Consider the following 42,951-nt stretch of genomic DNA (forward strand, 5'->3'; position numbering starts at 1 on the left):
CCAGTTCCCCAAGGCGTTCTCCGGCATGCGGGTGCAGCGCCTGTCGGCGAGCTACCGCGCGCTCATGGACGGCATCAAGCGCATGGCGCCCGAGGGCGAGAACGCGCGCATTGCGCTGCTCACGCCAGGCCCGTACAACGAAACCTATTTCGAGCACGCCTACCTGGCGCGTTACCTCGGCCTCACGCTGGTGGAGGGCAACGACCTCACCGTGCGCGACCAGCGCCTGTTCCTCAAGACGCTGCATGGCCTGGAGCCCGTGCATGCACTGATCAAGCGGCTCGACGACGAATGGCTGGACCCGCTGGAACTGCGCTCGGACTCGCGCCTGGGCGTGCCCGGCCTGTTGCAGGTGCTGCGCGCGGGCAACCTGCTGCTGCTCAACACGCCGGGTTCGGCCCCGCTGGAATCGAACGCCCTGTTGGGCTTCCTGCCCGCCATCAGCCGCCACCTGCTGGGCGAGGAACTGAGCCTGCCGTCGCTGGCCACCTGGTGGTGCGGCGAAGACGCGGCGCTGCGCGAGGTGCTGCCGTTGCTCAAGGAAAGCGTCATCAAGTCCACCTACCCGAGTTCGGAGATGGACGCGGTGATGGGGCTGTCCTTGAGCCCGCGCGAACTCGACGAATGGGCCGGGCGCATGGCGCGCCACCCGGACGAGCACACCGTGCAGTCGTGGCTGCCGCTGTCGCAAACGCCGACCTGGTCGGACGAGCGGCTCGTTCCGCGCTCGGCCATGCTGCGCGTGTTCGCGATGGCCGATGGCCCCGGGTCCTGGCGCGTGGTGCCCGGCGGGCTGGTGCGCCTGGCGCCGCGCGGACAGCTCGTGGCCGCCATGCAGCGCGGTGGCAGCAGCGCCGATTGCTGGGTCATGACCGATGGCCCGGTGGACCACAGCAACCTGCTGATTTCCGCAGGCGGCATCCCCACCGCCGCGCCGCAGAAGCGCACGGTGACCAGCCGCGCCGCCGAGAACCTGTTCTGGCTCGGCCGCTATACCGAACGCGCCGAGAACAGCGTGCGCCTGGCGCAGATCGCGCTCAACCACCTCGATGGTGAAGAGCCCGCGTCCCCCGCCTTGCTGGAATGGCTCTCGCAGACCGCGCGCGAGAACTCGCTCGTGCTGCCGAGCGTGCCCGGCGCCCTGCAATCGCCGCGCGTGTTCGCCCGCAGCCTCATGGCCGCGCTGTCGCCCGAGCCCGACGACCCGATGGCCGCGCAATCCTTCAGCGTGGGCTTCAACCTGCGCGCCCTCAAATCCGCCGCCGCACAGGTGCGCGCGCGCCTGTCGCAGGAACACTGGAACCTCATCGAGCGCACCGAGGCGCGCTTCGCGCGCGACTGCGCCACGCTGTCGACCGACGCCGAGTACGCCACCGCCGAAGCCATCGTGGCGCTGCAGCGCGCGAACGAACAGCTCGCGGCCATCACCGGTTCGCAAACCGATCGCATGGTGCACGACGACGGTTGGCGCCTGCTCTCGATGGGCCGCCACATCGAGCGTCTGACCACGCTGTCGCGCGCGCTCGCGCTGGCGCTCGAACACGGCTGCGTGCACGACGCGGCCGGCTTCGAGGCGGTGGTTGCGCTGTTCGACAGCACCATCACCTTCCACGCGCAATACCAGCAGCGCCGCGACATGGTCGCGCTGATCGAACTGCTGGTGCAGGACGGCGACAACCCCCGTTCGCTGACCTGGGTGGTGGACACGCTGCGCGCGCGCCTGGGCCGGCTCGCGCAAAGCGCCGCGCCGCAGGACGCGCTGCTCGTGCGCCACTTGCCCGACCCCGCCACCTGGTTGCTCCCGGACCTGAGCAACTGGCAGCGCGGCCCCGATGGGCACCGCCACTGGACCGATCTGGCCAACCTGCTCGACGACTGCGAAGCCGCCGCCAGGACCGTGTCCGACGAAATCTCACGTCTGCATTTCAGCCACGCGGACCAGAGCAACCAGAGCCTGGGAGCCTGACCGTGCGCCTGCGCATCCTGCACCGCACCCGCTACCGCTACCACGGCAGCATCGACATGGCGCAGCACATGGCGCACCTGCAACCCGTGAGCACCGCATCGCAACGCATGCTCACACACGAGTTGCGCATCGACCCCGAACCCGCCGCACGCAGCGAGACCACCGACGTGTTCGGCAACCAGCGCACCTTCTTCTCGCTGCAGTCCAACCACAACATGCTGACCGTGGAAGCCGACAGCCTGGTCGACACGCAGGCGCCCAGGCCCCTGCCTGAAAACCCGCCCTGGCGCGGCCAGACCTGGGAGCGCGTGCGCGAGCATTTCCGCTACCGTGCCCACGCGCCGTTCGATGCGGCCAGCGAATTCCTCTTCGCCTCGCCCTACGTGCCACGCGACGACGCCTTCTCCACCTTCGCCCGCCCCGCGTTCAAGCCCGGCCGACCGGTGCTGGAGGCCACGCGCGCGTTGATGGAGCGCATCCACACCGAACTCACCTACGAGAGCGACAGCACCGAGGTCAACACGCCCGCACTCGAAGCGCTCGCACAGGGCAAGGGCGTGTGCCAGGACTTCGCCCACATCATGCTGGGCTGCCTGCGCTCGCTGGGCCTGCCGGCGCGCTACGTCAGCGGTTACCTGCTCACGCGCCCGCCACCGGGCAAGCCGCGCCTGATCGGCGCCGACGCCTCGCACGCCTGGGTGTCGATGTACGTGCCCCTGCCCGGTGGCACCGCGAAGAACGCACCCACCGGCGCGTGGTTCGACTTCGATCCGACCAACAACCGCTGCGGCTGGGGCAGCCCGGGCGAGGACTACGTGACGCTGGCCACCGGCCGCGACTTCGCGGACGTCTCGCCCATGCGCGGCGTGATCCAGAGCGGCGCGCGGCACACCTTGGCGGTGGCGGTGACGGTGGCGCCGCCGGAGGAGTTCCATCAGATCGGCGGGACCGAAGGAACCCCATCGATAGAATGAACCGGTCATTTTTCAGGAGCCCTCCATGAGCGTTTACACCAAGCTGGCCGAACTCGGCATCACCCTTCCGCCCGTCGCGGTGCCCGCGGCGGCCTACGTGCCCTTCGTGCAAACCGGCAACCTGATTTTTCTGAGCGGCCACATCGCGCGCAAGGACGGCAAGCCCTGGGTCGGCCAGCTCGGGTTGACCATGACCACCGACGAGGCCAGGCCCGCCGCCCGCGCTGTCGCCATCGACCTGCTCGGCACCCTGGCCGCCGCCTGCCTGGCCGCGGGCAAGGACCTCAACGACGTCAAGCGCATCGTGAAGGTGCTCAGCCTGGTCAACTCCGCGCCCACCTACACCGAGCAGCACCTGGTCACCAACGGCTGCAGCGAACTCATCGGCGAAGTCTTCGGCACGGTCGGCGCGCACGCGCGCAGCGCCTTCGGTGTGGCGCAGCTGCCGCTGGGTGCTTGCGTCGAAATCGAGCTCATCGCAGAGCTCGCGTAACCCACGCCTGGGACACGCACCTGCAGCAGTCCAACCGCTTCAGCGTGCTGGACCGCGACAACATGAGCGAAACGCGGCAGGAAGCCGGCCTGAGCGGACAGGCGCAGAAACTCAAGGGCGCCGACTACGTCATCACCGGCGACGTCACCGAGTTCGGCCGCAAGGAAGTGGGCGACCACCAGCTCTTCGGCATCCTGGGCAAAGGCAAGTAGCAATCCGCCTACGCCAAGGTCAGCCTGAACATCGTTCGGGCGCCTTGCGCTCGGCCCCGTGATCGGCACGGAGGCCCATCCCATGCGACACCCCACCGCACGTGCCTTGGCACTGCTGGGCGCCACGCTGCTGCTCGCCGGCTGCGTGACCGCACCCAAGCCGCTGTACCACTGGGACAGCTACCCGGCACAGATCCACAAACACTTCAAGGGCGAGTCCCCCCAGGCCCAGATCGATGCGCTGGAACGGCAACTGAAAAACACGCAGGGCGATGGCGCGGCCACGCCACCCGGTCTGCACGCCCATCTGGGCATGCTGTATTCGAAGATCGGCAGAGACGATCAGATGGTCGAGCAGTTCGAACTCGAGAAAGCCAGGTTTCCCGAGTCCGCGCCGTTCATGAACCGGCTGCTGGCCCAACTCAAGAAATGAGAACCGCCATGTCGCTCACATCCACGCGCTTTTTCTCCACCGCCGTGTTGACGGCAGCCGCCTTGCTCACGGGTTGTGCCGCACCCAAGGCCTACAACTACACCGCGTTCAAACAGGCCAAGCCCCGCTCCATCCTGGTGCTGCCGCCGGTCAACGAATCGGTCGACATCAAGGCCACCTACAGCCTGTTGTCGCACAGCAGCAAGCCGCTGGCGGAGGCGGGCTACTACGTGCTCGGCAGCGCCACGGTGGTGGAAGCGCAGGCGCGTCTGGTGGATGCCCAAACCGGCACCTTGCTGTGGGACGGCAAGGCCACGGCCTCCAGCGAAGAAGGCAGGAGCAACAACAACGGGCTGGTCGGCATGTTGATCACGGCGGTGGTGCAACAGGTCATCAGTTCGGCCACCGACCAAGGCCACGAGATCGCGGGCATTGCCCGCCAGCGCCTGCTGTCCGTGCGCGCAGGCAACGGCATCCTGCCGGGGCCTCGGCATCTTGCGTACGGACAACCGTAGGCCTGGCGCAACCCTCCGCGCGCCGGAGGCGTTGTTGTGGCGCTTTACTTCTTCTTGCGTTCGTTCGCGCGCCGCACCTGGCGGCTTTGATGGGCCTGCGCTTCAACGGCCTGCTTTTCCGTGCGCCGCCTGGTGATGCGCCGCACGACGAAGCGGGCGACACCGAACGACAGGATCGCCACCAGGCCCGCGACCACCACACCCGTCAACTCCATGTTGTCCATGTCCGTCCAAATCCTCTAAAAAAAATCACACATCCAACGCCCGGATCGGCTCACCGCACTCGCCGTGTCTGTCAGGCGTCGGCCCGTTGGGCCAGGAAGACTTCGAACCGCGCCAGTTCCTCGTCGAGCGCACGCCGAAAGCGCGCATCCCGCGGGCGTGCCGCGGCGAACCCGAGTTCGTGGCGAAGCTGCCCGCGCTCCAGCCGCAGGTTGGCCCAACCCACCATCTCTTCACCCCACAGCACGGGCAAGGCGTAGTGGCCCATGGTGCGCTGGGGCGCCGGCACATAGGCCTCGAAGCGGTACGCCCAGCGCCACAGCATCTCGAAGCGCCGCCGGTCCCACACCACCGGATCGAAGGGCGCGAGCAAGCGCACACCGTCGCCGGTCTGGTGGCGGCGCGAAGCGGGGTTTTCGTCCGCGGGCCAGAACCAGGCGGTGCCATCGATGTCGGCATGGCCGTAGCGTTCGCGTGCTGCCTTCACGACAGCGCGCGTTTCGACCGACAGTTGGGCCGCCCCATACCGCAGCAAGGTGACCAGGTAGCCCAGGCTGGGCGCGGGGATTGGCGCGTACAGCGCCACGATGGCATCGACCAGGGCCTCGGCGCGTGCCCGCCGGGCGGCAGGACTCTCGTCCTGCTCGATGTGCTGCATCGCTTCGTACACGCGGGTGCCCGCTTCGCGGCGGCGCACGCGCAGCCAGCCATACTGGTGCATGCGCTCCAGCAAGCGGGTGCTGGCATTGAGTTCGCCGCCCCAATACCCCGCGATGCGGCCGTGGTGAACAAAGGCCTCGCCCACTTCACGGGGATGCACCGCGCCCCTCTCCCGCACAAAGGCCAACACCTCGCGTGCCTGTTGCTCCGTGGCAGCGTCCCAAGGGCGGCGTGGCGTGCGTGGGTGCAGCAAGGCCAGCATCTCGCGCGGCAAGAAGCCGTAGTTGACGAAGATGTCCTCCTCGATGCCCAGCCGCTCGTAGCGGCGCTCCAGGTCGCCCGCGCGGTAGTCGCGCACGCGCTGGTAGAGGATGAGGTCCTGCGCGCGGGCCGGCGCCCGCATCGGATCGGCCTGCACAAACCCGAGCCGGCGGATCGCGGCCGGCAGCGTCACCGGCTTGAACAGGCTGCGCGCGATCGCGTAGCGGCGCAGCTCGTCCAGCGTGGGCGACCGCGCCATGGGCATCGGCTTACTCCACCCGCGTGATGCGGTTGGGCTTGAAGCCGAGGTCCGCCGCCTTGCCCTTGCGGCCACGCGCCGCGCGTGCGTTGTTCAGGCTGCGGATCTCCAGCGTTTCATCGCGCTCCTTGCCGCCGCGCCCGATGCCGTCGATCTTCACGCTGCGCGTGTAGGCGGCCGCGCCGGCCAGGGTGTCCTTCGCTTCCAGGTCGATCAGCATCAGGCCGCGACCGCCCTTCTCCATCAGCTTGAGTTCGCCGATCTCGAAGGTGAGGATGCGCCCACCCGCAGAAGCGCAGCACACGTGCGTGGCCGGCACCAGCGGCGTGCCGCCGGAGGTGAAGGCTGCGTGCGACGGCGCGCAGGGCGTCTCGCCCTCGCCCAGGCTGATGAAGGTCTTGCCGCCGCGCTGGCGCGTGGTCATGTTCTCCACCGTCGCCAGGAAACCGTAGCCTCCGCTGTTGCTCAGCAGCACGGCCGCGTTGGCCGGGCCGGCGAAATAGTGCAGCGGCTGCGTGCCGCTCTCCAGCTCGATCAGTGTGGTGATGGGCTGGCCATCACCGCGCGCGCCGGGCAGGCTGGCCACCGGCACCGAGTACACGCGCCCGTTGCTGCCGAAGGTGATGAGCGTGTCGACCGTGCGGCATTCGAAGGTGCCGTACAGGCCGTCGCCGGCCTTGAACGCGAAGCTGCCGGCTTCGTGCCCGTGGCCGGTGCGCGCGCGCACCCAGCCTTTGCTGGAGATCACCACGGTCACCGGTTCGTCCACCACCTTGATCTCGGCCACGGCCTTCTTCTCGGCCTGGATCAGCGTGCGGCGCTCGTCGGCGAAGGTCTTGGCGTCGGCCTCGATCTCTTTCACCATCAGGCGCTTCAAGCTGCCCGGGTTGCCCAGAATGTCTTCCAGCTTGCTTTGCTCTTCGCGCAGTTCCTTCAACTCCTGCTCGATCTTGATCGCCTCGAGCCGCGCCAACTGGCGCAAGCGGATTTCAAGAATGTCTTCCGCCTGCCGGTCGGTGAGCTTGAAGCGTTCGATCAGCGCGGCCTTGGGCTCGTCGCTGTTGCGGATGATGCGGATCACCTCGTCGATGTTCAGCAGCACCAGCTGCCGGCCTTCGAGGATGTGGATGCGGTCCAGCACCTTGTTCAGGCGGTGCTGCGAACGGCGGGTGATGGTGCCCTGGCGGAATTCGATCCACTCGGTGAGCATCTGCCGCAGCGACTTCTGCGTCGGCCGCCCGTCGAGCCCGATCATGGTGAGGTTGATCGGCGCCGAGGTTTCCAGACTGGTGTGCGCCAGCAACGCGGTGATGAGTTCCTGCTGCTCGATGCGGCTGCTCTTGGGCTCGAACAGCAGGCGCACCGGGGCGTCCTTGCTCGACTCGTCGCGCACACCGTCGAGCACCATCAGGATGCTGGCCTTGAGTTGCGTCTGTTCCTGCGTGAGCGCCTTCTTGCCGGCCTTCACCTTGGGGTTGGTGAGTTCCTCGATTTCTTCGAGCACGCGCTGCGTGCTCACGCCCGGCGGCAGTTCGTTCACCACGAGTTGCCACTGGCCGCGCGCGAGGTCTTCGATCTTCCAGCGCGCGCGCACCTTGAGGCTGCCGCGACCGGTGCGGTAGGCGTCGGCGATGTCGCCCGCCGGGCTGATGATCTGGCCACCGCCCGGGTAGTCGGGCCCGGGCAGGATGGCGAGCAATTCGTCGTCGGCCAGCTTGGGGTTCTTCACCAGCGCCACGCAGGCATCGGCCACTTCGCGCAGGTTGTGGCTGGGGATTTCGGTGGCCAGGCCCACGGCAATGCCCGATGCGCCGTTGAGCAGGTTGAACGGCAGGCGCGCGGGCAACTGCTTGGGTTCGACGGTGGAGCCGTCGTAGTTGGGCACGAAGTCCACCGTGCCTTCGTCGATCTCGTCGAGCAGCAAGGTGGTGATCTTGGCCAGCCGCGCTTCGGTGTAACGCATCGCCGCCGCACCGTCGCCGTCGCGCGAACCGAAGTTGCCCTGGCCGTCGATGAGGGGGTAGCGCTGCGCGAAGTCCTGCGCCATGCGCACCAGCGCGTCGTACGCGGCCTGGTCACCATGTGGGTGGAAACGGCCGAGAACATCACCCACGACGCGCGCGCTCTTCACAGGGCGTGCCGCGGTGTTGCGGTTGGGCCCGCTGAAGCTCAGACCCATGCGGTCCATGCTGTAGAGAATGCGGCGCTGCACCGGCTTCTGGCCGTCGCACACGTCGGGCAGCGCGCGGCCCTTCACGACCGAGAGTGCGTATTCGAGGTAGGCGCGCTGCGCGTAGTTCGCGAGGTTCATGCCGTCGTCGTCCGGGGCGGACAGCGGCAGTTCAGGGGTGTTCAGATCGGACATGGATGTTCAGATTCAGATATCGATTTCCACCGAGTCGCCATGCAACTCCATCAACTCGCGGCGCGAGGCGGCCTCGCCTTTGCCCATGAGCTTGGTGATGAGCGCTTCGGTGCCGGCGAAGTCGACCGCGCCCAGCACCACCGGCATGAGGCGGCGCGTGTCGGGGTTGAGGGTGGTGTCCCACAGCTGTTCGGCGCTCATTTCGCCCAGGCCTTTGAAGCGGCTGATCTGGCATTTTTCAGGCGCCACGCCGTCCTTGGCGCTCTTGTCCAGGATGGCGTGCAACTCGCCTTCGTCGAGCGCGTACTGCTTGGCCGCGGGCTTCTTGCCGCGCGCGGGGATGTCCACGCGGAACAGCGGCGGGCGCGCCACGAACACGTGGCCGGCTTCGATGAGCTTGGGAAAGTGGCGGAAGAACAGCGTGAGCAACAGCACCTGGATGTGCGAGCCGTCGACGTCGGCGTCGGACAGGATGCAGACCTTGCCGTAGCGCAAACCGCTCAGGTCGGGCGTGTCGTTCGGGCCGTGCGGGTCCACGCCGATGGCGACCGAGATGTCGTGGATTTCGGTGTTGGCGAACAGGCGGTCGCGCTCGACTTCCCAGGTGTTGAGCACCTTGCCGCGCAGGGGCAACACGGCCTGGCTCTCCTTGTCGCGGCCCATCTTGGCGCTGCCGCCGGCGGAATCGCCCTCGACCAGGAACACCTCGTTGTGCGCCAGGTCCTTGCTCTCGCAATCGGTCAGCTTGCCAGGCAGCACGGCCACGCCCGAGCCCTTGCGCTTCTCGACTTTCTGGCCGGCCTTCTGCCGCGACTGCGCGGCCTTGATGGCGAGTTCGGCCAGCTTCTTGCCGTAGTCCACGTGCTGGTTGAGCCACAGCTCCAGCGTGGGCCGCACGAAGCTGCCGACCAGGCGCACGGCGTCGCGCGAGTTCAGGCGTTCCTTGATCTGGCCCTGGAACTGCGGGTCGAGCACCTTGGCGCTCAGCACATAGCTGGCGCGTGCGAACACGTCTTCGGGCAGCAGCTTCACGCCCTTGGGCAGCAGCGCGTGCAGTTCGATGAAGCCTTTGACGGCCTGGAACAGGCCATCGCGCAGGCCGCTTTCGTGCGTGCCGCCGGCACTCGTGGGAATCAGGTTGACGTAGCTCTCGCGCACCGGCTGGCCGTCTTCGGTGAAGGCGACGCACCAGGCCGCGCCCTCGCCTTCGGCGAAGCTGTCGTGCCCGCTGTCGGCAAAACCTTCGCCTTCGAACAGCGGAATCACCGGCTCGCCGTTGAGCGTCTGCTGCAGGTAGTCGCGCAGGCCGCCTTTGTAGAGCCAGGTCTGGACGTCCTTGGTCTTCTCGTTGACCAGGGTGACCGTCACGCCCGGCATCAGCACCGCCTTGCTGCGCAGCAGGTGGGTGAGCTCGGCCATGGGCAGCGCGGCGGTTTCGAAGTACTTCGCGTCGGGCCAGGCCCGCACCGTCGTGCCTTGCTTGCGGTCATCCGCGCCCTTGGGGGTGATCACCAGCTTCTCGACCACGTCGCCGGCCGAGAACGCCAGCTTGGCCACCTGGCCTTCGCGGAAGCTGGTCACCTCCAGGCGGGTGGACAGCGCGTTGGTCACGCTCACGCCCACGCCGTGCAGGCCGCCCGAGAAGCTGTACGCGCCGCCCTTGCCTTTGTCGAACTTGCCACCGGCGTGCAGGCGGGTGAACACGAGTTCAACCACAGGCGCCTTTTCTTCCGGGTGCAGGCCGAACGGGATGCCACGCCCGTCGTCTTCCACGCTCACCGAATGGTCGGTGTGCAGCGTGACCTTGATCTTCTTGCCGTATCCGGCCAGGGCCTCGTCGGCCGCGTTGTCCAGCACTTCCTGGATGATGTGCAGCGGGTTGTCGGTGCGGGTGTACATGCCCGGCCGTTGCTTGACCGGCTCGAGCCCCTTGAGGACGCGGATCGAGCCTTCGGAGTATTCGTTGGGTGTTTGGGTCGCCATGGGGGCGGATTGTATGTCCCGAAGACTGTATGCAAATACAGACTTCTCATCGACCGGTCGGCGAACCATGCGCGGGCTTCATCAGTGGTGGCCAAAAAAATCAAGCCCGGGCGGCATGTCCTTGAGCGGCAAGGCCCATGCTTCTTCGCTACAGTTCCCGCATGCCTTCGACCCCCACCCTTCCCATGCCGCCGCGCCTTTCCGCCCTGCAGGTGCTGGCCTGCGGCGCCATGATCGTCACGCTGTCCATGGGCATTCGCCACGGCTTCGGCCTCTGGCTGCAGCCGATCACCCAGGCCCAGGGCTGGACACGTGAAACCTTTTCGTTTGCGCTGGCGATCCAGAACCTGTCCTGGGGCATCTTCGGGATCTTCGCCGGCATGGCGGCCGACCGGTTCGGCGCCTTCCGCGTGCTGGTGGCTGGCGCGGTGGCCTATGCCCTGGGCCTGACCGGCATGGCCCTGAGCACGACATCGCTGGGCTTTGCCCTCACCACCGGCGTGTTGATCGGTGCGGCCCAGGCCGGCACCACTTACGCGGTGGTCTATGGCGTGATCGGCCGGCAGATTCCCGCCGAAAAGCGCTCCTGGGCCATGGGCGTGGCGGCGGCAGCGGGGTCCTTCGGCCAGTTCCTCATGGTGCCGGTGGAAGGCTGGCTGATCAGCCACGTCGGCTGGCAACAGGCATTGCTGTTCCTTGCGGTCGGGGTGCTGCTGATCACCCCCCTGGCGCTGGGCCTGCGCGAGCCGGGCTTCGCTGGTGGGCAGGCACCCGCGCGCGAACAGACGATTGCACAGGCGCTGCGCGAGGCCTTCCGTTACCGCAGCTTTCAACTGCTCATGGCCGGTTACTTCGTCTGCGGTTTCCAGGTGGTGTTCATCGGCGTGCACATGCCGAGTTACCTCAAGGACAACGGCCTTTCGCCCCAGGTCGCCAGCTACGCGCTGGCCCTGATCGGGCTGTTCAACGTGATCGGCACCTACGCCGCCGGCGCGCTCGGCCAGCGCCTGGCCAAGCGCCACATCCTGGCGTTCATCTATTTCGCGCGCGCCGCCGTGATCGCGGTGTTCCTGATCGTGCCGCTGTCACCCATGAGCGTGTACGTGTTCTCCGCCGTCATGGGCATGCTGTGGCTGTCGACCGTGCCCCCCACCAACGCGGTGGTGGCGCAGATCTTCGGCGTGGCCCACATGTCCATGCTGGGTGGCTTCATCTTCTTCAGCCACCAGATCGGCAGCTTCATGGGCGTGTGGCTGGGCGGCGTGCTGTACGACCAGACCGGCAGCTACGACATCGTCTGGTACCTCGCGATCGCGCTGGGTGTGTTCGCCGGGCTGATCAACCTGCCGGTGCGTGAAACACCGATCGCGCGCGCACCGCAACGCGTGGAGGCGGCGGCGTGAGCAAGCCCCTGGCCGTGCGCGCGCTGGCCTGGACCGCGGCGGTCGCGGCCCTGCTGGCCACGTTCGCGCTCTACCACCGGCCCGAATTCCTGGTGAACCTGGCGGACCAGCTCTGGAGCTGCTTCTGATGAAGATGGCGCTCCAGCCACCGCAGCCCCTGACCCCGCCCTCTCCCTGGATTCAGCGCTGGCACCACCTGGCCGCTCCCGGCGGTCAGGTGCTCGACGTGGCCTGCGGCCCCGGCCGGCATCTGTACTGGCTGCACGCGCAGGGCCACCACGTCACGGGCGTCGACCGCTCGCCCGAAGCGATCGTGAGCACCGCACCACTGGCGCAGGCCGGGGCGCGCATCGTCCAGGCCGACATCGAAAACGGTCCTTGGCCCTTCCCCGGCGAACGCTTCGACCTCGTGGTGGTCACCAACTACCTCTGGCGCCCGCTGTTGCCCGCCGTCGTGGACAGCGTGGCCGAGGGCGGCGTGCTGCTCTACGAAACATTTGCTGACGGAAATCAGAGCGTGGGCAAGCCCTCGCGGCCGGACTTTCTGCTCCAGCCCGGTGAACTTCTGCAGGCGGCCCAGGGTCTGCACGTGGTGGCCTACGAAGACGGTTTCTGCGACCGTCCCGAACGCTTCGTCCAGCGCATGGCGGCGGTGCGAAAACGGCCTGGAACGCCCGTCTCGCCCCCACGGTATCGCCTCGACACCGCTGGGTAGAATGCAAGGTTCGCGCGCCGCCCACCCTCGGGATGGGAAATCGGTGGACGCTCAAAATTCAAGTCTCTACTTATGACACCCATCACCGGCAGCATCGTGGCCCTGGTCACGCCCATGCATGAAGACGGCAGCGTTGACTACCCCACGCTGCGCAAGCTGATCGACTGGCACATCACCGAAGGCACCGACTGCATCGGCGTGGTCGGCACCACGGGCGAATCGCCCACGGTCAACGTCGAAGAGCACTGCGAAATCATCCGCGTCTCGGTCGAGCAGGCCAAAACGCATGGCGCCAAGCGCGTGCCCATCATGGCCGGCTGCGGCGCCAACTCCACCGCCGAGGCGATCGAACTCGCGCGCTTCGCGCAAAGCGTGGGCGCCGACTGCCAGTTGCAGGTCGTGCCCTACTACAACAAGCCCACGCAAGAGGGCCAGTACCAGCACTTCAAGGCCATCGCCGAAGCCGTGGGCGATCTGCCCACCGTGCTGTACAACGTACCGGGCCGCACCGTGGCCGACATGGCGCACGACACCGTGCTGCGCCTGGCGCAAGTGCCCGGCATCGTCGGCATCAAGGAAGCCACCGGCAACATCGAGCGCGCGCAATGGCTCATTCGCGACGTGCCCAAAGGCTTCTCGGTCTACTCGGGTGACGACCCCACCGCCGTGGCGCTCATGCTGTGCGGCGGTCAGGGCAACATCAGCGTCACCGCCAACATTGCGCCGCGCCTCATGCACGAGCTGTGCGTGGCCGCGATCGCGGGCGACGTGAAGCGTGCGATGGCCATTCAGTACCAGTTGATGCCGGTGCACAAGAACCTGTTTGTCGAAGCCAATCCGATCCCGCTCAAGTGGGCCATGGCCCGCCTGGGTCTGTGCAACGAGACCATGCGCCTGCCCATGACACCGATGACGCGCTCCCTGGCGCCCACGGTGGAAGGCGCGCTGCGCGCCAGTGGCCTGCTCTCCTGACGCGATCCTCCTGCGTTGTTCCGCAACCGATCCCCGTTTCCAACGAGCCCCCTACACATGTCCATTCGCCACCCGATCCCGACCTTGACCCGAATCGGCCTGTTGGCCATCGCGACCGTTCTCGCAACGGGCTGCTCGCTCCTGCAAGAGGACAAGATCGACTACAAGAGCGCCAAGCGTGGCAGCACGCTGGAAGTGCCGCCCGACCTGACGCAGCTCACCCGCGACTCGCGCTACAACGTGCCGGGCGGCGTGGTGACGGCCAGTGGTTACCAGAGCAGCACGCCGGCGCAAGCCACGGCCGCCAGCACCGCGGCCGTGAGCATGGGCGACGTGCGCATCGAACGCGCGGGCAACCAGCGCTGGCTGGTGGTCGACCGCCCGGCCGACAAACTGTGGAGCCCGCTGCGCGACTTCTGGCAAGAGAACGGCTTCCTGCTCGACATCGACCAGGAAGCCCTGGGCATCATGGAAACCGATTGGGCCGAGAACCGCGCCAAGCTGCCGCAGGATTTCATCCGCTCCACCATCGGCAAGGTGTTCGACAGCCTGTACTCCACCGGTGAGCGCGACCGCTTCCGCACGCGCCTGGAACGCACCGCCAATGGCGGCACCGAGATCTACATCAGCCATCGCGGCATGGTCGAGGTGTATTCCAACAAGGACAAGGACCAGACCGTGTGGCAGCCCCGTCCGGCCGACGTGGAACTGGAAACCGAATTCCTGCGCCGCCTGATGGTGAAGCTGGGCGTGACCGAAGCCCAGGCGCAGGCCGTGGCCGCGAGCACGCCGGTGCAGGCGGCAGCGCGCGTGACCCAGGTGAACAACGCACCGGTGGTGCTGTTCGACGACAACTTCGACCGCGCCTGGCGCCGCGTGGGCCTCTCGCTGGACCGCACCGGCTTCACCGTCGAAGACCGCGACCGCAGCAAGGGCCTGTACTTCGTGCGTTACATCGAACCGGTGATGGACGTCAAGCAGCCGGGCTTCTTCGCCAAGATGTTTGGCGCGTCCAAGACCGAGGCCAGCACCGAGCGCTACCGCGTCTCGGTGACCAGCGTCGACAACAAGACCACGGTGGCGGTGCTCGACAACCAGGGCAAGCCCGATGGCTCGGCCGCCGCGCAGCGCATTGCCAAGTTGCTGGCGGAAGACCTCAAGTAACGAGGCCTGCGGGCGGCGCGCCGCCCAATGAAAAAAGCCACCGGAACCCGGTGGCTTTTTTTGTGGCCCGCGAGGGGCCTGTTCACCCGACTATTGGGCCTTGGGGGCTGGCGTCACGGCGGCCTTGGTGGCATCAGCAGCCTTTTCAGCGGTGGCCTTGGCCTTGTCGGCCGCTTCCTTGGCGGCGTCCACGGTCGCAGCACCGGCTGCCTTGGCGGCATCAACAGTGGCTGCACCAGCTTCCTTGGCAGCGTCTGCGGTCGCAGCGCCGGCTTCCTTGGCGGCGTCCACGGCCGATGCACCCGCGGCCTTCGCGGACTCGGCAGCGCCGGCCATTGATGGTGCGGCTGGCTCAGCAGCAGGTGCGGCAGCCGGTGCCGGTGCGGCCACGGGTGCTTCTTCCTTCTTGCCGCAAGCGGTCAGGGCGATGGCCGCGAGCACGGCGGTGAGAAGAATGGTTTTTTTCATGATGTGCGCCTCCAGGCAGGGTGTTGTTGAACGGTTTTTGTGAACGGAATGGATATCCCTCCGGTCCGCGGGGATGATATCCCCCCCAAAATGGTGCGGCGCGGCCCCACAACGATGCCCCTGGCCCGCTTGGGGTCAGCTCACAAGCCCAGCGTTGACGCGGGAAAGGCCGGAGTGGCCCGGTGCCACCACTGCTGCACCTGCTCCTGCAAGGCCACGCGCCGCTCGGCGCTGCGGCTGGCCACCAGGGTGCAACGCAGGGTGTCCATCCGCTGCAGCGTCCAGGCGGGCGACCACAGAACGCTGGGCAGGTCGTCCGCCGATGCGCTGGGACACGCCTGGGCTTCGACCAGGTGTGACCAGGTCACGCGCCACTGCACGAAACGGGGGTGCTGCTGGCGCAGCACGCCGTACTCGCGCGCCAGCAGCTGCAAGGAACGGCCTCGGGCAGACCAGGCGTTGAGCGAGGCCACGACCTCGCGCTCGCCGAGCGGCCAGTCGGCGAAGTCGGCATCGCACAGCACGAGGCGCGGCCACCCTTCCCGCGCCGCGGTGGCGATGGCCTGGCGCACCAGATCGGCGAACAGCTGGCGGCCCGAGAGCCGGCCTTCGGGCAAGGCGTCGATGGCGTGGGATTCTTCGGTCATGCAAGCCTCCTGCGCGACGGACACATGGGCAACCGCGGCGTGCGCGCCCGGGTTCAGTCCGGCTCGACCCGGTGCAGCCAACCGGCGTCGAACCAGTCCTGCAACAAGGCTTGCGCACCCTCGCTGGCGCGCACCACCTGGCGCTGGCCCAGGCAGCGGTGGTCGGCCAGTGCGCGCATGAGGCGCGCGTCGGCGCCGCCGGCACGAAAGCTCTCGCCATTGATGAACACGTGCCGATCGTCGTACATCATGCGCGTGCGCCGGTCGAGCCGCAAGGCGCCGGGCACCCAGTCGGCCTCGGCTTCGTCGAACCACACACGGGGCTTGGGCTCGGTCATCACCTCGCCCAGCGCGCAGGCCAGGGAGGCACGCTCGGCCAGCAGGCGCTGCAGCGCATCCACCGCGAAGGCTTCGAGCGCGGCGGGCATCGCGGCCGGGTTTGCGGTGGCGGGCTGCTGCGGATCGCGGTACAGCGTGTTGTCTTCGAGTTCGTCGGCCATGCGCTGCAGCAACTCGCCCGCCAGGCCGCCGCGTTGCGGCGCGCGAAAACCGATGGAGTACGTGGAGCAATCGCCCCCCACCGCATCACCGTCGTGCGCCCACTTCGGCGGCAGGTAGAGCATGTCTCCGGGGTTGAGCACGTGCTCCTCCTCGGGCTCGAAACGGCTGAGGATTTTCAATGGCACGCCGGGCTGCAGTGACAAGTCGTGCTGGCGACCGATGCGCCAGCGCCGCTGACCCGTGGCCTGCAGCAGGAACACGTCATAGCTGTCGAAGTGCGGGCCCACGCCGCCCCCTTCGCTGGCCCAGGAGATCATCAGGTCATCCAGGCGCGCGTCGGGCACGAAACGAAAGCGTTGCAACAGCGCGTGCGCCGCGTCGAGGTGCTGGTCCACGCCCTGCACGAGCAAGGTCCAGCCGGTTTGCTTGAGCGGCGGCAGTTGTGTCTTGGCCAGCGGACCTGGCTTGAGCGTCCAACCCTGCGGCTGGCGCACGATCAGGCGCGATTCCACCGCTTCGTCGGCGGCCATCTCGAACAGTTGCTGGCGGCTCAACAACGGCGCAAAACCCGGGATGGCGGCGCGGATCAGCAGCGGCTTTTTCTGCCAGTGCCGGCGCATGAACTGCGCGGGACTCAAACCCCCAAGCAAGGCGTTGGGGGCGTCTGGCGCGGGCAACGCGGGGATCGGTGGTGTGTTGGTGCGGGCTTGGGGCATGTGACAATTGTCGGATGAAAATCAACCAACAATGCGTGGTGGCGCTGACCTGGACATTGAAGGACACGCTGGGCGAAGAGCTCGACGTGCTCGAAGAGCCGGTGGAGTTCCTGGTGGGCGGCACCGACCTGCTGGCCAAAATCGAAGAGGCACTGCTGCACCACTCGGCGGGCGACACGGTCGACCTGCAGCTCGAGCCCGTCGATGCCTTCGGCGACTACGACGACCGCCTGCTGTTTCTGGAGCCCCGCCACCTTTTCCCCGACGACATCGAGGAAGGCATGGGCTTCGAGGGCCTGCCTCCGGGCAGCAATCCCGCGGCACCACAAGACCGCCTGTACTTCATCAGCGACATCTACCCCGACCATGTGGTGCTCGATGGCAACCACCCGCTGGCCGGCATCGCGCTGCGCATCCAGCTGAAGGTGCATGCGGTGCGCGAAGCGCGCGAAGACGAAGTGGGCAAGGGCACGCTGGGCACCGGCTTCTTCCGCATGCACGTGGACGCACCCGACGAACTGCAAGGCCCGGGCATCGACCCGCCCGGCCCTCGCACCCTTCACTGAAGCATAGGTTCAGCCGCGGCCCGTCGAGCCGTAGCCGCCAGCGCCGCGCTCGCTCTCCGCAGCGAAATCGTTCACCACATTGAACCGTGCCTGCACCACCGGCACGATCACCATCTGCGCGATGCGCTCCATGGGTTCGATGGTGAAGGGCACGTCGCTGCGGTTCCACGCGCTCACCATGAGCTGGCCCTGGTAGTCGCTGTCGATCAGACCGACCAGGTTGCCCAGCACGATGCCGTGTTTGTGGCCCAGACCCGAGCGCGGCAGGATCATGGCGGCGTAGCCAGGATCGGCCAGGTGAATGGCCATGCCGGTGGGCACCAGTTGCCAGGCGTTGGGCGCGAGGGTCAAGGGGGCGTCCAGGCAGGCGCGCAGATCGAGTCCGGCGCTGCCGGGCGTGGCGTAACTGGGAAGCTGATCGGCGATGCGCGGATCCAGCACTTTCACATCGATGTGCATTCGAAGAGGCTCCAGGGGAAGAAGCGATGGATTCTAGGGCGTAGAAAAAAACAAACCCCGCCGAAGCGGGGTTCGTGTTGACCGCCAGGGACTCGCTCAGAGCTTGGCGCGTTGCATGTAGTTGTCGAACTGCGCTTCGGTGAAACGGAACCAGAGGTTCTGGTCCTTGCGGAAGTTCGAGTAGTCGGCGTAGATTTTCTTCCACTTGGGGTTGCTGGCGCTGTTCTCGTCGTACACCGCCATGGATTCCTTGAACGCCGCGTCCATCACGGCCTTGGGGAAGGCCAGCACCTTGGTGCCCGAGGCCACCAGTTGCTTGAGGGCCGCCGGGTTGAGCGCATCGTATTTCGCCTGCATGGTCGTGTGGGCCACCGCGGCCGCACTTTCCACGATCGCCTTGTTTTCGCTCGACAGGCTGTTGTACGCCTTGTTGTTGACGTACAGCGAGAGCTGCGGACCACCTTCCCACCAACCCGGGTAGTAGTAGTAAGGCGCGACCTTGTTGAAGCCCAGCTTCTGGTCGTCATACGGTCCGACCCATTCGCTGGCGTCGATGGTGCCCTTTTCAAGCGCCTGGTAGATCTCGCCGCCGGGGATGTTCTGCGGCACACCGCCCATGCGCGTGAACACCTTGCCGGCAAAGCCACCAATGCGCATCTTCATGCCCTTGATGTCGTTGAGTGTCTTGATTTCCTTGCGGTACCAGCCACCCATCTGGGCACCGGTATTGCCCATGGGGAAGTTCACGATGTTGTAGCCGGCGTAGAACTCACGGAACAGCTTCATGCCGTTGCCCTCATACATCCACGCCGTCATCTGGCGGCTGTTGAGGCCGAAGGGAATGGCGCAGTCCAGCGCAAAGGTGTCGTCCTTGCCGAAGAAGTAGTAGGGCGCGGTGTGCGCGCACTCCACGGTGCCGTCCTGCACACCATCGACGACGCCGAACGCGGGCATGATTTCACCCCCCGCATGCACGGTGATCGAGAACTTGCCGCCGGACATTTCGTTGACCTTCTTCGAAAACACGTCGGCAGCACCAAAGATGGTGTCGAGTGCCTTGGGGAAGCTCGAGGCCAGTCGCCAGCGGATGGCAGCCTGGGCGTGCACGGCAGGCGCTGCGCCTGCGGCCAGCACGCCAGCGATGCCGGCGTGCTTGATGAGAGAACGACGATCCATTTTGATAACTCCGTGGTTGGTATAGGCATACACCCGGCCCACCAGAAGCAAGCCGGGGACTTCACAGTCCGACGGAATTTTAGGAATCGCCTTTAGAGGGAACTCAGGGGTTTTCCCTCGAAAAGACGCTCAGGGGGGCGAGCGTTCAGCCTCTTGCAAGCTTCGCCACTGGAGAGGCAAATGGGGCTCAAACCACCCGTTTGAGCGTGGGCGAGGCCTGCAGAAGCGCGCCAAAACGGGCACGCACCGAGGCCTCGATACCGGCCGCATCCAGGCCTTCCAGCCCCAGCAATTTGGCCGGGTCACCGTGCTCGATGAAGGTGTCGGGCAAGCCCAATTGCAGCACGGGCAACACCAGTCCTTCGGCCTGTAGCGCTTCCAGGACAGCGGCGCCCGCGCCACCCTGGACACAGCCTTCTTCGACCGTGACCAAGGCCTCGTGGGTCTGTGCCAGTTCGCGCAGCAGTTCCAGGTCCAGCGGTTTGACCCAGCGCATGTTGGCCACACTCGCGCCCAACGCCTCACCCGCCGCGAGCGCGGGTTGCAGCAGCGTGCCAAACGCCAGGATCGCCACACTGCTGCCTTTGCGACGGAGTTCACCACGGCCAAATGGCAGGCCTTCGAGGCTTGCGGGCTGCGCCACACCGGCCCCGGCACCGCGCGGATAACGCACCGCCACCGGGTGGTTTTGCTCGAACGCCGTGCTTAGCAGTTGCCGGCACTCGGCCTCATCGGCCGGGCAGGCCACAGACATGTTGGGGATGCAGCGCAGGTACGCGATGTCGTACGCGCCTGCGTGGGTAGCGCCATCGGCCCCCACGATGCCCGCGCGATCGAGCGCGAACACCACGGGCAGGTTCTGCAAGGCCACGTCGTGGATGAGCTGGTCGTAGGCACGTTGCAGGAAGGTGGAGTAGATCGCCACCACCGGTTTGAGGCCTTCGCAGGCCATGCCGGCGGCGAAGGTCACGGCGTGCTGCTCGGCGATGCCCACGTCAAAGTAACGCGCGGGGAAGCGGCGTTCGAACTCGACCATGCCCGAGCCTTCGCGCATGGCGGGCGTGATGCCGATCAGGCGCGGGTCGGCCTCGGCCATGTCGCACAGCCATTTGCCGAACACTTGGGTGAAAGTGGTCTTGGGGGGCGTGGCGGGTTTGGTCAGGCCCACCAAAGGGTCGAACACGCCGGGGCCGTGGTACGCGATGGGGTCGGCTTCCGCGAGCTTGTAGCCCTGCCCTTTCTTCGTGACCACGTGCAGGAACTGCGGGCCGCTGTCGGTGTCGAGCAGATGGCGGATGTTTTCCAGCGTGGGGATCAGCGAGTCGAGGTCGTGGCCATCGATCGGGCCGATGTAGTTGAAGCCGAACTTCTCGAACAAGGTGGCGGGGACCACCATGCCCTTGGCGTGTTCTTCCAGGCGCTTGGCGAGTTCGAACAGCGGCGGCGCGCCCTTGAGCACCTGCTTGCCCACGTTCTTCGCAGCGGCATAGAACTGCCCGCTCATGAGTTGCGCGAGATAGCGGTTGAGCGCGCCCACCGGTGGCGAGATCGACATGTCGTTGTCGTTCAGCACGACCAGCAGGCGGCCATCGGCCACGCCGGCGTTGTTCAGCGCTTCGAAGGCCATGCCCGCGGTCATCGCGCCGTCGCCGATGATGGCGACGGACTTGCGCTGCTCGCCCTTGATCTTGGACGCCAGTGCCATGCCGAGCGCGGCCGAGATGCTGGTGGACGAGTGCGCGGTGCCGAAGGTGTCGTACTCGCTCTCGTCGCGGCGCGGGAAACCGCTGATGCCGCCGAACTGGCGCAGCGTGTTCATGCGATCGCGCCGGCCGGTGAGGATCTTGTGCGGGTAGGTCTGGTGGCCCACGTCCCAGACCAGGCGGTCCTCGGGCGTGTTGAACACGTAGTGCAGGGCCACGGTGAGTTCGACCGTGCCCAGGTTGGAACTGAGGTGTCCGCCCGTGCGCGCCACGCTCTCCAGCAGGAAGGCCCGCAACTCGTCGGCCAGGGGTTTGAGCTGCGCGCGCGGCAGGCGGCGCATGTCGGCGGGCGAGTCAATGGACGACAACAGGGAACTCATGGGTGGCGTCGCTTGGGTCATGGTGTTGCGGCCTTGTGTGGCCGGTCAGGATGCGCGCCGCCCCACCCAGTCGGCCAGGGCGTGCAGGGTGCGGGTGTGCGTGAGGCCGCTGCGGCGCAGGGCGTCATGGGCCTGGTCCAGCACGCGATCGGCATAGGCCTGGGCTTCGGCCAGGCCCATCAGGGAGACAAAAGTGGGCTTGTCTGCGGCGGCGTCCTTGCCGGCGGTCTTGCCCAGGGTAGCCGAGTCGGCGGTGACGTCCAGGATGTCGTCGACCACCTGGAACGCCAGGCCCACGCAGGCACCGTAGCGCGCGAGCATGGCCTGCGCTTCGGGCGAGGGGTTGCCGCTGGCCGCGCCCATGGTCACGCTGGCTTGCAGCAGGGCGCCGGTCTTGCGGCGGTGCATGGCTTCGAGCGAGGGCAAGTCGAGGGCCACCCCCACGCTGGCCAGATCGACCGCCTGGCCGCCGGCCATGCCGTCGGCGCCGGCTGCGAGTGCGAGCAGGCGGCACAGGCGCGCGCACATGGCGTCGCCCACACTGCTGTCACCGGGCACCAGCAGTTCGAAGGCCAGGGCCTGCAGGGCGTCGCCGGCCAGCAGGGCTTGCGCTTCGCCAAACTGCACGTGCACCGTGGGCTTGCCTCGGCGCAGCACGTCGTTGTCCATGCAGGGCATGTCGTCGTGCACCAGCGAGTACGCGTGGATGAGTTCCACCGCGCAGGCCGCGCGCATGGCGGCCTCGGCATGCCCCGCCACGGCTTCGCAAGTGGCCAGCACCAGCAGCGGGCGCAGCCGCTTGCCACCGTCGAGCACGGCGTAGCGCATGGCGTCGCCCAAGCCGGCGGGCGCGTCGGCGCGCACCCAGCGGTCGAGCGCGCGTTCGACCGCGTCCTGTTGCCCCTGGCGCCAGGTCACGAAGTCGAGGTCATGGGAGAGCACGGCGCTCACGCGGCGTCCCAGGGTTTGAGGGCACCGCCTTCGAGCACCTTGATCTGCTCTTCGACTTCGTCGAGGCGCGTGCGGCAGAAGGCCAGCAATTCGGCCCCGCGTTGGTAGCGCGTGAGCAACTGGTCCAGCGGCAGCTTGCCGGCATCGAGTTGTGCGACGAGTTGTTCGAGCTCTTCCAGGGCCGCCTCATAGCTGGTCGCAGGGGCTGGCATGGCGGCCGCACGGGGGCTGCGGGGAGAAGTCGGTGTGGGCATGTGGTCGGTCTGCTGAGGCTCTTGCTGGCCATCGGTTGGCTGTGCGGGGCAATGCGCCGATGCGGGCTCTGCCCGGGGATGGCCTCGTGAAACTGGCATTTTATGCCCGGTGAGGGTATTGCCCCCTGGGGGTACAATCCACGTTCCTTTTTCGCCCCCACTCTTCACCACGGACAGCCCCTGTCCGGAGGGACGCACCACCCACCCATCCCGCGCGAATTCGTCTGACGAGCACAGCGCTTACCCTGCCCCTTCATAGGGGGAGTCTTCAGGTCAGGACCGCATGTCTGATTTAAGTCTTCAACTGCAGCAGGCCGCAAGCCAACTTCCGGTTTCCAGCTACTTCAGCGAGGCGCTGTTCCAGCGCGAAAAGGAAACACTCTTCCAGCGCGGGCCCCGGTATGTGGGGCACCAACTCGCGGTTCCCAACGTCGGGGACTACCACGCCTTGCCGCAGGAAGCGGGGGGGCGCGCGCTCGTGCGCACCAGCAAGGGCGTCGAACTGGTTTCCAACGTCTGCCGCCACCGCCAGGCCGTCATGCTCAAGGGCCGCGGCAACCTCGGCGAAACGCGCAGCGGCAGTGCCGGCGGCAACATCGTCTGCCCCCTGCACCGCTGGACCTACAGCGGCACGCACGGCGAACAAGCCGGGCTGCTGCTGGGTGCCCCGCACTTCGAGCAGGACCCCTGCCTCAACCTCAACAACTACGGCTTGCGCGAATGGAATGGCCTGCTGTTCGAGGACAACGGCCGCGACGTGCAGGCCGACCTGGCCAACATGGGGCCGCGCGCCGCGCTCGACTTCGAGGGCATGGTGCTCGACCACGTGGAAATCCACGAGTGCAACTACAACTGGAAGACCTTCATCGAGGTCTATCTGGAGGACTACCATGTCGCGCCGTTCCACCCCGGCCTGGGCGGCTTCGTCACGTGTGAAGACCTGCGCTGGGAATTCAAGCCCGAGTACTCGGTGCAGACGGTCGGCCCGGCCAACCTGATGGGCAAGGCCGGAAGCCCCGTGTACCAGCGCTGGCACGAGCAGCTGATGCAGTACCGCCAGGGGCAGATGCCCGATCACGGGGCGATCTGGTTGACCTACTACCCGCACATCATGGTCGAGTGGTACCCGCACGTGTTGACCGTGTCGACCTTGCACCCGGTGAGCGTGGACAAGACCATCAACATGGTCGAGTTCTACTACCCCGAGGAGATCGCGGCCTTCGAGCGCGAGTTCGTCGAGGCCCAGCGCGCCGCGTACATGGAAACCTGCATCGAGGACGACGAAATCGCCGAACGCATGGACGCCGGGCGCAAGGCCTTGCTCGCGCGCGGTGACAACGAGGTCGGCCCGTACCAGAGCCCGATGGAAGACGGCATGCAGCACTTCCACGAGTGGTACCGACGCCAGATGGCAGGCGCCGTCGCGGGTTGACGGGGCGCACCATCCGCCCCGCCGCGCCCTTCCCCGAGTCCACGGGAGCCTGACGCATGCAGGCCCTGTGGATGTTGCTCGCCTCGGTGTTCTTCGCCTCCATGGGCGTGTGCATCAAGTTCGCGTCCGCCCACTTCAACAGCTTCGAGATCGTGTTCTACCGCGGTCTGGTGGGCGTGGTCTTCCTGATCGGCCTGACGCGCGTGAACCGCGTATCGCTGCGCACCCGGCTGCCCATGATGCATGTCTGGCGCAGCACCATCGGAACCATTTCGCTCGCGTCCTGGTTTTATGCGATTGCCGTCTTGCCGTTGGCCACCGCAATGACGCTCAACTACATGAGCAGCGTGTGGATCGCCGCGTTCCTGATCGGTGGCGCGCTGCTGGTGCAAGGCCGCCAGACACCGATTCGCCAGCAGGGCCCGCTGTTCCTCACCGTGCTCGCGGGGTTCGCAGGCGTGGCGATGATGCTGCGCCCCTCTCTCGCCGACGACCAGGTGGTGGGCGCGCTGGTGGGCCTGCTCTCGGGCATCTTCTCGGCATTTGCCTATCTGCAGGTGGCCGCACTGTCGCGCGCTGGCGAGCCCGAGAGCCGCACGGTGTTCTATTTTTCGATCGGTGCCCTGTTGGCCGGCGCGGCAGGCATGCTGTTCACGGGCGTGAGCGCCTGGCATTGGCCCAGTGCGCTGTGGCTGCTGCTCATCGGACTGCTGGCGGTGTTCGGCCAGCTTTTCCTGACACGCGCCTACTCCCATGGCGCCACCATGGTGGTGGCCAATCTGCAGTATTCCGGCATCGTGTTCGCCGGCCTCTACGGCATGCTGTTCTTTGACGAACGGTTGCCCTTGATGGGCTGGTTGGGCATGGCGCTGATCATCCTCAGCGGTGTCGCCGCCACCGTGTTGCGCAGCCGCACCGTGCCCGACGCCCCGGCCGAAGAGCACTGAGAACCCGTTCACGCTGCTGGCGGCATGGTCTATCGCACAATGTGCGCATGTACACGACACTGATCACCGCCCCCCAGTTGCAGCGACTCATGGCCAGCGGCGCGCCGCTGCGGGTGATGGACTGCAGTTTCGAGTTGATGAAGCCCGATGCGGGCCATGTGCAGTTCGAGGCCGAGCACATCCCGGGCTCGGTCCACGTGCACCTGGACCACCACCTGAGCGACAAGTCCGGCGCGGACCGCGCCAGCGGCGGGCGCCATCCGCTGCCGTCGCGCGAGACGTTTGCCGCGCGGCTCGGCGCGCTGGGTCTACACAACGGCATGCAGGCCGTGGTGCTGGACCGCCAGGCCATCACCACCAGCGGGCGCCTGTGGTGGATGCTCAAGTGGTGCGGGCACGATGCCGTGGCCGTGCTCGACGGCGGGCTCGCAGCCTGGAAGGACGCGGGCGGCGCGGTGGCATCGGGCCCGGCCGCGCCGTCCGTGCCCGCCACCTTCGCGCTGAAGGAACCGCTGGCCCACACCGCGTCCGCGCAGGAGATCGCCGATGCGCTCGGACGGCCAGGCCAGACGCTGATCGACGCGCGCGCCGCCGCGCGTTTTCGTGGAGCAACCGAGCCGCTGGACCCCGTGGCTGGCCACATCCCAGGCGCGCTCAACCGACCTTCCAGCGACAACGTGATGCCCGACGGCCGCTTCAAACCCGCGGCGCAACTGCGGAACGAATTCGAACGTCTGCTGGCGGGGCACGACCCGGCCAGCGTGGTGCACCATTGCGGCAGCGGCGTGAGCGCGGTGCCCAATCTGCTGGCCATGGAGATCGCCGGCCTGGGCCGTGCCCGGCTCTTCCCCGGCAGTTGGAGCGAGTGGTGCAACACACCGGGCCTGCCGGTCGCCCAGGGTTGACGAAACGCTCCAGCGCCATGGCGTCACCTTCCTCGCACTCCCACGCCGAGCCGGCCACTGCCGCCGCCGAGGTGGCCGTGCAACGCAAACGCGTCATGGCGTTGCTGGCGCTGGTGACCGGTGTGGCCGCGTTCGTGGTGCTGGTGTTCGATCTGCTGGTGGCCAGCCCCGGACAGCGCGAGGCCTGGATCGCCGGTGTGCTGATGGCGATTTCGCTGCTGGCCTATGCGATGGTGCGCTGGAACCGCATGCACTACGCGCCGCACGTGATCGTGGGCGGCACGCTGGGCGCGGCGATTCTGTCGGTGCTCACCTACGGTTCGGTGCGCACCGCCGTGGGCTTCCTGTTCGTCGCGGCGGTGGCCGGTGCGGGCACGTTTCTCGGCCGCACCGCGTTGATCGTCACAGTGGCCACCAGCGTGGGCTCGCTGGGCCTGCTCACGCTGGCCGAGGCCCAGGGCTGGCTCAGCGCCACGCCGTATTTCGAGGTCGGCCTGCGGGTGTGGATCACGCACTCGGTCACGCTGGTGGTGGTGGGCGTGATGGTCTATCACAGCGGCCGTCAGTTGCGCGAGGCATTCGAGCGGCAAAAAGCCGCCCTGGAGCTGCACAAGAAGGCCGAGCAGGAGCGCGACCGCAACCTCGAGCGCTTCGCCCGCATCTTTCACATCAGCCCCATTCCGATGCTGGCGCAGTCGGCGCGCTCGGGAATGATCCTGGACCTGAACCCGGCCTTCGAGCGTTGTTACGGCTACACCAAGGCCCAGGCGCTCGGCCGCCAGGACGACTTCCTGTGGGTCGATGCGGAGCGGCGCGAGACCTACCTGGCATTGTTGTTTGCGGCGCGCCGCGTCGAGCAATTCCCGGCGCGCGGCCTGCGCGCCGATGGCAGCACCTTCGATGCGCTGGTCTCCAGCGCCATGGGCGACGACCGCGAAGACAAGCTCGTCATGACGACCATCACCGACGTGAGCGCACAGAACGAGGTGATGGAGCGGCTGCGACGCTCCGAGGAGCGCTTTGCCAAGGCGTTCAATTTCAGCCCGCTGAACATGACCATCTCGCGCCTCTCGGACGGCTCGTTCATCGAGGTCAACCAGGCCGAGGACCGCGCACAAGGCCTGCAACCCGAGGAAGTCGTGGGCAAGACCTCGCTGGAGGTCGGCTCCTGGCTGACCCCGCAGGACCGCGAGGCCTTCGTCGCCCGGTTGCTGCGCGACGGGCACATCGACAGCTACGAGACGCGCATGCGCCACAAGGACGGCTCGCTGGTGGACACGCGCCTGTGGGCCGAGCTGATCGAGATCGACGGCGAGCCTTGCATACTCTCCTGCACCGTCAACATCAATGAAGAAAAGCAGCGCGAAGCGCTGTTGCTCAACGTCGCGCGCGGCGTCGCGGCCGAAACCGGCGAGGCCTTCTTCGGCGCGCTCACTCGCCACCTCGGCGAAACCATCGCGGCAGACATGGTGGTGGTGGGCGAGTGCCGCAGCGACGGGCGCGTGCGCAGCCTGGCGATCCGGCAGGACGGGCAGGCGCGGCCCAACTTCACCTTTTCGATCGACGGCACGCCCTGCGCCCGAACGCTGCTGCAGGCGGACATGTTCATCTGCACCAGTGGCCTGGCAGAGCGATTCCCGCAGGCCAGAAGCCTGATCGAATCGGGTTGCCGGGCCTACCTGGGCAAGGCGCTGCGCGACGCCGACGGCACGGCCATCGGCGTGATCTTCGCGCTCTGGCGCGAACCGGTGGACCTGGGGCGGGACGCGCAGGCACTCATCTCCATCTTCGCCAGCCGCGCCAACGCCGAACTGGTGCGGCTGCGCCGCGACCGCGAGATCCAGCGCCTGAACGAAACGCTGGAGCAGCGCGTGCGCGAGCGCACGGCCGACCTGCAGTTGCTCAACGCCGAGCTCGATTCGTTCGCCTACTCGGTGTCGCACGACCTCAAGTCGCCCCTGCGCGCCATCGACGGCTTCACCCGCCTCCTGGAAGAAGAAGTCGGCCCGCGCCTGAGCGACGACGAACGCCAGTTGCTGGCGCGCGTGCTCAGCTCCACCCAGCGCATGGGCTCGCTCATCGACGATCTGCTGGCCCTGGCGCGCGTGAGCCAGGGCGTGCTGAACCGCCAGACGGTGAACCTCAGCGGCATGGTCACGGACATCCTGGCGCAGGAACGCCAGAAGCAGCCCGAACGCGAGATCGACGTCCGGATCACCCCCGAACTGCAAGCGGATTGCGACCCGCACCTCGCCCGCGTCGTGCTGGAAAACCTGCTGAGCAACGCCCTCAAATACAGCCGCACGCGCGACAAGACGGTGATCGAGTGGGGCCTGTTGCCGCCCGTGGGCACGGATCCGCCGATGTTCTACGTGCGCGACAACGGCGTGGGCTTCGACATGGCCTACGCCGACAAGCTGTTCAAACCCTTCCAGCGCCTGCACATGCCCAGCGAGTTCGAGGGCACCGGCATCGGCCTGGCCACGGTGCGGCGCATCATCGAGCGCCATGGGGGGCAGATCATGGGCGAGAGCCGGCTGGGGGATGGCGCGCGCTTCTGCTTCAGCCTGGGGTAGAGCGGGACTCCCCCCTGCGCCGCTGCGCGGCGCAGGGGGGGTGTTTCAGTTCAGTGCGCCAATCCACTGACCACCGTGACCAGCGCAATCCCCACCGCCAGCCAGGCCACTTGCGCGACCGTCGCGCCCAGGCTCAGGCGCTTCTGCAACTGCGGAATCAGGTCGGCCAGCGCCACATAGACGAAGCTGCTTGACGCGGCGACCAGGAAGTACGGCAGGTAGTCCTGCAGCTGCGTGAGCAGGAAGTAGCCCACCAATCCACCCAAGGCGGTCACGGTGCCCGCCAGCGACACCTTGACCAGCGCCGCGCGCGAGGTGCCCGAGGTGTGGCGCAGCACCACCAGGTCGCCCATGTGGTGCGGCACCTCGTGGGCCAACACCGCCAGCGCGGCCACCACGCCCAGGCGCATGTCGGCCATGAACGCCGAAGCGATCAGGATGCCGTCGCCAAACGCGTGCACGCTGTCGCCGGCCAGCACCGTCCAGCCGCCCGAGCGCGGGCCGTGATCGTGGTGGGCATGGTCATGTCCTTCGTGCGCATGCCCCTCGCCCTGGTGGTGCTCGTGCCCGTGGTGCCACAGCTCCGCCTTGTCGAGCAGGAAGAAGAACACCAGCCCGGCCAGCAGCATCGCAAACAGTTCGTGCGCGCCGGCCTCGCTCTCGAAGGCTTCGGGCAACAGGTGCATGAAGGCCGTGGCCATGAGCGCGCCCGCCGCCAGGCTGAGCATGTGCTGCGTGTAGCGCGCCAGCATGGCCATGCCCAGCAGGGCCGCCAGCCAGACGCTGCCCACGCCCGCGGCAATGGTTCCGATCAGGATCGCCAACAAAGTCATTTGCTTGTCACCACGAAAAAAGGCCGCCCCAGGGCGGCCTTCGTTGAACGGGAGGTGGCCCGATCAGGCCACGCCGTGTTGCTTGAACCAGGCCAGCGCCCGCTTCCAGCCGTCTTCCGCCGGCTCCTTGCGGAAACTCGGCCGGTAGTCGGCGTGAAAGGCGTGCGGTGCGTCCGGATACACCACGAAGGTCGATGCCTTGGCCGCCGCGTTGCCGCCGGCCAGTGCGGTTTTCATCTTATCAACCGTGTCAAGGGGGATGCCGGTGTCGGCCGCGCCATACAGGCCCAGCACGGGGCCATTGAGCCTGGCGGCCACGTCCACGGGCTGGCGGGGGTTGAGCGGCGTGGCATCGCCCACCAGCCGCCCGTACCAGGCCACGCCTGCCTTCACGGCCGGGTTGTGCGCGGTGTAGAGCCAGACCTGACGCCCACCCCAGCAAAAACCGGTGATGCCCAGCTTGCGGGTGTCGCCGCCGTTGGCGGCTGCCCACTTCACGGTCGCATCCAGGTCGCCCAGCACCTGCGCGTCGGGCACTTTGGAAATGACTTCCGACATGAGCTTGGCCATCTCGCCATAGCTCTGCGCATCGCCCTGGCGTTCGAACAGCTCGGGCGCGATCGCCAGGTAGCCTGCCTTCGCAAAGCGGCGCGCCGTGTCGGCGATGTACTCGTGCACGCCAAAGATTTCGGACAACACCAGCACCACGGGCAGGCCGGTCTTGCCAGCCGGTGCGGCGCGGTAGGCGTGCATCTTGTGGCCGTTGACGTCGATCGTCACCTCGCCCACGGTCAGACCGTCCGCCGGCGTCTTGATGGCGGTCTGCGCCATCACGGGCAGCACCGACGCGGCATAACCCACGCCGATCGCGGCCTTGAGGGCGGTGCGGCGGGTCGCGCCTTGTTCGGTGGACTGGCCGGGCAGCAAGGCGTCGAGGTCTTGGGTCTGCGATTCGTTGAGCATGCGTGGTCTCCGGGGTTGGGGTTGATGAGCGTTGAGTGACCCGAACCATACCCAAAAAGTTCGGCGCACTTCAACAGACCTGTTCCAGCAAGTACATCGAACACCCAAAGACTCCCCACAAGCGGCGGCGTGCGTGGAGTTGATCCTGGACGGGTGTCACACCTGGCAGTTCTCCTGCGAGGCCACGCGCACGTCGAGAATGAATGGCCTTCACGCCTGCACGTAGGAGGTCTTTATCGTGGTGAAAAACTCGCTCGCGTAGCGCCCCTGCTCGCGCGGCCCGTAACTGCTGCCCTTGCGGCCGCCGAAAGGCACGTGGTAGTCCACACCCGCGGTCGGGAGGTTGACCATCACCATGCCCGCCTGCGCGTGGCGCCTGAAGTGCGTGGCGTGCTTCAGGCTGGTCGTGGCGATGCCGGCCGACAGGCCGAACGGCGTGTCGTTGGCGACGGCCAGGGCCTCGTCGTAGTCCTTCACGCGCATCACGCTGGCCACCGGCCCGAACACCTCCTCGCGGTTGATGCGCATGGCCGGGCCGGTGTCGGCCAGCAGGGCCGGGGCCATGTAGAAGCCCTCGGTCTCGCGCCGCAAGCGCTGGCCACCGCACAGCAGAAGGGCCCCCTCGGTGCGCGCGATCTCCACGTGGGCAAGATCCTGCTCCAGCTGCGCCTGGCTCACCACGGGCCCGATCTCGGTACCGGCCTTGCGCGCGTCGTTCACCCGCAGCGCCGCCACACGCGCCTGCAGCGCGGCGATGAAGGCCGGGTAGATGCCGTCGGTGACGATCAGGCGGCTTGACGCCGTGCAGCGCTGCCCGGTGGAGAAGAAGGCGCTCTGGGTGCACAGCTCCACGGTGGCCTTGAGGTCGGCGTCGTCCAGCACCACTTGGGGGTTCTTTCCACCCATCTCGAGTTGCACCTTCTTGTGCTGCGCCATGCAGGTCTGGCCGATGCGCTGGCCCACGCCCTGTGACCCCGTGAAGCTGATGGCATCGACACCGGGATGGTTCACCAGCGCCTCGCCGACCGTGCGCCCCTGTCCCATCACGAGGTTGAACACCCCCACGGGCAAGCCCGAGCGGCTGATGATCTCGGCCAGCGCCCAGGCACACCCGGGCACCAGGTCGGCCGGCTTGATGACCACGCAGTTGCCGTAGGCCAGTGCCGGTGCGATCTTCCAGGCGGGAATCGCGAGGGGAAAGTTCCAGGGCGTGATCAGGCCGATCACGCCGAGCGGCTCGCGCGTGACTTCAACGCCAACGCTCGGGCGCACCGAGGGCAGCAGTTCGCCCGACAGGCGCAGGCATTCGCCGGCAAAGAACTTGAAGATGTGGCCGGCGCGCGTGGCTTCGCCAATGGCTTCGGGCAAGGTCTTGCCTTCTTCGCGCGCCAGCAGGTCACCCAGTTCCTCGCGGCGCGCCAGGATCTCGCTGCCGATGCGGTCCAGCGCGTCGCTGCGGGCCTGGATGCCGGCCGTGGACCAGGCGGGAAAGGCGGCGCGCGCGGCGGCCACTGCCGCGTCGACCTGGGCCGCGCCGCCCAGCGCGTACTCGCCCACCACGTCATTCACGTCGGATGGATTGATGTTGGGTGCCGAGTCCGAGCCCGCGAGCCATTCGCCCGCGATGAAGTTGTGGTGCACCATCTCAGCGACCCCAGCGCAGGACCATCGGATCCAGGCGTTTCGCGGCGTCGAGCAGGCCCGCGCGCACCTCGGGGTGCATGGGCGGGAAGGGGTGGCGCGCCGCTTCGCAGGCGATCACGCCGCCCGCCTTCATGAGTGCCTTGGCGCTGAGGATGCCGCCCTGGCGGTTCTCGCAGTTGATCAGCGGCAGCCACTTGGCGTACGCCGCCACGGCGGCTTCGCGGTCGCCGGCCAGATAGGGGTCGATGATGGTGCGGATGCCGTCGGGGAACGCACCACCGGTCATCGCGCCCGTGGCGCCGGCGTCCAGGTCGGCCAGCAGGGTGATGGCCTCTTCGCCGTCCCACGGGCCTTCGATCGCGTCGCCGCCCAGGCGGATCAGCTCGCGCAGCTTGGAGGCCGCACCCGCGGTCTCGATCTTGAAATAGGCCAGGTGTTCGATCTCGCGCGCCATGCGCGCCAGGAACGGTGCCGACAACACCGTGCCGCTGGCGGGCGCGTCCTGCACCATGATGGGAATGTCGATGGCGTCGGACAGCCGCGCATAGAACTCGAAGATCTGCGCCTCGGGCACGCGGAAAGTGGCCCCGTGGTAGGGCGGCATCACCATCACCATGGCCGCGCCCTGCGCTTGCGCGCGACGGCTGCGCTCGGCACACACGGCAGTGCCGTAATGGGTGGTGGTCACGATGACGGGCACGCGGCCCGCCACGTGTTCCAGCACCGTGCGCGTGATCACCTCGCGTTCCTCATCCGACAGGGAGAACTGCTCGGAGAAGTTGGCCAGGATGCACAGGCCGTGTGAGCCCGCATCGATCATGAAATCGATGCAGCGCTTCTGGCTCTCGAGGTCGAGCGTGCCGTCTTCGTGGAAGGTGGTGGGCACCACCGGGAACACGCCCTTGTAGCGTCGGTTCATGGCGGGGCTCACTCGATGACGTGGAACTGGTCGAGGAACTCGGTCTTGAGCGTCAGCCCCAGGCCGGGCTTGTCGTCGTCGAGCTGCAGGAAGCCGTTCTCCGCCACCGGCTCGCCGTCGAAGATGTAGTAGAAGAGTTCGTTGCCGACCTCGACGTCGAACATCGGGAAATACTCGCTCATGGGCGAGGCCAGCGTGCTCATCGTCAGGTGGTAGTTGTGCATCTGGCCGGCGTGCGGGATCACCGGCACGCTGTAGGCCTCGCACAGCGCGTTGATCTTGTGCGCCGCCGTGATGCCGCCCACGCGGTTGGTGTCGTACTGCACCACGCTCACCGCTTTCTTGTCGAGCAGCTGCTTGAAGCCGTAGAGGCTGAACTCGTGCTCACCACCCGAGATCGGGATGTCGGTCAGCTGGTTGAGCTCGGCATAGCCATCGATGTCGTCCGCGATCACCGGTTCTTCCAGCCAGCGCGGTTCGTACTTCACCAGCTTGGGCAGGATGCGCTTGGCGTACTCCAGGTTCCAGCCCATGTAGCACTCGAGCATGAGGTCGTTCTCGTAGCCGATCACCTCGCGCACCGCCTCGACCGACTTGAGGTTCTCCACCACACCTTGCTGGCCGTGGCCCGGGCCGTAACCGAAGCGCATCTTGAAGGCCTTGAAGCCCTGATCCTTGTAGGTCTGCGCTTCTTCCTGCATGGCCTTGAGGTCGGTGCGGTAGAGCTTGGAGTAATAGCAGGGGATCTTCTCCTTGGTGCGCCCGCCCAGCAGCTTGAACACCGGCTTGTTGACCGACTTGCCCAGGATGTCCCAGATCGCCAGATCGATCGCCGAGATCGCCGCCATGGTCACGCCCTTGCGGCCCCAGGCGTGGGTGCCGCGGTACATGCGCTGGAACAGGTACTCGTAGTCCCAGGGGTCCTGGCCCAGCACCAGCGGCGTCAGGTACTCGTCGATGATGGCCTTGGCGATTTTCGGCGCCAGCGCCACATTGCCCAGGCCGACGATGCCGGTGTCGGTCTCGATCTCCACCACCGTCCACGAGTGGAAACGGAAAGTGCTCATGGTCTCGGACTTCGAGTACAGCAGGTCCATGGCGTTGGAGCAGAAGTTGCCCTGGGGCGGCACGGTTTTGCCTTTCCACTCGAACACGCGGGCGCGGACGGATTTGATCTTCATAAAAGTGTCGGGTCTGGTAAAAAAAAGGAGGGGCGACACGGGTCAGGCCGGGCGCGTCGCACCCATGCGGGCGGCAATGCGCAAGGCGTTGTAGGTGGCATTCACATCCGCACGGCCCTGGCCGGCGATGTCGTAAGCGGTGCCGTGCGCCGGCGTGGTGATGGGCACCGGAAGGCCGCCCTGCACGGTCACGCCCTTGGAGAAGCCCATCAGCTTGATGGCGATCTGGCCCTGGTCGTGGTACATGGTCACGATGGCCTGGTATTCGCCGTCGCGCGCCTTGAGAAAGATGGTGTCGGCCGGGAACGGGCCGCCCACGGCAATGCCTTCGGCCGCGAGCTCGCGCACCGCCGGCTCGATGATCTCGATCTCCTCGCGCCCGCAGGTGCCGCCGTCGCCGCCGTGCGGGTTGAACGCCGCCACCGCAACCTTGGGCTGGGCGAAGCCCGCCGCCTGCAGCGAGCGGTAGATCAGGCGCGAGGCGTCCTTGATGCGGTCCTTGCTCAGGTGGCTGGCCGCGTCCTTGAGCGGGACGTGCGAGGACACGCGCGAAGTCCACAGCTCACCGAGGGTGTTGAACTCGCAGAAGTAGCCCTGCACGCCAAGGTACTCGGCGAAGTGGTGCAGCTCGTCCTCGTGCCTGAGGCCGCCCTGCTTCATCGCGAACTTGTTGAGCGGTGCGAAGCAGATGGCGTCGACCTCGCCGCGGCGCGTGGCGTCCATGCAGGCGTTGAGCACCTGCAGCACCGAAGCACCGCCCGGCGCCTGGGCCACGCCACGCTGCACCTGCTCGGACGCCACCGTGTCCATGGCCAGCCAGGCCGGCGTCCGGACATCGGCGCGCTCGCGCACCTCGGCGAAGCTGCGCACCGGCGTGGTGGCCACCTGTACGCCGGCCACCTGCTGGCCCTCGGCCCACAACCAGGGGTCGCCCACCAGCACCAGGTTGGCGTGCGAGGCGGCATCGGTCTGCCCCAACAGGCGGGCGATCAACTCGGGGCCGATGCCGGCCGGGTCGCCCAGGGTCAGGGCGACGACAGGAAGTTCATTCGGTTTCACGGGGGTCTCCTCGGGTCTGGCTGCGGCGTTGGTTCGCGCTCAGTCGAGCTTGATGTTCTTGCGGCGGATCAGGTCGCCGTAGCGCTTGTTCTCGGCATTGTGGAAAGCCTGGAAGGCTTCGGGCGTCATCGGCGTCAGGTCCGCACCGATGGCGGACAGGCGCGCCTGCGTCTCGGGCATGGCGATCACCTTGTTGACCTCGGCGTTGACACGGGCAATCACGTCCCTGGGCGTGGCCGCCGGCATGTAGATGCCGTACCAGGCGCTCATCTCAACGCCCTTCACACCCGCTTCCGCCATGGTGGGCACATCGGGCAGTTGCGGATTGCGCTTGGCAGCGGCCACCGCCAGCGGGCGGATCTTGCCGTTGCGGATGTGGCCGATCACCGAAGGCATGGTGTCGAAGCTGACCTGCACCACGCCACCCATCAGGTCGACCAGCGCGGGCGCGCTGCCGCGGTAGGGAATGTGGGTGATGAATACACCTGTCACGTCCTTGAACATTTCGGCCGCGATGTGCTGCGTGCTGCCCGATCCACTGGTGGCGTAGTTGAGCTTTCCCGGGCGGCTCTTTGCCAGCGTGATCAGCCCTTCCACGTTGGTCACCGGCAACGAGGTGTTGGCGACCAGCACGTTGGGCACGGAGCCCACGAAGGCGACTGGCACCAGGTCCTTGTCGTTGTCGTAGTTGAGCTTGAAGAGATGCGGCGCGATGGCATGCGCGGTGGACACGCCCATGATCAGGGTGTGGCCATCGGTGGACTTGGCGGTCAGGTCGGCAGCCAGGGTGTTCGAGGCGCCAGCGCGGTTCTCCACCACCACGCTCTGCTTGAGCAAGGGGCCCAACCGGTCGGCGACCGCACGGGCCATCGCGTCGGTGCCACCACCGGGCGAGGACCCGACCAGGATCTTCACGGGCTGGCGCGGCCAGTCCTGCGCGGTGGCCAGGCCCGCCGTCATGGTCAGCGCCAGCGCAGGCAGCACCCATTTCAATGTCTTCATGGTTTGTCTCCGTCAGGAAAAGTGGTGAGAAGCGAGCGGATGGTAGGTCGTCGATTGATTTCCGTATATTGAAAGTTGGTGAATTATTGATAGCCACCAGTTATCATTTATCGATGGCAACCTCACCAACCCAACAGCTGTTGAACCGCATGCGCATGCGGCAGGTGGCACTCCTGCTGGCGATCGGGCGCAGCGGCACATTGCGCGCGGCCGCGAGCGAACTCGGCATGTCCCAGCCGGCGGCCACCAAGATGCTGCACGAGCTTGAACACGCGCTCGGGCACACGCTGTTCGAGCGCGCCGGGCGTGGCCTGAAGCTCACCGAGTCGGGCCAGTGCGTGCTCGGTCACTTCCAGGGCCTGCAGGGCAGCCTGGATGCCTTGACCCGTGAGCTGGCAGGCATTGAACAAGGCGGCAGCGGCAAGCTGCTCATCGGCAGCATCATGGCCGCCTCGCCAGAGCTGTTGACCGATTCGCTGTTGCACCTGCGCGAGATGCACCCGAACCTGGCGATCGAGATCACGGTGGACACGAGTGACCGGCTCACCAATGCCCTGAGGCGCGGCGACCTCGACCTGGTGATCGGCCGCGTGCCCGAGGGCGCAATCGATGACATGGACTTCCTGCCGGTGGCCGACGAGGCGCTCAGTGTGGTGGCAGGGCCCACCCATCCCCTGGCGAACAAGCCCCGCGTGGTCTTCACGGAGTTGCTGAACCACCCCTGGATCCTGCAGCCACGCGGCAGCCCCATGCGCGATGTGCTGGAGCAGGAGTTCCGCCGCCACAAGGCCCGCCTGCCGCGCGGCTTGATCGAAACCTCGTCCATCCTCACGACCATGAACCTGCTTGTGCGCTCGGACATGATCGCGGTCATCCCCGCAGAAGTGGCCGCCCGGTACGAGGCGCATGGCCTGCTGGCCTGCCTGCGCTACGCAGTGCGACAGCAACTCGGCGTGTTTGGCTGTCTCACGGCGCGCGGACGGCCACCGAGTCCACCCGTACGACAGTTGCTGTCATTGCTGCTGGGTTGAGATGTGGCCCTGCCCTACTCCGTTTTCGGCGTTGTGGACGACTTGCTTTAGGCGCCAAAAGGGTCGAGGCGCTCAATGCGCCTTGTCCCAGTTCGGCCCGACACCCACCTCGGCCAACAACGGCACCTTGAGCGCAGCCACCCCCGCCATGAGGTGCGGGATCTCCGTGCGCAACCAGTCCACCTCGCCCTCGGGCACCTCGAACACCAGTTCGTCGTGCACCTGCATGACCATCTTCGTGCTGCGCCGCTGTTCATCCAGCGCCTTCTGCACCGCCACCATGCTGAGCTTGATGAGATCGGCCGCCGTGCCTTGCATGGGGGCGTTGATGGCCTGGCGCTCCAGCGCCGCCAGCTTCGCGCCCTTGGCGTTCTTGATGTCGGGCAGCACCAGGCGCCGGCCGAACACGGTCTCGATGTAGCCCATTTCCTTGGCGCGCTGGCGCGTCTCGTCCATGTAGCGCCGCACACCCTCGAAGCGTTCGAAGTAGCGCGCGATGTAGTTCTTGGCCGCAGTGTTGTCGATACCCAGCGCCTTGGCCAGGCCGAACGTGCCCATGCCATAGATCAGGCCGAAGTTGATCACCTTCGCATAACGGCGCTGCTCGCTGCTGACCTGCGCGGTCTCCACGCCAAACACCTCGGCGGCGGTCGCGCGGTGCACGTCCAGGCCTTCGTGGAAGGCGCGCAGCAGGGCTTCGTCGCCGCTGATGTGGGCCATGATGCGCAGCTCGATCTGCGAGTAGTCGGCGCTCGCGATCACGTGGCCCGCCGGTGCCACGAAGGCCTCGCGCACGCGCCGGCCTTCGGGCGTGCGGATGGGGATGTTCTGCAGGTTCGGGTCGTTGCTGGAGAGGCGCCCGGTCACCGCCACCGCCTGCGCATAGTGGGTGTGCACGCGGCCCGTGCGCGGCAGCGCCATCTGCGCGAGCTTGTCGGTGTACGTGCCCTTGAGCTTGGACAGGCTGCGGTGCTCCAGGATCTTCGCGGGCAGCGGGTAATCCTCGGCCAGCTTCTCCAGCACCTCTTCGTCGGTGCTGCGCGCGCCGGTCGCCGTCTTCTTGATGACGGGCAGGCCCAGCTTGTCGAAGAAGATTTCGCCCAGTTGCTTGGGACTGCCCAGGTTGAACGGCTGGCCGGCGATCTCGAACGCCTCCTGCTCCAGCGCGACGATGCGCTGGCCCAGTTCGTTGCTCTGGCGGCTCAGCATGGGCGCGTCGATCAGCACGCCGTTGCGCTCGATGCGGTAGAGCGCTTCGCTGCTGGCGATCTCAAGCTCGTAGACGAAGTTCAACTTCTCGTCGGCCTGCAGTTGGGGCCACAGCGCCAGGTGCACGTCCAGCGTCTGGTCGCTGTCTTCGCACGAGTACTCGGCCGCCTTGGCCACATCGACCTGGGCGAACGGGATCTGGTGCGCGCCCTTGCCGCACAGGTCTTCGTAGTTGATGCCCTGGCGGCCCAGGTGGCGCTCGGCCAGGCTGGCCAGCCCGTGTGGCTTGTGCACTTCCAGCACGTAGCTCTGCAGCATGGTGTCGTGCACATAGCCCTGCACTTCGATGCCGTGGTTGGCGAACACGTGGCGGTCGTACTTGATGTGCTGGCCGAGCTTGAGTTTGCTCGGGTCTTCCAGCCAGGGCTTGAGCCTGGCCAGCACCTCGTCGAACGGCAGTTGCTCGGGCGCGTCGGGCCCGCTGTGGCGCAGCGGGATGTAGGCCGCTTCGCCCGGCTTCACGCTGAAGCTGATGCCCACGATCTCGGCGCGCATTTCGTCCAGCGAGGTGGTTTCGGTGTCGAGCGCCACCAGTTCGGCGGCCTGCACGCGCTGCAGCCAGTCGTCGAACATCGGCCAGGTCAGGATGGTGTCGTACTTCAGGTTGGTGGTGCGCTGGGCACTGCCACTGAGGTCGGGCTCGTCGAACAGGCCCGGCGTGCCTTCGTCGGCCTTGCCCTGGGCCTTGACCTTGCCCTGGCTTGCTTCGATCAACTCCGGCGGCGCATCGTGCAGCGACAGGGATTTGACCAGGCCCTTGAAGCCGTAGGTCTCGCCGAAAGCCTTGAGCGCTTCGGAGTCCTGCCCGCCGATGGTGATGGCCTCCAGCGAGGGCAGGCCCTCGATGTATTCCTTCAGGTCGCAGTCGATTTTGATGGTGAGCAGCTCGCGGCCCTTGGGCAGCCAGTCCAGCGCGTTGCGCAGGTTCTCGCCGGCCACGCCCTTGATCTCGTGTGCGCGCGCCACCAGGGCCTCCAGCGAGCCGTATTCCGTCAGCCACTTCACGGCCGTCTTCGGGCCGACCTTGGGCACGCCCGGCACGTTGTCCACCTGGTCGCCCACCAGGTTCTGGTAGTCCAGCATCAGGCTGGGCGGCACGCCGAACTCGGCCGTCACGCCCGCGATGTCCCGGCGGCGGTCGTTCATCGTGTCGATCACGGTGATGTGCTCGTTGACGAGCTGGCTCAGGTCCTTGTCACCGCTGGAGATGATGCAGGTGATGCCCTGCTGCGAGGCGACATGGGCCAGGGTGCCGATCACGTCGTCGGCCTCCACGCCGGGCACGTCCAGCACCTTCCAGCCCAGCAGCTTCACCACCTCGTGGATCGGCGCGATCTGCGCGCGCAGGTCGTCGGGCATGGGCGTTCGGGTGGCCTTGTACTCCGGGTACAGCGCGTCGCGGAAGGTCGGGCCCTTGGCGTCGAACACGCAGGCCGCGTAGTCGGCGCGCACGTCCTTGCGCAGCTTCTGCATCATGTTGATCATGATGCGGATGGCGCCGGTTTTCAGGACCGTGCCATCGGGCAAGGTGGTGCTCATGGCTTCACCGCCGGCAAAGAACGCGCGGTAGAGGTAACTGGAGCCGTCGACCAGCAGCAGGGTCTTGTCGGCGGGGGTGGCGGGGGTTTGGGCGTCGGACATGGGGCAATTGTGGCGGAGATCGCACCCCGTCTCGCCGGCCCCCCAAGGGCCCCGTATCCCGTGGTGACGCGTTTCGCCCCGGAACGCAGCGGGACCGGGCGGCCTTGCCTACAATGCCCGTATGAACCTCCCATTCCGCTCCTCCCTGGCCGTGCTGGCCTTAGGCCTGTGCGCCGCCCTGCCGGCCCTGGCCCAGGTGGCGCCAGCGGACAACGCCCCGCGCGAGCCGGTTTCGCCGCGCGACCGCATTGAACGCATCACGCACGAAGACAAGCTCACCCGCATCGACGAACTGCGCGTGGGTGGCCAGACGCAGAGCATCGACGTGCAGCCCAAGAACGGCGCACCCGCCTACCAGATCCAGCCCGACAACGGCACGGGCGACTCCAGCAGCAAGCGCACGGGCAACGCCGGGCGCAGCAGCTGGCGCATTCTGAATTTCTGACTCTCCCGTTTCATGGCCGTTTACACCGAAGTCGCGTTCGCCGAAGCCGCTGCCCTGCTCCACACCCTCGATCTGGGCGACCTCACCGAGCTCAAGGGCATCCACGGCGGCATCGAAAACACCAACTATTTCGTGACCAGCGAGCGCGACGGCGCCACGCTGGAGCACGTGCTCACCGTGTTCGAGCGCCTGGGCTTCGAACAACTGCCGTTCTACCTGCAGCTCATGAAGTTCTTCGCCGAGCGTGGCATTCCCGTGCCCGCGCCGGCGGCCAACGCGCAGGGCGAGATCGTGCTCACGGTGCAGGGCAAGCCCGCTGCCGTGGTCGTGAGGCTGCGCGGCAAAAGCGATCTGTCGCCCGGCGTGGCGCAGTGCGAGGCCGTGGGCCGCACGCTGGCGCGCATGCACCTGGCCGGACGCGATTTCCCCCTGAGCCAGCCCAACCTGCGTGGCCTGTCCTGGTGGAACGAAACCATGCCCGAGGTCTTGCCCTACCTGACCGAGGCCCAGGCCCAGTTGATGCGCACCGAACTGGCGTACCAGAACCACGTGGCGCAAAGCCCGGCCTACGCCGCCCTGCCGCGCGGCCCGATCCATGCCGACCTGTTCCGCGACAACGCGATGTTCGACGACGGTGAGCTCAGCGGCTTCTTCGACTTCTATTTCGCCGGCATCGACACCTTCCTGTTCGACATCGCGGTCTGCCTCAACGACTGGTGCGTGCTGCACGACGAAGACCACGACGGCTCGCTCGACACGCCACGCTCGCTGGCGCTGCTGTCGGCCTACCAGTCGGTGCGCCCCTTGAGCGCGGCCGAGCGCAGCCTGCTGCCCGCCATGTTGCGTGCGGGCGCCTTCCGGTTCTGGATCTCCCGCCTCTGGGACCTGCACCTTCCGCGCGAAGCCGCCCTGCTCCAGGCCCACGACCCGAGCCATTTCGAGCGCGTGCTGCGCGCCCGCGTGCGCGACACACTGGCCTTGTCCCATCTGCTGCGCGACAGCGCGGTGCAGCCCGGCCCGGCCGTGCCCGCATGAAACTCAACATCGTTCCCGCCCGCACCGGTTTCCTGTGGGTCAAGCTCGGCGCCCAGACCTTCTTCCGCCAGCCCCTGGGCATGGCGGGCCTGTTCTTCATGTTCATGGCCACGGTGTCGGTGCTCTCCGTGGTGCCTCTCGTCGGCACGCTGGCGGCCCTGGCGCTGGTGCCCGCGGCCACGCTGGGTCTCATGGCCGCCACCCGCGAAGCGGAACAGGGCCGCTTTCCGATGCCCTCCACCCTGGTCACGGCGTTTCGCGGCGGGCCGTCGAAAACACGCTCCATGCTGATCCTGGGCGCGATGTACGCCGCGGGCCTGATGCTGGTGCTGGGCGTGTCGGCCTTGTTCGCCACCGACATGTCGCCGGTGGAACTGCCCGGCGGCGATGTCTCGCCCGAGCGCGTGCGCGACCTGCTGGCCAACCCGGGCCTGTGGGTGGCGCTGGTGTTGTATGTGCCACTGCTCATGGCGTTCTGGCACGCGCCCGCGCTGGTGCACTGGCATGGCGTCTCGCCCTTCAAAAGCCTGTTCTTCAGCCTGATGGCCTGCTGGGCCAACAAGGGCGCGATGCTGCTGTACAGCCTGGGCTGGATGGTGGTGATCATGCTGGCGGGCATGGTGATGAACCTGCTGGCCGCACTGCTCGGCGGCACGGCCATGCTCAACCTCCTGATCTACCCCCTGGTGCTGTTGCTGGCGGCGATGTTCCACACCTCGATCTGGTTCACCGTGCGCGACAGCTTCCTCACGTCGGAAGACCGCGCGGCCTGATCGCCCGCAGGGCCACGGCGCCTTCGAACATCAGCAACAGGATCGCGGCCCAGATGCAACCGTAGGTGAGCCACTGGCTCTGCGCGATGCGCTCCCCGAGCAGCAACGACACCACCACCAGCAGCGCCGGCTCCACATAGCTCAGCAGGCCGAACAGCCCGAGCTTCAAGCGCTGGCTGGCCGCGATCATGCAGGCCAGGGCCACCGCGCTGAGCACCCCCAGCACCAGGATGCCCAGCACCGGAAACCGCAGCGCGCCCGCACCCTCCGGCAGGAGCGCGGCAATGAACCACAGCCCCACCGGCAAGCTCAGCACCATGTCGAACCACATGCCGCCCAGGTGGTTGGTGTGCAGCACGCGCCGCAGCGCAAAGTAGCAGGGGTAGCCCAGCGCCACCACGAACGCGGGCCAGGACACCCGGGGCGCGAACAACAGCTCATTGACCACGCCCACCGCGGCCAGCGCACAAGCCACCGCCTGCCAGCGCGAGATGCGCTCGCCAAAACACAGCCTCCCGGTCAGCACCAGCGTCAGCGGCAGCAGAAAGTAGCCCAGCGACACGTCCAGCCCATGGCCGTTTGGCCTGGGCGGGCGCGGCGCTGGGCTACAGCACCACGCAAGCCACCTCGCTGGTGGGCGTGGTGGCCGTGGGCACAGCCGTGGGCGCGGTGATCGCTTCCATGCGCATGCGGCTGTTGGCCGCGGTGAGGGTGATGTCGCGCCCGGCCTGGGCCAGGATCACACTGGCTTCGCCGCTCACGTAGAGCTTCGCCTGGCGGTCGACGCCGGTGCGTTCGAAGGTGTTGCCTGCGATCTTCGTGGTGGTGCTGCGGGTGGTGCTGGCGATGTCCAGATCACGCCCGGCATCGAGCACGAT

40 protein-coding genes and 2 pseudogenes (1 of these 42 cut by a window edge) are annotated in these 42,951 nt (G+C 67.1%); 21 read left to right on the top strand and 21 right to left on the bottom strand.

Annotation, left to right across the window (positions count from 1 at the left end; all coding sequences use genetic code 11):
* The 6 genes and pseudogenes from FFS09_RS14520 to FFS09_RS14545 form a co-directional block, all read left to right on the top strand.
* Positions 1–1,966 carry the 3' portion of a circularly permuted type 2 ATP-grasp protein gene (locus FFS09_RS14520; protein ID WP_137919610.1) on the top strand. Its footprint begins 635 nt before the window's first position, so only the last 1,966 of its 2,601 coding nucleotides appear in the window; the start codon falls outside the window, past its left edge; the stop codon is at positions 1,964–1,966.
* 2 nt (positions 1,967–1,968) lie between these two features.
* The gene (locus tag FFS09_RS14525) at positions 1,969–2,940 is read left to right on the top strand and encodes a transglutaminase family protein (protein ID WP_137919611.1); all 972 of its coding nucleotides are present in this window, start codon (positions 1,969–1,971) and stop codon (positions 2,938–2,940) included.
* A 25-nt stretch (positions 2,941–2,965) separates the two neighbouring features.
* On the top strand, positions 2,966–3,433 hold the full coding sequence (locus tag FFS09_RS14530) for a RidA family protein (protein WP_137919612.1): 468 nt from the start codon (positions 2,966–2,968) through the stop codon (positions 3,431–3,433).
* A 14-nt stretch (positions 3,434–3,447) separates the two neighbouring features.
* Positions 3,448–3,642 (top strand): annotated as a pseudogene (locus FFS09_RS14535) (CsgG/HfaB family protein); the annotation flags it as partial.
* 85 nt (positions 3,643–3,727) lie between these two features.
* Entirely contained in the window at positions 3,728–4,078 is a 351-nt protein-coding gene (locus FFS09_RS14540) for a DUF4810 domain-containing protein (protein WP_137919613.1), read from the top strand.
* An 8-nt stretch (positions 4,079–4,086) separates the two neighbouring features.
* Entirely contained in the window at positions 4,087–4,593 is a 507-nt protein-coding gene (locus tag FFS09_RS14545; protein ID WP_137919614.1) for a GNA1162 family protein, read from the top strand.
* Positions 4,594–4,637: 44 nt separating this feature from the next.
* Here the strand turns inward: FFS09_RS14545 and FFS09_RS14550 are convergent, their stop codons facing one another.
* The 4 genes from FFS09_RS14550 to FFS09_RS14565 all read right to left on the bottom strand — a co-directional run bounded on the left by FFS09_RS14550 (position 4,638) and on the right by FFS09_RS14565 (position 10,343).
* Positions 4,638–4,817 carry a hypothetical protein gene (locus FFS09_RS14550; RefSeq protein ID WP_137919615.1) on the bottom strand — a complete coding sequence of 60 codons (180 nt, stop codon included), beginning with the start codon at positions 4,815–4,817 and terminating at the stop codon, positions 4,638–4,640.
* A 71-nt stretch (positions 4,818–4,888) separates the two neighbouring features.
* Positions 4,889–5,995, bottom strand: coding sequence for a DNA glycosylase AlkZ-like family protein (locus FFS09_RS14555; RefSeq protein WP_137919643.1), 1,107 nt, complete (start codon positions 5,993–5,995; stop codon positions 4,889–4,891).
* 10 nt (positions 5,996–6,005) lie between these two features.
* Positions 6,006–8,360 (bottom strand): DNA topoisomerase IV subunit A, encoded by a 2,355-nt coding sequence (parC, locus tag FFS09_RS14560; protein ID WP_137919616.1) that lies wholly within the window; start codon positions 8,358–8,360, stop codon positions 6,006–6,008.
* Between the two features lie 12 nt (positions 8,361–8,372).
* Positions 8,373–10,343, bottom strand: coding sequence for a DNA topoisomerase IV subunit B (locus FFS09_RS14565; protein ID WP_137919617.1), 1,971 nt, complete (start codon positions 10,341–10,343; stop codon positions 8,373–8,375).
* Positions 10,344–10,504: 161 nt separating this feature from the next.
* Here FFS09_RS14565 and FFS09_RS14570 point away from each other — a divergent pair, with 161 nt between their 5' ends.
* From FFS09_RS14570 to bamC, 5 genes are all read left to right on the top strand, one after another.
* Positions 10,505–11,746, top strand: coding sequence for an MFS transporter (locus tag FFS09_RS14570; protein WP_137919618.1), 1,242 nt, complete (start codon positions 10,505–10,507; stop codon positions 11,744–11,746).
* On the top strand, positions 11,743–11,874 hold the full coding sequence (locus tag FFS09_RS31410) for a hypothetical protein (protein WP_289509301.1): 132 nt from the start codon (positions 11,743–11,745) through the stop codon (positions 11,872–11,874). Before FFS09_RS14570 ends, FFS09_RS31410 begins: the two co-directional genes overlap by 4 nt.
* Positions 11,874–12,461 (top strand): class I SAM-dependent methyltransferase, encoded by a 588-nt coding sequence (locus FFS09_RS14575; protein WP_252374369.1) that lies wholly within the window; start codon positions 11,874–11,876, stop codon positions 12,459–12,461. The genes FFS09_RS31410 and FFS09_RS14575 overlap by 1 nt, the downstream gene beginning before the upstream one ends.
* A 72-nt stretch (positions 12,462–12,533) precedes the next feature.
* Positions 12,534–13,433, top strand: coding sequence for a 4-hydroxy-tetrahydrodipicolinate synthase (gene dapA / locus FFS09_RS14580; RefSeq protein WP_137919619.1), 900 nt, complete (start codon positions 12,534–12,536; stop codon positions 13,431–13,433).
* 57 nt (positions 13,434–13,490) lie between these two features.
* Entirely contained in the window at positions 13,491–14,597 is a 1,107-nt protein-coding gene (gene bamC / locus FFS09_RS14585; protein ID WP_252374370.1) for an NlpB/DapX family lipoprotein, read from the top strand.
* 90 nt (positions 14,598–14,687) lie between these two features.
* On the opposite strand, the gene FFS09_RS14590 is transcribed toward bamC, so the two are convergent.
* The 3 genes from FFS09_RS14590 to FFS09_RS14600 all read right to left on the bottom strand — a co-directional run bounded on the left by FFS09_RS14590 (position 14,688) and on the right by FFS09_RS14600 (position 16,929).
* Positions 14,688–15,065: a hypothetical protein gene (locus FFS09_RS14590; RefSeq protein WP_137919620.1), complete on the bottom strand. Its 378-nt coding sequence runs from the start codon at positions 15,063–15,065 to the stop codon at positions 14,688–14,690.
* Positions 15,066–15,205: 140 nt separating this feature from the next.
* On the bottom strand, positions 15,206–15,712 hold the full coding sequence (locus FFS09_RS14595; RefSeq protein WP_137919621.1) for a hypothetical protein: 507 nt from the start codon (positions 15,710–15,712) through the stop codon (positions 15,206–15,208).
* A 53-nt stretch (positions 15,713–15,765) separates the two neighbouring features.
* Positions 15,766–16,929, bottom strand: a complete 1,164-nt coding sequence (locus tag FFS09_RS14600; RefSeq protein ID WP_137919622.1) for a cupin domain-containing protein — start codon at positions 16,927–16,929, stop codon at positions 15,766–15,768.
* A 14-nt stretch (positions 16,930–16,943) separates the two neighbouring features.
* Between FFS09_RS14600 and FFS09_RS14605 the strand changes: the two genes are divergently transcribed.
* A complete protein-coding gene (locus FFS09_RS14605; protein WP_137919623.1) occupies positions 16,944–17,495 on the top strand; it encodes an FKBP-type peptidyl-prolyl cis-trans isomerase in 552 nt (183 codons plus the stop codon).
* A 9-nt stretch (positions 17,496–17,504) separates the two neighbouring features.
* Here FFS09_RS14605 and dut read toward each other — a convergent pair whose 3' ends face one another.
* From dut to xseB, 5 genes are all read right to left on the bottom strand, one after another.
* Positions 17,505–17,954, bottom strand: a complete 450-nt coding sequence (gene dut, locus FFS09_RS14610; RefSeq protein WP_137919624.1) for a dUTP diphosphatase — start codon at positions 17,952–17,954, stop codon at positions 17,505–17,507.
* 96 nt (positions 17,955–18,050) lie between these two features.
* Complete coding sequence (locus tag FFS09_RS14615) at positions 18,051–19,130, bottom strand: TRAP transporter substrate-binding protein (RefSeq protein ID WP_137919625.1); 1,080 nt, start codon at positions 19,128–19,130, stop codon at positions 18,051–18,053.
* A 187-nt stretch (positions 19,131–19,317) separates the two neighbouring features.
* Positions 19,318–21,213, bottom strand: a complete 1,896-nt coding sequence (gene dxs, locus FFS09_RS14620; protein ID WP_137919646.1) for a 1-deoxy-D-xylulose-5-phosphate synthase — start codon at positions 21,211–21,213, stop codon at positions 19,318–19,320.
* 45 nt (positions 21,214–21,258) lie between these two features.
* Positions 21,259–22,155 carry a polyprenyl synthetase family protein gene (locus FFS09_RS14625; protein ID WP_137919647.1) on the bottom strand — a complete coding sequence of 299 codons (897 nt, stop codon included), beginning with the start codon at positions 22,153–22,155 and terminating at the stop codon, positions 21,259–21,261.
* A gap of 5 nt (positions 22,156–22,160) precedes the next feature.
* Positions 22,161–22,418: an exodeoxyribonuclease VII small subunit gene (gene xseB, locus FFS09_RS14630; RefSeq protein ID WP_137919626.1), complete on the bottom strand. Its 258-nt coding sequence runs from the start codon at positions 22,416–22,418 to the stop codon at positions 22,161–22,163.
* A gap of 283 nt (positions 22,419–22,701) precedes the next feature.
* Between xseB and FFS09_RS14635 the strand changes: the two genes are divergently transcribed.
* From FFS09_RS14635 to FFS09_RS14650, 4 genes are read left to right on the top strand one after another with little or no spacing between them, the layout of a single operon-like run.
* Entirely contained in the window at positions 22,702–23,850 is a 1,149-nt protein-coding gene (locus FFS09_RS14635) for an aromatic ring-hydroxylating oxygenase subunit alpha (RefSeq protein WP_137919627.1), read from the top strand.
* 56 nt (positions 23,851–23,906) lie between these two features.
* Complete coding sequence (locus FFS09_RS14640) at positions 23,907–24,797, top strand: DMT family transporter (protein ID WP_137919628.1); 891 nt, start codon at positions 23,907–23,909, stop codon at positions 24,795–24,797.
* Positions 24,798–24,844: 47 nt separating this feature from the next.
* Positions 24,845–25,702: a sulfurtransferase gene (locus FFS09_RS14645; RefSeq protein WP_137919629.1), complete on the top strand. Its 858-nt coding sequence runs from the start codon at positions 24,845–24,847 to the stop codon at positions 25,700–25,702.
* Between the two features lie 17 nt (positions 25,703–25,719).
* A complete protein-coding gene (locus FFS09_RS14650) occupies positions 25,720–28,278 on the top strand; it encodes a PAS domain-containing sensor histidine kinase (protein ID WP_137919630.1) in 2,559 nt (852 codons plus the stop codon).
* 50 nt (positions 28,279–28,328) lie between these two features.
* Here FFS09_RS14650 and FFS09_RS14655 read toward each other — a convergent pair whose 3' ends face one another.
* The 7 genes from FFS09_RS14655 to FFS09_RS14685 all read right to left on the bottom strand — a co-directional run bounded on the left by FFS09_RS14655 (position 28,329) and on the right by FFS09_RS14685 (position 35,879).
* Positions 28,329–29,111, bottom strand: coding sequence for a ZIP family metal transporter (locus FFS09_RS14655; RefSeq protein WP_137919631.1), 783 nt, complete (start codon positions 29,109–29,111; stop codon positions 28,329–28,331).
* A gap of 63 nt (positions 29,112–29,174) precedes the next feature.
* Positions 29,175–30,074, bottom strand: a complete 900-nt coding sequence (locus tag FFS09_RS14660; RefSeq protein ID WP_137919632.1) for a dienelactone hydrolase family protein — start codon at positions 30,072–30,074, stop codon at positions 29,175–29,177.
* A gap of 210 nt (positions 30,075–30,284) precedes the next feature.
* On the bottom strand, positions 30,285–31,718 hold the full coding sequence (locus tag FFS09_RS14665; RefSeq protein WP_137919633.1) for an aldehyde dehydrogenase family protein: 1,434 nt from the start codon (positions 31,716–31,718) through the stop codon (positions 30,285–30,287).
* A gap of 1 nt (position 31,719) precedes the next feature.
* Positions 31,720–32,637: a dihydrodipicolinate synthase family protein gene (locus tag FFS09_RS14670; protein ID WP_137919634.1), complete on the bottom strand. Its 918-nt coding sequence runs from the start codon at positions 32,635–32,637 to the stop codon at positions 31,720–31,722.
* A gap of 8 nt (positions 32,638–32,645) precedes the next feature.
* On the bottom strand, positions 32,646–33,818 hold the full coding sequence (locus FFS09_RS14675; RefSeq protein ID WP_137919635.1) for an L-rhamnonate dehydratase: 1,173 nt from the start codon (positions 33,816–33,818) through the stop codon (positions 32,646–32,648).
* 42 nt (positions 33,819–33,860) lie between these two features.
* Positions 33,861–34,877, bottom strand: coding sequence for a 4-hydroxythreonine-4-phosphate dehydrogenase PdxA (locus FFS09_RS14680; protein WP_137919636.1), 1,017 nt, complete (start codon positions 34,875–34,877; stop codon positions 33,861–33,863).
* Between the two features lie 39 nt (positions 34,878–34,916).
* Positions 34,917–35,879 carry a tripartite tricarboxylate transporter substrate-binding protein gene (locus FFS09_RS14685; protein WP_137919637.1) on the bottom strand — a complete coding sequence of 321 codons (963 nt, stop codon included), beginning with the start codon at positions 35,877–35,879 and terminating at the stop codon, positions 34,917–34,919.
* A 149-nt stretch (positions 35,880–36,028) separates the two neighbouring features.
* Between FFS09_RS14685 and FFS09_RS14690 the strand changes: the two genes are divergently transcribed.
* On the top strand, positions 36,029–36,910 hold the full coding sequence (locus FFS09_RS14690) for a LysR family transcriptional regulator (RefSeq protein WP_252374371.1): 882 nt from the start codon (positions 36,029–36,031) through the stop codon (positions 36,908–36,910).
* A 72-nt stretch (positions 36,911–36,982) separates the two neighbouring features.
* On the opposite strand, the gene polA is transcribed toward FFS09_RS14690, so the two are convergent.
* Entirely contained in the window at positions 36,983–39,820 is a 2,838-nt protein-coding gene (polA, locus tag FFS09_RS14695; protein WP_137919639.1) for a DNA polymerase I, read from the bottom strand.
* 121 nt (positions 39,821–39,941) lie between these two features.
* Here polA and FFS09_RS14700 point away from each other — a divergent pair, with 121 nt between their 5' ends.
* From FFS09_RS14700 to FFS09_RS14710, 3 genes are read left to right on the top strand one after another with little or no spacing between them, the layout of a single operon-like run.
* Positions 39,942–40,265 (top strand): hypothetical protein, encoded by a 324-nt coding sequence (locus tag FFS09_RS14700; protein ID WP_212745101.1) that lies wholly within the window; start codon positions 39,942–39,944, stop codon positions 40,263–40,265.
* A 12-nt stretch (positions 40,266–40,277) separates the two neighbouring features.
* Positions 40,278–41,300, top strand: a complete 1,023-nt coding sequence (locus tag FFS09_RS14705) for a homoserine kinase (protein WP_137919640.1) — start codon at positions 40,278–40,280, stop codon at positions 41,298–41,300.
* A complete protein-coding gene (locus FFS09_RS14710; RefSeq protein ID WP_137919641.1) occupies positions 41,297–42,073 on the top strand; it encodes a BPSS1780 family membrane protein in 777 nt (258 codons plus the stop codon). Before FFS09_RS14705 ends, FFS09_RS14710 begins: the two co-directional genes overlap by 4 nt.
* Here FFS09_RS14710 and FFS09_RS14715 read toward each other — a convergent pair.
* Positions 42,048–42,635, bottom strand: a complete 588-nt coding sequence (locus tag FFS09_RS14715; RefSeq protein WP_212745102.1) for an EamA family transporter — start codon at positions 42,633–42,635, stop codon at positions 42,048–42,050. The two genes, FFS09_RS14710 and FFS09_RS14715, sit on opposite strands and share 26 nt — an antisense overlap.
* A 17-nt stretch (positions 42,636–42,652) precedes the next feature.
* Between FFS09_RS14715 and FFS09_RS31125 the strand changes: the two are divergent.
* A pseudogene (locus FFS09_RS31125) lies at positions 42,653–42,790 on the top strand (lysophospholipid transporter LplT); the annotation flags it as partial.
* Positions 42,791–42,951 lie beyond the last annotated feature (161 nt).

Source organism: Hydrogenophaga sp. 2FB (assembly GCF_005503365.1).
Classification (GTDB): domain Bacteria; phylum Pseudomonadota; class Gammaproteobacteria; order Burkholderiales; family Burkholderiaceae_C; genus Hydrogenophaga.

Bases quoted from the DNA above. Each gene is read 5' to 3' on its own strand.
- FFS09_RS14530 (WP_137919612.1), top strand. From the start codon at position 2,966: ATGAGCGTTTACACCAAGCTGGCCGAACTCGGCATCACCCTTCCGCCC.
- FFS09_RS14540 (WP_137919613.1), top strand. From the start codon at position 3,728: ATGCGACACCCCACCGCACGTGCCTTGGCACTGCTGGGCGCCACGCTG.
- FFS09_RS14545 (WP_137919614.1), top strand. From the start codon at position 4,087: ATGTCGCTCACATCCACGCGCTTTTTCTCCACCGCCGTGTTGACGGCA.
- FFS09_RS14550 (WP_137919615.1), bottom strand. From the start codon at position 4,817: ATGGACAACATGGAGTTGACGGGTGTGGTGGTCGCGGGCCTGGTGGCG.
- FFS09_RS14555 (WP_137919643.1), bottom strand. From the start codon at position 5,995: ATGGCGCGGTCGCCCACGCTGGACGAGCTGCGCCGCTACGCGATCGCG.
- parC (WP_137919616.1), bottom strand. From the start codon at position 8,360: ATGTCCGATCTGAACACCCCTGAACTGCCGCTGTCCGCCCCGGACGAC.
- FFS09_RS14565 (WP_137919617.1), bottom strand. From the start codon at position 10,343: ATGGCGACCCAAACACCCAACGAATACTCCGAAGGCTCGATCCGCGTC.
- FFS09_RS14570 (WP_137919618.1), top strand. From the start codon at position 10,505: ATGCCTTCGACCCCCACCCTTCCCATGCCGCCGCGCCTTTCCGCCCTG.
- FFS09_RS14575 (WP_252374369.1), top strand. From the start codon at position 11,874: ATGAAGATGGCGCTCCAGCCACCGCAGCCCCTGACCCCGCCCTCTCCC.
- dapA (WP_137919619.1), top strand. From the start codon at position 12,534: ATGACACCCATCACCGGCAGCATCGTGGCCCTGGTCACGCCCATGCAT.
- bamC (WP_252374370.1), top strand. From the start codon at position 13,491: ATGTCCATTCGCCACCCGATCCCGACCTTGACCCGAATCGGCCTGTTG.
- FFS09_RS14590 (WP_137919620.1), bottom strand. From the start codon at position 15,065: ATGAAAAAAACCATTCTTCTCACCGCCGTGCTCGCGGCCATCGCCCTG.
- FFS09_RS14595 (WP_137919621.1), bottom strand. From the start codon at position 15,712: ATGACCGAAGAATCCCACGCCATCGACGCCTTGCCCGAAGGCCGGCTC.
- FFS09_RS14600 (WP_137919622.1), bottom strand. From the start codon at position 16,929: ATGCCCCAAGCCCGCACCAACACACCACCGATCCCCGCGTTGCCCGCG.
- FFS09_RS14605 (WP_137919623.1), top strand. From the start codon at position 16,944: ATGAAAATCAACCAACAATGCGTGGTGGCGCTGACCTGGACATTGAAG.
- dut (WP_137919624.1), bottom strand. From the start codon at position 17,954: ATGCACATCGATGTGAAAGTGCTGGATCCGCGCATCGCCGATCAGCTT.
- FFS09_RS14615 (WP_137919625.1), bottom strand. From the start codon at position 19,130: ATGGATCGTCGTTCTCTCATCAAGCACGCCGGCATCGCTGGCGTGCTG.
- dxs (WP_137919646.1), bottom strand. From the start codon at position 21,213: ATGAGTTCCCTGTTGTCGTCCATTGACTCGCCCGCCGACATGCGCCGC.
- xseB (WP_137919626.1), bottom strand. From the start codon at position 22,418: ATGCCCACACCGACTTCTCCCCGCAGCCCCCGTGCGGCCGCCATGCCA.
- FFS09_RS14635 (WP_137919627.1), top strand. From the start codon at position 22,702: ATGTCTGATTTAAGTCTTCAACTGCAGCAGGCCGCAAGCCAACTTCCG.
- FFS09_RS14640 (WP_137919628.1), top strand. From the start codon at position 23,907: ATGCAGGCCCTGTGGATGTTGCTCGCCTCGGTGTTCTTCGCCTCCATG.
- FFS09_RS14645 (WP_137919629.1), top strand. From the start codon at position 24,845: ATGTACACGACACTGATCACCGCCCCCCAGTTGCAGCGACTCATGGCC.
- FFS09_RS14650 (WP_137919630.1), top strand. From the start codon at position 25,720: ATGGCGTCACCTTCCTCGCACTCCCACGCCGAGCCGGCCACTGCCGCC.
- FFS09_RS14655 (WP_137919631.1), bottom strand. From the start codon at position 29,111: ATGACTTTGTTGGCGATCCTGATCGGAACCATTGCCGCGGGCGTGGGC.
- FFS09_RS14660 (WP_137919632.1), bottom strand. From the start codon at position 30,074: ATGCTCAACGAATCGCAGACCCAAGACCTCGACGCCTTGCTGCCCGGC.
- FFS09_RS14665 (WP_137919633.1), bottom strand. From the start codon at position 31,718: ATGGTGCACCACAACTTCATCGCGGGCGAATGGCTCGCGGGCTCGGAC.
- FFS09_RS14670 (WP_137919634.1), bottom strand. From the start codon at position 32,637: ATGAACCGACGCTACAAGGGCGTGTTCCCGGTGGTGCCCACCACCTTC.
- FFS09_RS14675 (WP_137919635.1), bottom strand. From the start codon at position 33,818: ATGAAGATCAAATCCGTCCGCGCCCGCGTGTTCGAGTGGAAAGGCAAA.
- FFS09_RS14685 (WP_137919637.1), bottom strand. From the start codon at position 35,879: ATGAAGACATTGAAATGGGTGCTGCCTGCGCTGGCGCTGACCATGACG.
- FFS09_RS14690 (WP_252374371.1), top strand. From the start codon at position 36,029: ATGCGCATGCGGCAGGTGGCACTCCTGCTGGCGATCGGGCGCAGCGGC.
- polA (WP_137919639.1), bottom strand. From the start codon at position 39,820: ATGTCCGACGCCCAAACCCCCGCCACCCCCGCCGACAAGACCCTGCTG.
- FFS09_RS14700 (WP_212745101.1), top strand. From the start codon at position 39,942: ATGAACCTCCCATTCCGCTCCTCCCTGGCCGTGCTGGCCTTAGGCCTG.
- FFS09_RS14705 (WP_137919640.1), top strand. From the start codon at position 40,278: ATGGCCGTTTACACCGAAGTCGCGTTCGCCGAAGCCGCTGCCCTGCTC.
- FFS09_RS14710 (WP_137919641.1), top strand. From the start codon at position 41,297: ATGAAACTCAACATCGTTCCCGCCCGCACCGGTTTCCTGTGGGTCAAG.